The organism is Bulleidia sp. zg-1006 (assembly GCF_016812035.1).
In the GTDB taxonomy this organism is placed as follows: Bacteria; Bacillota_I; Bacilli_A; order Erysipelotrichales; family Erysipelotrichaceae; genus Bulleidia.
This window is the reverse complement of the sequence record NZ_CP069178.1, coordinates 806,636-864,306: the sequence shown is the minus strand read 5'-3', so window position 1 is coordinate 864,306 and position 57,671 is coordinate 806,636. Positions and strand designations below refer to the sequence as shown.

Here is a 57,671-nt window from a genome sequence, read left to right as displayed (position 1 = left end):
CTTATTTTAGAAAGGTTTCAGAGGAAATTAAAAAATCTTGGGATGATGTACCGGAAGAGGTAAAGAACACCTTTGAAAAATTGGGTATACCACAGGCTGAAAGAGATTTCTTAGCAGGTGTCACAACGCAATATGAATCGGAAGCGGTATACCACTCCATGTTAAAAGAGGTGGAAGAAAAGGGCGTTATTTTCTTAGATATTGATTCCGCTTTAAAAGAATATCCTGCTCTTTTTAAAAAATATTTTGCTACGATTGTCTCGCCCGGGGATAATAAGTTAGCAGCTTTGAATTCAGCGGTTTGGTCAGGAGGAAGTTTTATCTACGTGCCTCCAGGAGTGAAGCTTGAAAAGCCTTTACAATCGTATTTCCGTATCAATTCGGAATCGATGGGTCAATTTGAGCGTTCTATTATTATCGTTGATGATGGGGCTGAAATTTCTTATGTGGAAGGCTGTACAGCCCCACAGTATTCCAAGGATTCTTTACATGCGGCGGTAGTAGAAGTGTTTGTTGGTAAAGGAGCTAAATGTCGCTATTCATCGGTGCAAAACTGGTCCGGTAATATTCTTAACTTAGTCACAAAACGAGCTAAGGTGGAAGAAGATGGAGCGATGGAATGGATTGATGGTAATATTGGTTCTCGTATTACCATGAAGTATCCCTCTTGTATTCTGGCAGGAGCTAGAGCAAGCGGTCTTTGTATCTCAATTGCGGTGGGTTCTAAGAATCAAGTTCAAGATTCAGGAGCGAAAATGATTCATGCGGCACCATACACGAAGTCTTCCATTATCTCTAAGTCGGTTTCCAGAAATGGTGGAGTAACGAATTTCCGCGATGAAATTAAAATTTTGCCAAAGGCAAATCATGCGAAATCGCATATTGAATGCGATACTTTACTAGTAGATAATCGTTCTAAGTCAGATACTATTCCAGTGGATATTAATTTAAATAACACTTCAACCATTGAACATGAAGCTAAAGTTTCTAAGATTTCAGAAGATCAATTGTTTTATTTGATGTCACGTGGTTTAAATGAAGAACAAGCCACAGAAATGATTGTAATGGGCTTTTTAGAACCATTCACAAGAGAGCTGCCAATGGAATATGCGGTGGAATTAAATCAGTTATTGAAACTAGATATGAGTGGTTCCATTGGATAAGAAAACAGCTAGACAATTAGGACAAGCTAGAAGAAATCTTCTTAGTGCTAAAGATAGGCAATTATATAGCCAAATTATTCAAGAAAAAGCGTTGACTTTGTTGCAAGGAAAGAAAAAAGTAGCACTCTATATTTCAATGGGAAATGAGGTGGATACGAGTTTTCTTTTAAAACAAAAGGACTTGGATTTATACGTACCTAGAGTGGAAAACGGAACACTTCATTTTTATCCTTATTGTTCAAAGCAACTTGGAAAAAGTGATTTCGGTGTTTTAGAACCAATTCCCGGCAAAGAAGTTTCTATCGCTGATATGGATGTGGTGTTGGTGCCATTGAGTGCTTTTGATTGTCATGGAAATCGTTGTGGTTATGGTAAAGGCTATTATGATTGTGTCTTAAAAGAAGCTAAATTAAAAATAGGTCTAGCTTTTCAAGCACAAGAAGTGGACTTCATTGCTTGTGAAAGCCAAGATATTCCTTTAGATGATGTTTTAACTGAATCCTACTAACCTAGTAGGATTTTTTTTTGTTGATGGGGGAGTTTTAAGCACCGGAACGCTTTTTTGTACACAAATGAAAAGAAGAAATCCAATTGCAGAGATTCAATTCATATTTATAACTCGTCAATGACTTTAGGATTACCGATGAGGTGAGGGCGCTTATTTGTTATAATAGGATTATGTATAAAGTTGAATGTTGGATTGAAAATGCGGTACATTCTTTAGATTTTTTATTTACATATGGTTCAGAAGTACCAATTGAAAGGGGAATACGTTGTTATGTGCCTTTTGGCAATTTCTCAAGACGGATGGCTTTTGTGGATCATAGTGAAGAATATGATGGGACTATCGAGGAATTAAGCCAAGAACTTGGTTATCAAGTCAAAGAAATTGAACAGATTTTAGATGAAGAGCCAGTTTTAAACGAAGAACTTTATGAGTTAGCTTTATGGCTAAAAGAGAGAACTTTATCCACCACCATTGCTTGTTTTCAAGTGATGATGACTAATAAAAAAAGAGTGAAAGGAAAATGGAAATCGGTTGTTTTAGAACAAATTGTTGAAATAGGAGATACATCTCTTTCCTTAACTCCAAAACAAAGTCAATGTGTTGAATACGTTAGAGAACATCCCTCTATTTTGTATACAAACCTTCGGAAACAATATCCATCTATTGTCAAAACATTAATGGATAAAGCTGTTCTTGTGAAAAAAAGTCGTGAACGCTTATCCTTTTTACAAGCTGATAAAGAAGTAGAAGCCTTATATCCTTTGAATGATGAACAAGAAAGAGCCTATCGTTTAATACAAAAAAAAGAGGGTGTCCATCTTTTATATGGTCAAACCGGCTCGGGTAAAACCGAAGTTTACCTTCATTTAGCGAAAGATGTTATCCAAGATGATAAACAAGTTTTAATATTAGTGCCGGAAATTGGTTTGACACCGCAAATGATTCAACGTGTTTCTCGTGTTTTCGGACAACAATTGGGTGTATACCATTCTGGTTTAAATGAACAAGAGCGCTATGAACAATACCAACTTGTAAAACAAGGTGCTTTAAAAGTCATTGTAGGAACTCGTTCAGCTATTTTTTTACCATTTCAAAACTTAGGTTTAATTGTTTTAGATGAGGAACACGATCCTTCCTATAAACAAGATGTCCAACCAAGCTATCATTGTCGTGATGTGGCAATTGAAAGAGCTAAAATCCATCACTGCCCGGTGGTTTTAGGCTCTGCTACGCCTGCTTTAGAAAGCTATGCGAAAGCACTAAAAGCTGTTTATCAACTAGTCCCTTTAAAAAATCGGTTTGGGCAAGAAATGGCTCAAGTAAATCTAGTGGATATGAGCCAAGAAATCCGTAAGGGAAAAGACTATATCTTATCCGATGATTTGAAACAATCTTTAAAAGAAGTTTTCAAGAAAAAAGAACAAGCCATTCTTTTATTAAATAAACGCGGATATAATCGTTTGTTGAGATGCAAATCTTGCCAAGAAGTATTGACCTGTCCACATTGTGATTTAGCTTTATCGTATCATTCAGATAGTCGAAAAATGAAATGCCATAGTTGTGGATTTGAAATGATGATACCAAGAAGATGTCCTCACTGTTACAGTGAAGATGGGTTTAGTGGTTATGGCTTTGGTACACAACGTTTATGCGAGCGCATACAGGAAGAATTTCCAGAAGCGAAATTATTGCGTATGGATTTTGATAGTACACAAAGAAAAAATGCCCATAAAGAAATCTTAGAGACCTTTGGTGAACAAAAAGCCGATATTCTAGTTGGTACCCAAATGATTGCGAAGGGCTTGGATTTTCCAAATGTAACGTTAGTGGGTGTTATAAATGCGGACGACGGTCTACAAAGAAGTGATTATCGAAGTAGTGAATATACTTTTAATTTGTTGATGCAAGCGGCGGGAAGAAGTGGTCGTGGAGCGAAAAAAGGAAAAGTCATTTTCCAAGTGTATAACCCAAACCATTTCGCAATCCAATCTGCTATTCAACAAGACTATGAAAGCTTCTTTAGACAAGAAATGAAATATCGCCATCTAGCGAAATATCCACCTTATACCTCTTTCATCAGCTTTGTTTTTGAAGGAAAAAAAGAAGAAAAAGTACGTAGACTAGTAGAAAAATTCAATTATGAAATCAGTCAAATTTGTTTCAGCTTGGGGATTGCCGCTTTATTAAAGAAACAGGATTTATACCGCTATCGCATTGTTGTTAAAGAAAAATATTTAGATGATTTATTAGAAAAGTTAAAATCGTTTTTAGAACAAACAGATTTAAAGCTACAGGGGATGAAGATTGATGTTAATCCTTTGTATTTGGAGTAGATATGAAAGAAAGAGAAGTGATTGTTCAAATCTTAGAAAAAGTGCTCTATGACCATGCTTATGCCTCTTTGAGTTTAAAGAAGCTAAAAGTGGATGGTAGTATAGGCTTTGTGACAGAAGTGGTGTATGGTACCTTACGCCATTACTTTTTATTACAAGAACAATACAAAGCTTTTGTGAAAAAAGTAAAGAAGAAAATCGATGTTTTATTCGTGATGGCAATTTATCAGCACCATTTCATGAAAGTGCCGGACTATGCGATTGTTAATACCAGTGTAGAGCTTGTTAAGCCACAAGAAAAATCTTTTGTGAATGCCGTGTTGCGTAAAGTTTTTCAAGCCGATTGGATTGAACCAAGAGGTAATGAGCCCAAAGACTTGGCGCTTCGTTATTCCCATCCGGAATGGTTAATTCGCTTATGGTTAGCCCAATATGGTTTAGAAAAAACCTTAGAAATCCTTGAAGAAAATCAAAAACCATCGAAAGTCTATGGTCGTATCAATCCTTTTTCAGACAAGAAAGAGGATTTAAAAGACTTTACTTTCTATGAGAATGAATGTGTTTCTTATGAAGGTAATATCCTTAGTACCAAAGCTTTTCAATCCCACCAAGTGTTAATTCAAGACCGTCATTCCCAATTGGTTGTACCGGAATTAGATTTGCGAAGTGGACTATCGGTATTAGATGCTTGTGCTTCCCCGGGTACTAAGTCTCAACAAATCGCTACTTATATGGATAATGAAGGCGAGATTATTAGTTGTGATATTTACCCACATCGCTTAGAGCTTATTAATCAATTATCCCAACAAACAGGTACTAAGATTATTCATACCCTAAAACAAGATGCCGGTTGTTTAAGAAGCGATTGGCTGAACCATTTCGATCGTATTTTACTGGATGTACCATGTTCAGGACTAGGAGACTTAAGTCATAAACCGGAAATACGCTATCACATTAGTCCAAATTCTCTGGATGAAATACAACAATTACAAGCCAAAATATTAGAAATCAATGTACAATATCTTAAAGAAGATGGTATTTTGGTGTATAGCACTTGTACTTTAAATCAAAAGGAAAATCATAAACAAATCCAAAATTTTTTAGATAAACATGAAGAAGTTCAATTAGTGAGTGAAAAAACACTTTTTCCGAAAGAAGGAAGCGATGGTTTTTATTATGCAAAGCTAAGAAGAAAGAAGAAAGATATGGTAAAATCAAAGTTATGCAAACAATATATGATTTAACACTTAGTCAATTAGAGGAATTGGTTTTAGAACTAGGACAAAAGAAATATCGGGCCAAACAATTATTCACCTGGTTGTATCGTAAAAGAGTATTGGATTTTGAAGAAATGAGTGATTTACCAGCTTCATTTATTGCGGAACTTAAGACTCGTTTTATCCTTATGCCAATCAAAAAATTGATGTGTCAGGTCGCAAAAGATGGAACGCGAAAGTATTTATTTGCTTTAGAAGATGGTAGTTGTGTCGAAACGGTTTTAATGCACTTTAATTTTGGTGAAAGTCTTTGTGTGACTTCACAATTGGGTTGTAATATGGGCTGTACTTTTTGTGCATCGGGACTTCTTAAGAAACAAAGGGATTTAAGCCAAGGAGAAATTCTGGGGCAGTTAATGTACGTTCAAAAAGAATTGGATAAAGAAAATCTTCGGATTAGTAATGTTGTTGTGATGGGAACGGGGGAACCGTTTGATAACTACGATAATGTCTTAGGTTTTTGCGAAACAGCGAATCAGGATATTGGTTTAGGTATTGGTGCTCGTCACATTACGATTTCGACTTGCGGTATTGTACCGAAAATTCGTGCATTTTCAAAGGGACATTACCAATATAATTTAGCTATTTCTTTGCATGCACCAAATCAAGCTTTACGTGATCAATTAATGCCCATCAATCATCGTTATCCACTGGCTGAACTTATGGACTCTTTAAGGGAATATAGTGAAAGTAATAATCGTCGTATCACTTTTGAATATATTTTATTACATGGAGTGAATGATTTGGATAAACATGCGATTGAATTAGCGAACTTAGTGCGAGGAATGAATGCTTATGTGAACTTAATTCCTTATAATAAAGTAGATGAAAAAGGTTATGAATCGACCGATGATAAAACAGCCTTGCATTTTTATGATGTCATTATGAAGCATGGTGTCAAAGCAACCCTTCGTCAGAAACATGGGGATGACATTGACGCGGCTTGTGGTCAATTAAGAGCGAAACATGAAAAGGGTAAAATACGGGTATGAAGTACTATGGAATAACAGACAAAGGTTTCGTCCGTAAAAGTAACCAAGATTCCTATGCGATTGCGACCAATGAGAGTAAAGACGTTCTAGCGGTTGTGGCTGATGGTATTGGTGGAAATAGAGGAGGAGATATTGCCTCACGCATTGCGGTATCTATGATGTGTGAAGCTTTTTCGTCGTCTTCAAAATTCAATGACGCTAATCAAATTCATGAATGGTTTCGTACAACCATCGGTCATGCGAATGCCCAAATTTTTCACTATGCACAAAGTAATCTCAATTATCAAGGTATGGGAACAACGCTTTGTGCTCTTTTGGTTTGTGAGTTGGGATGTTGGTTTGTGAATATTGGTGATTCGAGAGCGTATGCCTGGTTTGCGGATGGTCGTTTTAAACAAATTACGCAAGATCATTCTTATGTGAATGATTTAGTGCGTAAAGGCGAAATGACGGTTGAAGAAGCGAAACATTCTCAGCAGAAGAACATGTTGACGAATGCTTTAGGTGTTTGGCGGGATGTTCGCTTTGATGAGTTTCACGGTTTCTCGGGTGTTCAAGGGGTTCTTCTTTGTTCCGACGGTTTGCATTCCTATGTGGACCAAAAAATCATCCAATCGATCTTATTTTCAAACACTATTCCTGTAGCTAAGAAAGCACGACGTTTAATTGATGCGGCGAACCAAGTGGGTGGCTTTGATAATGTGACAGCGATTATTGTGGATTTACGAGGTGATGATTTATGAACCAAAAGAATGTCATTGCGAATCGTTATGAAGTCATTCAACACATTGGTAAAGGGGGAATGGCAGATGTCTTTTTAGCTGTTGATATGATTTTGAACCGTCAGGTTGCGATTAAAATTTTACACAGTGATTTAAGCAAGGATGCTTTAAGCATTGTTCGTTTTGAAAGAGAGGCTCAAGCGGCCGCCTCTTTGGCTCATAGTAATATTGTTGAAATCTATGATGTAGGGGAATATCGAGGTCATCATTACATTGTGATGGAATACTTAAAAGGACAAAACTTAAAAGAAATTATTCGCCAAAGAGCGCCTTTGTTTCTGGAAGAAGCTGTCGATATTTTAAAGCAATTGGCCTTCGCATTGGCTTGTGCGCATGCGAAAGGAATTATTCATCGTGATATTAAACCACAAAATGTCATTGTAAAAAGTGATGGAACAATTAAAGTATTAGACTTTGGGATTGCGATTGCGAAAGGGAATTTACAATTAACGAGAGCTAATAATGTGATGGGTTCTGTTCATTATTTAGCCCCCGAATTAGCGAAGGGAGATCCGGCTACACCCCAATCCGACATCTATGCTTTAGGGGTTGTTTTCTATGAGATGTTAACAGGGGATGTTCCTTATAAGGCGGAACAAGCCATTCAAATTGCGATGAAGCACTTACGTGAACCGGTGCCATCGCTTCGTAGTCGTAACAATAAAATTCCATTGGCAATTGATAATATCTGCTTAAAAGCCATGGCGAAAGATCGTAAGAATCGTTATGCGAATTGTGAGGAACTATTGGCTGATTTAGGAACTTGTTTATACACAAAGGATTCAGATGTGGAACCTTATGTACCAAAATCATTTCCAAAAAAAGAAAAAGAAAAGAAAAAGAATTCCTTTTTTACAAAAGCTGTTTGTATTGGTCTAGTTGTACTTAGTCTACTTGTTTTAACGGGCTTTATCTATCATCGTTACTTTGTGAAAACAACGATGCCAAATATTGTTGGCTTAGAACTTAATCAAGCCAGACAAAGATTAAAAGAAGCTGGATTAAGTGTTGATGAAACAAAGATAAAACGAGCCCTATCCGGTGATTATGAAGCTGACCAAGTTAGTGGGGCTGATATTGAAAGCGGTCATGAAGTCCGTAAAGGAACAAAAGTAACTTTGGTTGTATCTAGTGGTAAAGGGGTGCTGATTGAAAACTACCTTGGTCAAGATGTGGAGGACGTGCAAAAGAAGCTATCGGTTTATCCAAAACTAAAAATTCGGATGAATGCCAAAAAAGGGAAAGGAACACCAGGAACAATCATTGCTCAATCGGGCTTAAGTGCCGACAGTCTCTTCGATCCAACAAAAGAAACAGAAATTAGCTTGGATTATATAGCGTATTTAACCAAGGTTATTCCGAGGGATATTATTGGTAAAACGGTGGATGAAGCGGCGAAAGAATTGGAGGCAATGGGCTTTAATGTTCGTCGCTCTAATCGCGATACAAGTCAAATGACACAAGGGGAATTGGATAAAATTCAAGTCGGTATTGTGGTCGATACGAATCCAAAAGTAGGAACGAAGTTTGTTCAAAAGAAAAATAATTATGTGACCTTATTCTTTTATTAGGTGAGAAATGAAAGCGAAAATTATTAAAATTGTTTCAAAAAATTATGGTGTATTTTTAGAAGACACAAAAGAAAAAGTCTCAGCTCGTGTAGCAGGGAAGGTACGTCTTCAGTTTTCACCTGTGGTTGGCGATATGGTTGAGGTTATTCAACAAGCTGATTGTTATGTGATTGTATCTATTTTGGCTAGGCGTAATTCTTTAATTCGCCCAGCTATTGCGAATGTGGATCAAGCTTTTATTGTAATGTCGGTGGTGGATCCTAATTTTTCTACAGCCTTAATTGACCGTTTATCCATACTTATTAAAGCGGCGGGCATTGAACCGATTCTTGTAATCACAAAAACAGATTTGGAATATCCAAATTATGTTGAAAAAGAAATTAAGGAATATGAAACAGGAAGAATGTTGGTAATCCGCTGTGAAAAGGGATTTATTAATCCGGCCATTCAACATACTTTAGCAGGAAAAATAACCGTTTTAACGGGTCAAAGTGGAGCTGGCAAATCGACTTTATTAAACACATTGGATCCTAATTTTCAACTTGAAACACAAGAAATTTCCAAAGCTTTAGGTCGAGGAAAACACACCACAAGGCATACGGAGTTACATGAAGTGGCGGGTGGTCTAGTCGCTGATACACCGGGTTTTAGTTCTTTAAGCTTTGCCCATTTAGAAATAAAAAATATTGCTGGTTATATTCCGGACTTTGAGCCTTATGTTCATCAATGTCGCTTTAATGATTGCTTACATGAAAATGAACCCGATTGTGCCATCAAAGAAGCGGTTGCCCAAGGTTGTATTTCTAAAACACGTTATCAATCGTATTTACAAGTATTAACTCTCATGATAGAGGAAACAAGGAGGATGAAACGATGATTATTGCGCCATCTATTTTAGCTATTCAAATGAATGATTTTTCCCAACAAATGGATGAATTAAATCAATCCAGTGCCGAATGGATTCACATGGATATCATGGATGGTCATTTTGTGCCAAACCTAAGTTATGGACCCCATGTGGTGAAAGGCTTGCGTTCTAGCAGTAATAAATTTTTTGATGTGCATTTAATGGTGAGTGATCCTATCTTTTATGCCAAAGCTTTTATTGAAGCTGGTGCGGATGCGATTACTTTTCATGTAGAAGCACTAAAGAAAGAAGAAATAGAACCGTTTATTGATACCTTACATAAACAAGGGGTTAAGGTTGGTATATCCATTAAACCAAAGACCCCCGTTTCCGCTATTGAGGCTTACTTAGATAAAGTGGATATTGTGTTGGTGATGTCGGTAGAGCCGGGCTTTGGTGGTCAATCCTTTATGCCGAGTGCTTTAGATAAAATTGACCAATTATCGAAGCATAATGGTAAATTTGAAATTGAAGTAGATGGAGGAATCAATCCAGAAACAGCTCGTCTTTGTAAAGAAAAAGGGGCAACGGTGTTGGTGGCTGGTTCTTATGTCTTTAAAGGGAATATTGAAGAAAGAGTTCAAAGTCTACGATGAGAAAAGCCATAGTTGTCTTAGGAAGAGTTCAAGAACTGCCGGAATATAAAGAGGTAGATTGGATTGGTGTGGATTATGGGGCTTCTTTTCTAGCGAGTCATCACATTTCAATGGAATTAGCGATTGGTGATTTTGATTCAACGGAAGAGCTAGATACGATACGAAAGTATGCCAAAGAAACCATTGTATTGCCAGTTCTAAAAGAGGATACCGATAGTTCAGCAGCCCTAAAACTCTTACATGAAAAAGGATACACATCGATTGTTCTTTGGGGAGCACTGGGCGGTAGAATGGATCATGAGTTAGTCAATATTGGTCTTTTATATCGTTATCCCGGAGTTGAAATACGGAGTAAACATCAAGTGTTAAAAGTATTACCGGTCGGTAAGTATTGTATTCAAAAAGAATATAAATACCTTTCTTTTTTAACCAATGATAGTTGTGAGCTAAGTGCAGAAGGATTATTATATCCATTAAGAAAATTGTGCTTAACAAAAGAGGATTTATTTGCGACATCCAACCAATTTCTTCAAGATGAGATTAAACTTATTGTCGAAAAAGGTTTGGTGTTGTGTATGCAATGTGAAGATGAAGAGGGTGTCTAAAAGTCCTTTTTTAGGCAAAATAAAAAACCTCGAAAGAGGTTTATTCAGCTTCACTAAATCTTTGTTCTGCCTTTAAGGTCTTAAGGGCACGAGCAGAAATGCGTAGTGTTTGTGGCTTGCCATCCACAATCATATGAACTTTTTGTAAGTTAACATTCCACTTACGGCGTGTAGCACGTAATGAGTGAGAACGTTTGTTTCCATATAAAGCTTTCTTACCGGATATAGCGCAAACTCTAGACATACCATAACCTCCTTACCTGTTTTTGAATGCCTGACAATATTATCAAAAAAAAGAAATCTTTGCAAGCATGAAACAGAGAATGCTTGGAAAAGCAACGGTACTTTGGCTTATACTAAATAGAAGTTAGAAAAAGTGGTAAATCTATGACAAAAAGTATGACGAAGGGAAATCCTTTTCGATTGATATTGGAGTTTAGTATTCCTTTATTGTTGGGAAATTTATTTCAACAAACGTACAACATGGCGGATGCGGCTATTGTTGGTCAAATTTTAGGACCGAATGCTCTGGCTGCGGTAGGAGCGACGAGCTCAGTTCAATTTCTTGTGCTTGGTTTTTGTATAGGTAGTATGGTTGGCTTTGCGATTCCCATTGCTCAAGAGTTTGGGGCAAACCGACTTTCAAGAATGCGTCAATATGAATATCAAGGTATTTTTTGGACGACTATTTTTTCAGTGGTCGTAACTGGTTTAACTATCTTATTATGCCATCCTATCTTGCATACTTTACAAGTCCCAAGTGAAATCTATCAAGATACCTATCAATACATCAATATGATTTTCATTGGTATTCCATTTACACTTCTATACAACTTTTTATCAAGCCTTTTAAGAGCTGTAGGGGATTCTAAAACACCATTTTACTTTTTAACCTTATCAGCCATCTTGAATATTTTCTTAGATATTTTTTGTATTGTGATATTAAAAATGGGGGTCTTTGGGGCCGCTTTTGCGACGGTCGTTTCACAAGCCATCTCAGGTATCTTATGTTTTCTATTGATTCGTAAAAAACTCACTATTTTACATATGAGTGAACAAGAAAGAAGGTTTCACCGGTCGATGTCAAAGAAAGTGTTGGGTATGGGCGTACCAATGGGACTTCAATATTCTATTACGGCGATAGGCTCAATGGTTCTTCAGGCGGCAAACAATGGCTTAGGAACTTTATATGTGTCCGGTTTTACAGCCGGTTTAAAGATTAAACAATTTATGCTGAGTCCTTTTGATGCTTTTGGTACGGCTGTATCCACATATGTTTCGCAAAACTATGGAGCCAAGGAAGAACATCGTATTCATGAAGGAATTCGCAAAGGCGTACAGCTTGCGCTATCTTATTCCATTCTATCGGGTATTATTATGATTTTCTTTGGTAGGAAGTTAAGTTTATTATTTGTAAATGCTAATCGTTATGCAGTTTTAGAAGCTTCGGCTTTGTATTTAAGAAGAATGGGCTACGGTTGGTGGTTACTTGGTTTCTTAAATGTTATCCGAATGAGTATTCAAGGCTTAGGTTATGCGAATCGTGCTATCTTCTGTGGGATAATTGAAATGATTGGTCGTGTGGTTGTGAGTGTGGCTTTTGTAAAAGATTTTGGTTATCATGCCATTACTTGGGCGGACCAAGTAGCGTGGTTAGGAGCGGATTTGTTCTTGTTTCCAGCTCTTATCATCACTTTGAAACAAATTCATCATTTATTGGAAAACGAAAGAATTGCAATTGCGTTGGAAAAGTAGTCTAAAATAGAAAGGCTATGGTAATATAGAAACGGTGAAAGGAGTCTTTCAGTGAATCAGAAACAAATATACGCAAGCCTAGAGTTAGCGAGTCATGAAATCCGTTTAGTGGTTGGAGAATTTTTTAATACTCGGTTTCATATTCTGCAAGTGGTTCGTATTCCTTGCCAAGGAATAAACTATAAAGGCGTTGAAAACCAAGATGCTTTAGTGGCAGGAATTCATAAAGCACTACAACAAGTAAAAGAAAAATTAAAGATGAATATCAGGGGTGTTATTGCGGCAGTTCCTTCGTATCATTTCAAACATTTGAATTCCAAACAAAAGGTGGATATTGAGGGCTTTGATGGAGTGATAACGGTTAAAGATATTCAAAACGCAATCCAAAAGGCGGAAACACTAAAATATGGCGATAAATACGTTCGGGTTCAATGCACAGCCTCGCGTTTTACAGTGAATGGTATTAGCACTAGAAAAGTGCCTATTGGTGATCGTTGTTCACAATTAACCGTGGATGTGGATTTGTATTTTGTGGATAAGAAGTTGGCTTATGATATTGCAACAGTTATTCAAAAAGCCGGTTTAAATTTAATGGATTTATTTGTATCAGGCTTTGCGATTGCTAAAGAGGCCGCGTTGATTGAGGCTTCCTTAAATCGTCAAATTATTTCTATTGATTTAGAATATGATTCGACAACTTTAAATCAAATTTATAGAGGCAAGTTACAAAATTCTGTCTTATTCCAAGGTGGCTTAGTGGATATGGTTCAACCGATTATGGATGAATATGGTCTAAGCAAAGAAATGGCAGTCGAATTGCTGAAATATGGTACACAAATTGATAAGGAAGTCTTTTCGAAAAATCCAATTCATATGTGGAAGTTAAAAAATGAAGAGTTGGTTCTTCTAAGTGAAGAAGATTTCATGAAATCTATTTTAAATCGAGTGAACCAGTGGATAGAAACTGTTGTAAATACTTGCTCACCAATATTGAAAACAGGTGAAAGTACTGTTATAGTTAATGGTGAGGGTGGAGAACAAGAGGGTTTTGTGAAACTCTTAAATAAGAGCCTCCAAGTGGAAACTCGTAATTATATTCCTGAATCTTTAGGGGGAAGAGATGCGGCGTTAACGACTTGTTTGGGTTTGTTCTACGCTTATCAAGATAAACTTCCTATTTATGGAGAAATGCAAGATAGTGTGGATGTGGATGAATTCATCCGCCAGATTTCTTTCCGAAAAAATAGTGAAGAGAAGAGAAAGGAAGATACTCTGACAAATCGTCTAAAGAGTATGTTTATGAGTAAATAAGTGTAAAGAGGGGTCGTTATGGCAGAATTAACTTACAATCAGGTTGCGAAGATTAAAGTCTTTGGTGTTGGTGGTGCTGGTGGCAATGCGGTAAACCGCATGGTTCAAGACGGTGTTAAAGGCGTTGAGTTCTACATTGCTAACACAGACTTACAAGCAATGGAAATGTCTCCAGTTGCGAATAAAATTCAATTGGGCAAAGAAGGATTAGGAGCCGGTGGTAATCCGGACAATGGGCGCCGTGCTGCTGATGAAAGCGAAGAAGAAATCCGTCGTGAGATGGAAGGCGCTGATATGGTCTTCATCACCGCCGGTATGGGTGGAGGAACCGGCACGGGTGCTTCGCCGTTGTTTGCTAAAGTTGCTAAAGAATTGGGTTGCTTAACCATTGGTGTTGTGACAACACCATTTAGATTTGAAGGTAAGAAGCGTTCCAATCAAGCCAATCAAGGTATTTCAAACTTACGTGAATACGTGGATTCTTTGATTATTATATCGAATAATAAAGTCTTAGATGTCTTAGGTTCTGTACCATTTGATCAAGCCTTTAGAGAAGCAGATAATATCTTACGTCAAGGTGTTCAAACCATTACGGATTTAATTGCGGTACAAGCTATGGTAAACCTGGACTTTGCGGATATTAAGTCTGTTATGGAAGGTCAAGGTACTGCTTTATTTGGTATTGGTATGGCAGAAGGTGACAATAAGGCTGAAGAAGCGGCTTTACGTGCTATTCAATCACCATTGTTAGAAGCTCAAATTCAAGGTGCTAAGAACGCTATTATCAATGTGACAGGTGGCCCTAGTGTTACTTTACAAGAAGCTAGTCAAGCGGTTGAAACGATTGAAGATGCGGCCGGTACAGAAATTGATACAATCTTTGGGGTTGCTATTAATGATAAGTTAGGAGATGCGATTATCGTTTCAGTTATCGCAACTGGATTTGACTTACCGGGTCATGAAGTAGAAAAGAAAGAAGAATACGCGCCTCAAATTGGTATTGAATCAGCAACAAGTGATTTCGGTATTGATGCAGATGAAGATGAAAGTATTCCCACTTTCTTCCGTTAAGACAAATAGCCGCTAGAAATAGTGGTTTTTTTTATTTTTTGAAACTATGGTATAATCAATACCATCAATGAAAGGATGTGTCTATTTTGGAGGACCTTGAAATACCTATATCAATTCTAACAAGATGGGAGAATATACGATGACTCCCAATTCTGTTTATCTATTTAGTTTAATAGTCTTAATCCTTTTTTCCGGTATTTTTTCAGCCATTGAAACAAGTTTTAGCTCCGCCAATAAAATCCGTTTGCGTTCGATGGTGAACGATGGCAATGAAAATGCCAAGAAAGTTTTAAAAATAGTCGATGATTTTGATCGCTTTTTAATGACGGTTTTAATTGGAAATAATATTGTGAATATTGCTTCAGCAACCATTGGGACTTTATTATTTACTCGTTACTTTCAAGATAAAGGACCAACCATTTCGACAATCGTGATTACCACGGTGGTTTTATTGTTTGGTGAAATTACACCGAAATCTATTGCTAAGATGATACCGGAGCGCTCTAGTTGTGCTATGGTTGGCTTTGTCCAAGGAATGATATTCCTTTTTGCACCATTTACTTGGTTATTATCGGGTTGGAAATGGTTAACGAATAAGATGATTCCAATTGAAGAAGAAGACGGTGATATTACGGATGATTTAATTACGATGGTCGATGAAGCTGAAAAAGAAGGTGATCTTCAAGAGCATGAATCTTCTTTAATTTCAGCCGCCATTGAATTTAATGAATTAGAAGTAAAAGATGTTTTAACACCACGTGTGGATATTGTGGCTGTAGATGTGAACGCAGATTTAAAAGAAATCGAAGAAACTTTCCGCATGAATTCTTATAGCCGTTTACCAGTCTATGAAGAAACCATTGATAACATTATTGGCGTTATTCATGAAAAAGACTTTTATGACCTTTTATATCATAAGAAATCTAATTTACATTCCATCATCACAAAAGTGATTAATACCAGTCCAAACACTCATATTTATGAACTGTTACAGCTTTTACAAAGAGAAAAGCTCCATATGGCTGTCGTCTTGGATGAATGGGGTGGCACCGATGGCTTGATTACATTGGAAGATATTGTCGAAGAGTTGGTTGGGGAAATCTGGGATGAGCATGACGTTGTCGAAGAATTCTATACCAAAATTTCGGAAAACGAATATTTAGTTAAAGGCGAAGCGGAAGTGGATGATTTATTTGAACGCTTTGATATTCAAGTGAATGAAGAGGAAGAGGATGACTATAACTCGGTATCTGGTTGGGCAATTGCTCAATTAGAACACATTCCTCAAGTGAATGAATCTTTCCAATTTGAGAATTTATTTGTTCAAATTACGAAAGCAGATAGTCGTAAGGTTAATGAAGTTCGTATCCGTGTGGAAGAAAAACAACAGGAGGAAGAGGAATAATCCTTTTTGTGTCATGTATCAATATTTTTGTCAAACAAAACCGGAAGTAGACCAAATCTACACTTTATCCAAGGAACAAGAACACCATGCCCATCATGTGCTCCGTCTAAACCAAGAGCTTATTCGTCTGGTTTATGAAGGAAAGGCTTACTTTGCGAAAGCAGAAGTGATGAATGGTAAGTTTCAATGTTATGTTGAAAGAGAAGATTCTTGTGTAAATGAGTTAGAACAAAACATTACTTTGTGCATGGCTTTAATCCGAAAAGAGAAGTTTGAATGGATTCTTCAAAAAGCAACGGAATTGGGTGTGAAAAGAATTGTTCCTTTTACAAGCTCACGAACAATAGTGAAGGTTCAAAAAGAAAAAGAAAAAAAGGTACGAGAACGTTATAAACAAATCGTTTTGGCGGCCAGCCAACAATGCAAGCGAAATTGCCTTCCAGAAGTAACAGAAGCTGTTCGACTTCAAGATTTAAAGAATTACCAAAGTGAAGAAAATGTAGTTGCCTATGAAGCTAAAAAGCAAGATCATTCTTTCTTTGATTTAAATTCTAAAAAGGATACGACGATTGTGATTGGTGCTGAAGGTGGCTTTAGTTTAGAAGAAATTCAAGTATTGGAAGAAATGGGATTTCAATCGATTAGTTTAGGAAAGCGTATCTTAAGGGCAGAAACAGCCGCTATTTTTGCGCTATCTGTTCTGGCTATGAAGGAGATATAAAAGTGCTATTAAATCAATTATTTAAACAGGCTCCAGAAATTGAGATTCAGTCTATTAACGATGATTCCCGTAAAAAGAGAGCGAATAGTTTATTCTTTTGTGTTAAGGGAATGCGTTTTGATGGGCATCAATTCGTTCAGGATGCAATTTTAAATGGTGCGATTGCGGTTGTCCATAGTGAAGAATTATCCCATTATGAAGAGGGCATTCTTTATTTTCGTGTAGATGATGTTGTGGATACTTTCAATGCGGTTGCGAATGTGTTTTATGGCGAACCATCCCATCACTTACAAATGTTTGGGGTGACCGGTACAAATGGAAAGAGTACAACGGCTAAAATCATTCAAGAGATTTTAAATCCAATCATACCGACCGGGAATATTGGTAGTATTTCAATTACCTATGGAGCAGTAAAATTACAGCCATTATTGACTACCCCAACGATTATTGATTTGCATTCCATTCTAAAAGAAATGGTGGATGCGGATATGAAGGCGGCGACTTTGGAAGTTACCTCTGTTGGCATTGAACAAAAACGTGTGCAAGGTGTCCACTTTGATTATGCAATTTTTACAAATTTAAATCATGACCACCTAGATTTTCATGGTAGTATGAAAAATTATTTTGAAGCTAAGAAGAAGTTCTTTGATGATTTGGATGATAAGGCTTGCGCCATTATGAATATAGATGATCCTTATGGTTTGAAGATGGTGGAAGATAGTGATGCTCGGGTGGTTACTTATGGTATGAGTGAAGAAGCGATGTACTCTATCCGTCAATATCGTATTAAAAATGATGGCACTAGTTTTCACTTGAGAGTGTATGATCAAGAATACGCTATGGAAACGAATTTGGTTTCTTGCTTTAACTTAATGAATGTAGCAGCTGCGATTGCGGCTTTGCATGAGGCTGGCTTAGATATGGAAGTTATTCAAGAAAGAATTAAATCTTTAAGTCGCATTGAAGGGCGTATGGAAGTCATTGATGAGGGACAAAACTTTAATATTTTAGTCGATATGGCAAATACAGTAGAAGGCTTATCAAGAGTGTTGGAATACGCTACTTCGATTACCCCAAAGAAATGTCGCATTATTATAGTCAATGGTTCAGCCGGCAAAAAAGATAAGAGCAAGCGAGAAAAAGTTGGTGAATTGATGGATCAGTATTGCGATATGATTATTCTGACAGAAGATGATCCTCGTAATGAAAGTCCAAGAGCCATAGCAGAGGAAATTGCGAAAGGAATTAAAGAGAAGCCCTATTTGATTATTTCTGATCGTTATGATGCGATACGCCAAGCTTTGGAGTTGGCTGATCCGGAAGATACAGTCTTAGTTCTTGGTAAAGGCAATCAAAAGTTTATGGAACGTGATATTGGTCGTTATTCTTATCAAGGAGATGTTATAATTATCAAAGAAGTATTGAAAAAATACGTTTTGATCAAGGAAGGAGAAGATTATGAATTTGAACAAATATATTGATCATACACTATTAAAACCAGACGCAACGAAGGCACAAATTCTTCAATTATGCGAGGAAGCGAAAAAATATAGCTTTATGACTTGCATGGTAAATCCAAGTTGGATTCCAACTGTTAAGGAAGCTTTAAAAGGTTCGGATGTTTTAACAGCTTGTGTCATTGGTTTTCCATTGGGTGCAATGACTTGCGCTACAAAGGTTTTTGAAACAAAGAATGCCCTTGAAATGGGTGCTGATGAAATTGATATGGTTTTAAACATTGGTCAATTAAAGGATGGCAATGATCAATATGTGATTGATGAAATAAAGGCAGTTAAGGAAGCTTGTGGTAATCATTGTTTAAAGGTCATCATTGAAACTTGTTTATTAACAGATGAAGAAAAGACAAGAGCAACTAAGGATGTTATCTTAGGTGGTGCTGATTTCGTTAAGACAAGCACCGGTTTTTCAACTCATGGAGCAACTGTAGAAGATGTGAAGATTTTGAAAGTTGCTGCTGGTGAAGCGATTAAAGTAAAGGCTGCTGGAGGTGTTCGTTCAAAAGCTGATTTACATGCAATGATTGAAGCTGGAGCAGAACGTATCGGAACTTCTTCAGGCGTGAAGTTAATGGAAGAATAATGAGCAGGAAAGCGGTTCGATAGAATCGTTTTTCTATGTCAATGTTCAGTGAAAATGTCCCAAAAAATTTGTAATATAAGCGGGGAATCTTGATTAGAGATTTCTCGCTATTTTAAAGCTTACTATCATCGTGTAAATTGCTTGTGTTGATGTGCTCTTTGTTGTTGACGAATAAATGAATCTCTTTTCCAAGGATGACTCATTGGCGGTATATGTACCTGTTTCGGCTTTTTTTCTTTTGTGTCATCAGTGTCAAAATTTGCAGAGACTTTCTTGTTCTTTTCTAATTCAAATAGAGCATACACACAATCATCTACCGTTACGTATAGGGTATTGTTTAGGGTTTTAATGACTAAGGCTTTTGTCTTAGGCTTAAAGGCGATTAATTGATTATTTTGATTATAGGCTTGGTAATATTTGTTTTTATAGCTTATACAGGAGCCATTATCGAATTTTCTTTCGCATATAACTGATAATGTTAGATTGATTGTCTCTTCGCCGGGACTACTTTCTATTACCGAAGGGTATTTCGTATAATCTTGAGCAAAACGCCTATTAAAATTAGGTACGAAGGTTTCAATAAGATATTGGTTGGCTTTTTCTATGGTTGTTATATTCTCCATTTTTAACTCACTAACTAAGCGGTCTTGAAAGGTTCTATTCGCTCTTTCTATTTGCCCCTTGTATTGGCTAACACCGGAAGTTTCAATGGTAACGCCAAGAGTGTTACAGGCATAACCGAATTGCGTTAAGACATCATTTTCAGCCGATTTATTCGTGCGTCTTTCATACTCAAAAACAGTTCGTCTATCGGTAAGAAATTGATAGGGTACGCCATAGTTAGAAAGGATTTGGTGAAAACAGTGATAATAGCCGTGAAGTGTTTCTTGCTTGTCAAAATAAGCACCTACAATCACGCCTGTGGCATTATCAATCGCTAGATGTAGTGTTGCCTTATTTTCACCAAACCAATTATGAATAGAGCCATCCATTTGTATTTCTTCCCCAAAATTCTTACATCGAGCTTTTCTTGGATGAGCTAGTTGTAAACTTAATTCATGATTGACAGCCACATTTAGTTCCGTATCCGTGAGAGTCGGTTTCGTTTGTTTTAAAGACATGATACTTCTTTTCTTTTTTGAACAGCGGTGTTCATTAGGGGAGAAGATACCTACTTCATTTAAAATTCTTCTAACCGAAGAAAGACTGACATGGATATCATGTTTTTCACTTAAGAATTGGGTGAAATGAGAAAAATTAAAGCCCGCATCTTGATAAATCGATTGATAAAGATGTATGATGTGAGAGCTTAATTCTTGTGTGAGGCAATGAGCAGATGGTCGGTTTCTGTTTCCGTGAACGAAACCGGCTTTTCCTTTATTCCGATAGACAATAATTAAACGATTGATTGTACGAATAGAAACACCAAGTTTTAAAGCTGCTCGTTTCTTATTGCCGTGATGGTCAATTAAATCTTTGATTGTTAAATATTTTTCTTGTTCTTTCATAGATAATCGTATCCTCTTCATTTGTTCCTCCAATGACTAGAAAATAATAAAATGGAGAAAGAGATGTAAAACAATGCCTCACTATCTTTAATCAATAATCGGGACATTTTCACTGAACATCTATTAAGACATTATCACTGAACATTCATAATAGCGGTTCGATAGTGTAAATCGAAAAGTAAATGCAAAAAACCTTAAATAAGAGTAGGAAAACAAAGAATATATAAGTTAAAAACATCAAGTTAAAAGAAAATAACTTGATGTTTTTTCTTTAAAAAAATCCTTTCTAACGAATAAGCACCTTATTAGTGAATATATGGAATGTATTTTTTTCACAATTTTTCACAAACCATAAATCACTAATAGAAAAAGAGAGGAGAGAGAGTATGGAATTGTTTCTTGATAAATCAACAAATGAATTAAATGGTTATTTGCATTTTCGAGTAGTTAGAAATTTAGATACTTTAGAAAAGGAAATATTAAATCTTTATTGTTCAGATGTTCTCTTTGGATTCGGAGATATGGATATTATCGAGCCAACATTTTTGAAATGTACGAAAAAATTAATTGGATTGATGAAAGAATTTGAATTAAAAAGGCGAAGAAAATATTTAATGAATCAAAAACCAAGATATGGTGTCATTTTTGATTTACTTTTGCCGCAAGGAACAGTCACAAAAGCTAGTCGAGAAAAGATAGTTGAAGAATTCATTAGAAGCATTGAAACAATGGAGAGAAGTTTACCATTCATATCGTGGTTTTCATACAAAAAGAAAGCTAAATATATCCATATTTTCATTTACGATAGAGCTTCTTTAGCCGATGGACTTAATTTTTATAAAAAAGTGTATAAAAAAGACCATATCATCAATAAAAAAACAGGAAAATTAACAAAAAAAGATGACCCTGATGCAATAGTAGTCCACAAAAAAGGTGAATCCGTATTGGATAAAGATGGTAATCCAATAAGGGAGATTTTTTGCCCAACAAAAACAAGGATATTCTGTTTTAAAGATAAATCTGATGATTTCATTAACAAAATGAAGATATTTTTTGAATTTTTTATAAATGCTTTAAAGGCAACATTCGCTAATTTCAAGATTAAAAAGAAATTCATTATACGAAGAAATAACATCCACAAAGCATTTAATAGATGGATTAAGCGTATTTACATAGCTAATAATGCACTAATTCGATACGTAGAAAATGAAATTAATTATTTATACGCAAAAAACAAGGAAGAAAGCGTAAGAAAACGACTAATAGCGTTATTAAATCAATTCAAAGATGTTTTTAAAGTGGGAAAATTTCAAATCAACAATCAGTGGCATGCATTGAAAGCAACAAGATGTGACATAGCCGAAAATTCATGTGTGATTTTACGAAATTATTTTGATGAATTGCTTGATGAAATTAGAGAAGGGGTGAATTAAGATGACAAGATTGAAGATTAAAAAACATATACAAATGCAATTCGATTTTGATGATATACAGCAATTAAAACAATACGAAATTGACTGTTTTGAACAAGTGAAAAAAATATTAGATACGTATCGTCAAATTCTATTTCATGAAATTTCAACGGAAATAATGGATTATGTTCATTTTAATGGTAATTCCTTTGATAAATTGCCACCAGACCATTCTTCCTTTGTCGATGCAGACAAAAATCTAATCCATCTCATTTCAAAAGTGGAAGAATATAAAACTTTAAAAAAGAAAGTGGAAAAAATCATTCCTAAATTACTTCCACAGGAACAAGTATTCTTCGATGAATATATTATTCAAAGAAAAAAGTTTAAGAAAATTAAGAAGAATGAGCTAATTTTTAGAAATGTAATGTACCAATTCGCTTACATTTTTATACCTGATTTTAAAGATAAGGTTGAGAGAATCATTCAAATTCATTTGTTCCAAGAAGACATAAAAGATGATTTATACCAAAAAATAAAAACCTTTGTATTATCCGTAAATACTAAAAAAGTAGAAAAATTTCTATTGAAAAAAGAATTAGAAACCTTAAATGAATATAGGTATGCAGACCCAAATTTTACATCTTACCATGGGCAACAATTCTATATCTATCTAAAACGTGCTATTTATACCTTATTTATCTTTTATAGACTAATTTATCCTGACAAGTTTTCAAAAATTGGCTTTTTAGAAAACTTAGGAACAATTGGCAATATAAAAGATGAAGAAATTATCAATTATGCAATTCAAGATAATTGTGGAATTAATTATAAAAAAAGAATGATTAAAAAAATAGCCGAGTTGAGTTAAATTAAAACTTTTCGGTAATAAAAAATCTTAGTATTCTGCTTTTCCACTTCAACTACAAGGTAGTATTCTAACGAATCTCCACCTTTTCGTTTTCGTTTGTTAAAAGCAGCTTATAGAAAGTGAAAGTAATCTGAATGAAAGGAAAAAGACGATGATTAATTTAGAAGAATTTAACGAGCAACAAAAAGAAGCGGTTGTCAGTGAAGAAAAATATCTAAGAGTTGTTGCTGGAGCAGGTTCAGGGAAGACAAAAGTACTAACAAGTAGAATTGTATATTTGATGGAAGAAAAGAAAGAAAGTCCCAGCCAAATTCTAGCGATTACTTTTACGAATAAGGCGGCGAATGAAATGCGAAATAGAGTTTTTAAAATGATTGGGGAAATGGGTCATTCTCCAACCATTTGTACAGTGCATTCTTTGGGCTTAAAAATTTTACGCAGTGAAAGTGAGTTCAATGATGATTTTAGAAATTTTGGTATTTTAGATTCAAAAGACCAAGATAATATTTTGGAAGAAATTTATGAAACCTTTGGGTTTTACAAACAAGAAATTCCGTATACTTCTGCTAAAACATTTATTTCTAACGCTAAAACCAAGAAACAAAGGGCACAGGAATTGTATAGTCAAAATGCGAAGAAAAAATTAGTGCAAATATATGAAGAATATCTAAAAAAACAAGAAAAATTGTATGTTTATGATTTTGATGACTTTATCATTAAAAGCGTTGAACTCTTAGAAAAAAACGAGGATTTTTTGAAGTATTGGCAAGAAAAATTTACCCATATTTTAGTAGATGAATTTCAAGATATAGACAAGCAACAATTTCAATTAATACGTTTATTGGTTGGAGAAAAGAATAACTTGTTTGTTGTAGGCGACCCTGACCAAAGCATTTATACATGGCGTGGGGCAGAGGTTGAAATTATTGACAATTTAGAAGAAGCTTATCCTAGTTTGAAAACAGTTCTGCTAGAGCAGAATTATCGTTCAAGTAAAAGTATTTTAGAAGTAGCAAACCAACTGATTAAAAACAACAAAGAACGAATTGAAAAAAATCTTTTCACTAAAAAAAGTGGTGAAAAGGTTCAGGTAAACTGGTTCAAAAATAGAAAACGAGAATGTGCTTTTGTGGCAAAGAAAATAATCAATCTTCATGAAAAAGGGGTGAAGTATAGAGATATTGCTGTATTATATCGAGCAAACTATTTGTCAAGAGAAGTGGAGAATCAAATGGATGTATACGATATTCCTTATGGAATATATGGTGGTTATCGTTTCTTTGACCGAATGGAAATTAAGGATGTATTAGCTTTTTTAAGAGTAATCGTGTTAGAAGATGATTTATCTTTAATGAGAATTATTAATAAACCAAAACGTTTTATTGGTAAAACAACGATTGAAAAAGGCTTAGAATTAGCAGGAGAAGAAAAAATTAGTCTTTTCACAGCCTTGTCAAAACTTGAAACAACCGAAAAAACAAAAAAAAGTATAGAAAATTTCAAAGCGATTATTCTTAAATGGAGAGAATTATTACAGACGCAAAAAATAAAATTTTCAGAGTTTACTAATGGTTTATTATCCGATTTAGGTTACTTTGAACTATTAAATTATGATGGAACCGGCGAAAGAAAAGAAAATATTATTGAGTTTTTCAAAGATTTAGATTCCTTTGAAAGTGAATATCCAAATGAATCACTGTTTGTATACCTAGAGCAAGTATTTTTGAGAAGCCAAAAGTACGATGAAAACGTTGATAAAGTTAAGCTGATGAGTGTTCATTCAGCTAAAGGGTTAGAATTTCACACAGTATTTGTGGTTGACATGGATGATGGTGTTTTTCCTAACAAAAAAGCCTTAGGGGGAAGGAAAGGAAAAGAGGAAGAAAGACGTTTAGCTTATGTGGCTTTGACGAGATCGAAAGAAAAATTATTTATTTCATACACTGGATTTTCATCAGAATTCATTGATGAAATTGCAGACAATAAACATATTTGTAAAACAATCCATTAGACAGGAGAAAAGAATGAAAAATGTTTTGAAATATCCCGGAAGTAAAACCAGGATAGCGGGCTGGATAGTGAGCTATATTCCTGAACATGATGTGTATTTAGAACCGTTCTTTGGTGGTGGAGCAGTGTTTTTTAACAAAAAGCCATCAAGGATTGAGACGATTAATGACTTAAGCTTGGAAGTGTTTAATTATTTTAAGGTTTTAAGAGATAGACCTGAAGAGTTGATTAAACTATTAGAATTAACACCATATTGTCGACAAGAATATGAAGAATCTTTTCAGAAAACGGATGACGATGTTGAGAATGCTAGACGGTTCGCTGTTCGATGCTGCCAAGGTTTTGGATGTAGCAACAAATATAAGAATGGTTTTCGATCTAGCATTGGTCATTTAAGCCCTAGAACTACTTCGTTGTGGAATGAATTTCCAAAAATTCTGCAAATGGCTTCTAAAAGGCTTCAAGAAGCACAAATTGAAAATCAAGACGCTTTAACTTTGATTGAAAGATATAACAAAAAAGAAGTATTTATTTATGCAGATCCACCATACCCTTTGATTTTAAGAAAGAATTATTTATATGAATATGAAATGACGGATAAACAACATATTAAGCTCCTGGAAGCTTTGAAGGGGCATAAAGGAAAAGTGATGATAAGCAGTTATGAAAATAATTTATATGATGAGTATTTAGTTGGTTGGAGAAAAGAAATTAAAGTAACTACTGCGGAAAATAGCATAAAGCGTACAGAAGCTATTTATATGAATTATGGGCAGGATGAAGTTTTAAGTTTGTTTTGAAAGGAGATTAAAAAAACATGGAGAACAAAAAATACGAATTAACATCAGAAATAAAGACATTTAATGGAATTAAATTGCATAGAATCAAAGCTTTAATTGATTTTGGAGATGTAAAGGCTGGAGACTTAGGTGGCTATATTCAAGACGAAAGAAATTTAAGCCAAACAGGTAAGGCTTGGGTCAAAGGTAACGCCTTAGTTAATGATAACGCCGTGGTTGGTGGAAATGCCGTGGTCAGAGATAATGCTGTGGTTACAGGTAATGCTTGGGTTGAAGGTAACGCAACGGTCTATGATAACGCAGTGGTTAGTGGCGACGCATGGGTCAAAGATGATGCCGTGGTCAAAGGTAACGCAGTGGTAACAGATAACGCATGGATTAGTGGCAACGCAGTGGTTGAAAGTGACACAAAGGTCGATGGCAACGCAGTGGTTGAAAGTGCCGCATGGATCGATGGAAACGCAAGGGTTGAAGGTGAAGCAGTGGTTAGTAGTGAGGCAGATTATGTATATGTTAAAAGCCTCGGTTTGCGAGGTAGATATACAAGCTTTTTTAAGCAGAAAGATGGGTCTATAGGCGTTGTGTGCGGATGCTTCTGTGGAACTTTAGAAGAATTTAGAAAAAAAGTTAAAGAAACTCATAAAAATACTAAATTCGCAGAAGAATACTTAATGTTAGCGAATTTAATAGAATTTCATTTCAACAAGGAGAACAAATGAAACATTTAACAATTCTGGAGAAACATCATGGGTAAATAGCAGGAAAGGCTTATTGCCAAATGAGCCAAGCAACACAAATTTGAAAAAAAGTGATATAGAGAAAGATTCTGAAAAAATTAGACCTTTTAATCATACGTGGGGAATGTACTACGATGAATTTGATGATGTAGAAAAGGCAAACAATAAATGAGTGGGTATATTGGAAAAAATTACCCATCGTCGATTATCAAAAGAAGAAGTGAGGTTGATTGAGCAAATTTTTAGAGATTATTGTTTCTTACATTAGAAGTAGAAGTGATTGAGTTTAAGCAAAGATAGGGAGAAAGATAACTCCCTATCTTTATTTATATTAACCAGTTTGATTCTTAGAAAGTTTCATAATTACGAGGGGTATCTATTTAGTAACCTTAATTGGCTGGGCAATAATTTGTTAAATTATTGTTAAATCCAGTGTAAAAACGATAGTGTTTTTCAAAAACATTTATGACAAAATGATAGTGTAGTCAAGATAAAAAATTGGCTACTCTCTTCTCAAAAGTTGGTAAAAAAATTACCAACTTTTTATCTACTTTTAGTAACAAACAATAAAAGTAATAGAGTATTTCAGTAATAGAAATGTTCAGTATTCAGTCCACCAGCCAACAACACAAGGTAGTATTCTAACGAATCTCCACCTTGTGTTACCCACTTTGGCTTTGGTGGACGTGCTTATAGAAAGTGTCAAACATCGAAAAAGGAGAAAAAGAATATGAGTTTAAGAGAATTAATAAATGGCGAAAAAAGAAAAATACACAAGTTAGATTTAAATGAAATCGAAAAGTCTAACAAGAATTTTTACGAAGCAGTCAACGAAGAAGATTATAATTTGAAAGTCGAAGCAATCAAGGAATCAATCCTGGAAATTGGATTGATTAATCCAATTACCGTTTTCAAAAAAGAAAATGGGAAATACGAAATAATCAGTGGACATACACGATATAACGCTGTGTTGCAATTAAGCGAAAGCGGATTAATTGACAGCAAAATTGAATGTATCATTCAAGAAAATTTCGACGAAGAAAGTCATTTGAAACAAATTATCGAAAGTAACATACAGCGACAAAAAAATGAAGAAACCAATAAAATCGAATTTGATTTTTTTGAAAAAGAGTATGAAAAATTGGTACAAGAAAATCGAAGACCTGAGGGAAAAAAAGATGATTGGATTGCTAAAAAATTAGGTATATCATCCAGAACGGTTAGAAGAAGGAGACATCATTTTAATCAAGATGCAAACGATAATCAATCTAATTCAATAACAAGTAATGAAGTAGACATGAAAAAATTAATCAAAAAAGCGATTAAAATTTTAGAAAAAATAAGAAAGAATGAGGATGAAATAGAAAGAGAATTTAATGTTGATGAAATAAATTCTATGATTGAACTAATTAATATTTTGAAAAATAAAGTGGAGTAATTCCGCTTTTTTCGTTTGAAAATTTCAAAAAAATAAGAAAGGAGATAATCAAAAAGCATGAATTATTTTTTAGGAATGATAGAAAAACAGAATCAAAAAGTTAGAAACTTAGGAGAAAAATTTTTAAAAAATCAACAAAAAAATTTTGAAAAATAAGAAAGGAGATAATCAAAAAGTATGAATTATTTTTTAGGAATGATAGAAAAACAGAATCGAAAAGTCAGAAATTTAGAACAAAAAATTTCAAAAAATGAACAAGCAATTTTAAAAAATAATGAAGAATTAGAGAAAAGAATTGAAAGAGAAAACATCAAAAACAAAGAAGTTTTTGAGCAAAAAGTAAAGCGATTGAAAGAGCAAAATGAACAAAAAAACAAAAAAATTTTTGAAAGTTCCAATTTAGAAAATCTAAAAAGGCAACTAAAAATTGAAAAAGAAAAATTAGCTTTTTCCTTAAAACAGGAAGAAAAAATACAAAAAATTTTTGATAGTGTGGTTAAAAAAATTGAGGAAAGTGATGAAATTGATGTATCACCAAATGAAGCAAGTAATAAAAATCCTTTGTAATAAAGATTTTTCTATCAGCCATGTTAGGGGGAAATTTTTCCCCTCTAACATTTTCGCAAGCTAAGCACCTGTGTACACAAGGTTTTGTGTACACGTGCCATTGTGTACCACTTTGTGTACCACAATGAGCTTTTTGGGACATTCCCAAACCCTTAGTATTTTTTAAGTAGCAAAATAAATTTAATTTTTATTTTGCAAAAAGAAGGAGAGAAAAAAATGGAAGAACAAAAGAAAAATAGGCAAATTCATTTTCGTTGTACGAAACATGAATATGAAACTATTAAAAAAATATCCAATAAATTAGATATTTCCATTTCAGACTTACTATTAACTTGTTTGGACGGGAAAATGTTAAATGTAAATTTGATAGAGGATATAAAAATATTAGATCGGTTCAATAAAAATTTAGTCAACTATTATAGAGAACTAAATCAAGTAGGAAGAAATTTGAATCAAGGAATCAAGAAAATTAATGAATTAACCAAATTAAAATATTTTTATAATCAAGACTTCTTAAAAAATAAATTAGATGAAATAAAAGAATCATTGGAAATTGGCGTTTCAAATATTAGCATGATGAAAACCAAGAGCAAGGAAATTTTCGACATATTAAAAAAAGAAAATCTTAAATTATTAACAGAAAGAAAACTGATGACTATTTCCGTTGTTTCTTTATCTAATGATGAATTAAAAAATAGATATAACAATTTAGAAAATTATAAAAATATTGTTGATGAAATTGATACACAAGCAATAGCCGAACAAAAAATGATTTTACCAAGCGGACAAGAAATGACCATTGAAGATTTTGACCGATACATGAGTGATGAACAATTCAAAGATAATGCTAAATATTTAGCATTATTCAAAGACCCTGATGTTATTATTACAGGTTTTGATTTTTACGAAGGTAAACGAATGCTTTTTTACAAACGAAAAAGCTATCCTATCAAAACTGAAGAATGGTTTTTTGATGGAATTGAAGAAGAACATGACGAATTTCTCGATGAAAATCCAGTGTAAAAACGATAGTGTTTTTCAAAAACACTTATGACAAAATGATAGTGTGGAATTCAAAGCAAAGCAGTCAGGGTTATGGCTGCTTTTTGTGTTTCATTCCTAAAAAAGAAAAAGAGTTGGAAAGATAGAAAGGAGAAGAGAATGTTTTGTGCATATCAATATCAACCACCATAAAAAGAAATCTAATTATTCATTGTTCGTAAATTCAAAAAATAAAAGGAGAAAAAATATATGAGTGAAATTAAAAAACAAGAACAAGTGCAAGAGGAAAAATCATTAATAAAGGCTATTGATGACCCGAATAAACCAGTTGCTCCATTCCATTTTACGGTAGGAATGATTAAAGAAGTGAAAAATTATGAATTAAAAAACCGTAATAATATTGAAACGAATAGAAGAATGATGATGGCTGAAGTTTTCATTCCAAAAGATAACTTTAGAAATTTAGATTTTGGATATGATGAAAACAATATTAACTTAAATCAACGTGTTGGCTATGTTAATTTACCAGCATCAAGAATCGGATTGAATTTAGTTGGCAGACGTTCAGATGGGACGACATATCCAGTCAAGACGGAAATTGCCGAAAATATCATTTTGGAAAAACCGAAATTCCCGAATCAGAAATTTACGTTGTATAACGTTGAAACCGGAAAGGACGTTACTAATAAATTCTATATAAAAGGTTGTTACTTCTATATGCTCAAAGAAAGAGATGTTAATATTCATTTTATTGGTAGAAAAAAAGAAAATGGAGAATATGAAAAAATTGATAAGGTAACAATCAAGGGTGATAAGCTAATCCGCATGTATGATGAAGCCTTAGAAATCTCAAAATTAGCAAAAGAAAATAAAGGCATCCGCAAAGCAGATCGTATTCAAAAAGAAGAACAACTCGAAGCTGAAGATGGAAGTAAACGTGCTAAGACTAAGAAGGAAAGTTTAAAATTAAGCAAACTAAAAGAAATAACGAAAAAAGAATACAAACAAAAAGAAAGTCCTATTCCTAAAAAAGAAAAAGAAATTGAAAGATAAAAAGGACAGTTGTCCTTCTTATCGAACAGAAAGGGTGGAAAACTTGTGGCAACACTAAAAATCAAACATTTACATGGTAATGTTCAAAGTACGATTGATTACATCCTAAACCCAGATAAAGTTGAAGATTTTTTGACATCAACAACATCCACCATAGATACGTCTATTGTTGGCTTACAATGGCGAAGTAAACAATCAAATTTGAAGAAAAACAAAATAACAGGATTTCATATGATTATGAGTTTTCCACCTGACACTGTTTCGCCCGAGGAGTGTTATGAAGCTGCCGAGGAATATATGAAACAAGCTTTTAATGGTGAATATGACCATTGTATCGCTGTTCATACCGACAAAACCCACATTCATGCTCATATTGTTGTTAATTCAATTTCTAATATTACAGGGAAAACCTTGCGGATGAATTACAAAAAAGACTTACCCAAACTAAAAGAAATATCCGATCGGGTATGTGAACAAATGGGATTACCTTTCTTGGAAGAAACAAAAGATTATGAAGCTAAACATTATTATAGTTGGTTGAATAATCGTTTATCCGACCGAGAAATACTCATGAAAACAATCGATGCAATATTGCCGAGAATTAGCAATGTAGAGGATTTATTTAACTACCTTCAGGCAGTAGGCTATGATGTTAAGGGAGATATTAAGGGAAAAAATGATTTAGCTTTTACAATTCATCAAAAATTGTTTCGCAAAGTAGACGAAAATACGTTTGCTTTTCGAGTTCCCTACACTAAATCAATCGTTACAGTCGATAGAAATGATGTGGTTATTTCAACCACAAAAAAAGGTATTCAAATAGCGGAATTTAGTATAAAAGACCCTAATAAAGTAATTCAATTAGAAGATGAAAATGGGACAAGAAAGATTAGCTTTGATTATTTAAAGGGGCTGGTTGAAGATAAGACGCAAAAAAACAACCGCCAAATATCCGTTAAATTACCTAAAGGGAAAAGATATTTAAGATTGAATCGTCTAAAAGATGAAAACTATAGCCTCGAAGGATTAAAAAAGAGGATTACTAACAAAAAAACAGATGTGGAAATCTTGAATCGAATTAAAGAATATCAAAATGGTGAACAAAAGGTACAGGATGACATCACCAAAGCATTTCTTAAAGATAACAAGATTAGTTTTCGTTATTCTGAAAGTGAATATGCGAATATGACAGGGTATCAAAAGTATGCGTTATATATGCAAGAAAACCTGCAAAGACGTTTCAATAGAATTTCTTTGATTTACCAATCCCCTGATTTAGAAAAAAAATTAAAAGAACTTAGTATTGAAGAAGAACAGATAAAAAAAGATTTTTCAAAAATCAGTAAAGAACTAAATCATGTGGATGCCATTTTGAAAAGGATGATGAAAGATGTTGCGATAGGAATGTTAGAAATGAATCAAGAAGAAATGGCTATATGGGCGAAAACACATCGAGAACCTTTGGTGCAACAAAAACGTACTATAACGGATAAATTAGGTGAAATTAAAAAAGGATGTAAAGAAATTGAAAAGAAGCTGCAAGAAGTTTATGGAAAGACAACGTTAGAAAAGAAGAAAGAGGAATTGGATATTTAATTATGAATAACACAGTTTTAGATGTAGTCAAAGGTGTTTTCACATTTATATTGCCGATGGTAGTTGCTTATGGTTTAGGTTATTTTCAATGTTATAAAAATGATCGTAAAAAGTATTTCCTAAAACCAAAACAAGAAAATAAATCTGAAAACAAAATTAAAAATTTTATTTAAAGAAGGACAGATGTCCTCTTTTTTTGTAGAAAGGAGAAGGAATGAAATTATTAAGCGATAACGATATTTTGTTCATCCAAGAATTAATTAGAAAATACGATATTCAATCTTTAGAATCGTTGTTTGAGTATATTCAATACTTTATGCAAAATGAAAAAAATAAACAACGTTTTAGCTATTATTTTGGAAAATATTTACTCAATAAAGTAAAACGATTAGATCAAGAAGATTGGTTGATTATTTTTGAACAATCAAAACGCTTAGAAAGGGCTTATGATGGCTAAAGAAAAAGTGTATAAATTTACCCCCAGTCGAATGCAATTAATAAGGGAAAAACTTGACTTTGTAGAAGTAGCACAGCGTTTTTATCAATTAACACCAATTACAAGGGGATATTCAGAATCGAAAAAAAATTACACAATACCAAAACATGATAGTGTCATTATTTTCTCAAGAACAAATTCTTTTTATCGATATTCAACGCAAGAGGGTGGAGATATTGTCAAATTTTTACAAGTCATGCCAGAAATCAAAATGTCATTTAAAAAAGCATTTAATTATTGCTTTGAACAAGTAGCTCATTTAGAAGAACAGACAATGGATGATGTAGAAGAACAAAGGCAATATCATTCACAAGAAAACATAGAGAAAAAATATGAGGAAATGAAAGTTGAAGTTTTTTTGCCAATTACCAACTTGTTGAAAATTATTCGTGAAGAATCAGAAAACAATCCAAAATTACAGCACCTATATGAAACAGAAAAAGCAATAACGTGGGAACATATTTATAAAGAGTATGGAAAGGATAAAACTAAATTTCAATATCCAAAAAAATACAATGAAATATATAAACATTTAAAACAAATTGTTTTAAAAAATTTAGAAACCAAACAATTCCAAAATACTCATAAAAATGCGATTGCTTATTTAATTAAAGAAAGAAAGATTAATGCGGATTTAGTATTTGACTTATTGGCTAAAGGATTTATCCATCAAAGTAACCGAACAGTTACATTAGAAGATGGAATCACCTATCAAAATAGATATGTTTCCTTCACTAATTTAGATAAAAAGGGAAATATTGATTCTATTATGAGCCGTATTTGTTCTTCTAATTCTCAAGCCACTATTCAAAAATATGAAAGCCCCTATAACGCTGGAAACGGATGGTTATTAGATAAACATCTAAATTCAATTAATAAAAAAGATGGCTATCACGGTATTTCAAGTGAAGAAAAACCATTAATCATATTTGAAGCTGTAATTGATATGTTATCCTTCATGTCCTACATGAAAGAAAGAAATCAGATGGATAAATATGCGTATTTAGCCTTAGGTGGTTTAAAGAAAAAGGTGTTGGAAAACATTCTACAAGACAACGAGGCAAAATACACAAGTCTTGTTTTAGCAGTTGATAATGATGATAAAGGCGATTTATTTGCTGAAAAAATGATGGAGAAATACGAGGGAAAATATCCAATCAAACGAATTAAAAGTCAATATAAAGATTGGAACGAAGACAGGCAAAAAGGAGTTATCTTTATGCAACAAGTAAAGGATAAAAAGAAAACGAAAGAGATTGAAGAAATCGAACGATAAGAAGGACAGATGTCCTCTTTTTTGCAGAAAGGAGAAGGAATGAAAAAGAAAAAATATGAATTAACAACAGAAACTAAGATGGTTGAGGGAACTAAAGTATACAGAATCAAAGCTTTAATTGATTTTGGAGATGTAAAGGCTGGAGAATACGGCGGCTATATTCAAAACGAAAGAAATTTAAGTCAAACAGATAACGCATGGGTCAAAGGTAATGCAAAGGTCTATGGAAACGCAGTGGTCAAAGATGATGCCGTGGTTAAAGATAATGCAGTAGTTAATGATAACGCCGTGGTTGAAGAAAGCGCATGGGTTACTGGTGCCGCAACGGTCTGTGGAAACGCTGTGGTTAGTGATTTCGCAATGGTTTGTGGTGCAGTAGTGGTTAAAGGTAACGCTTGGGTTGGAGATGACGCTGTGGTTACAGGGAATGCTTTGGTTACAGGGAATGCTTTGGTTACAGGTAAGGCTTGGGTCAAAGATAATGCTTGGGTTGGTGGTGCCGCAAGGCTTGAAGGAGATGCCGTGGTTGAAGATAATGCTGTGGTTACAGAGAATCCTTTGAAAAAGGAATATGAGGCTTCATCATTAAAGCTAAATGATTTAAAATCAACGGCTAAAAAAGAATATAGCCAAAAGGAAAATTATATTCCTAAAAAAGAAAAACAAATAGAAAGATAGGGTGGTCAAATGACCACCTTTTTAGAAAGGAGAAGGAATGTTTAGTGATTTAGGTGAAGTCACACAGGTTTTTACGAAAATTGTTATGATTGGCTGGGGTATTAATTTCCTTTATGGGATTATGCAAATAGCTCAAGGACTTCATGATCACCATGGTGTATCCAAACAAAAAGGTATCAAACGATGCATTATGTCAAGCATGGTCATTGCAGTTATTGAAATTTTATTTTAATAGCAGATGTTTAAGTAATAAATTCAACTTTTGTATTCTGCTTTTCCACTCCAACTACAAGGTAGTTTTCTAACGAAACTCCACCTTTTCGTTTTCGTTTATAAAAAGCAGCTTATAGAAAGTGTGAGGGGACGGAAAGAGAATATGAAAATTAAGATTGAGTTATTTAACGATAATTAAAGTGCTAATGAAAATTCCAAAAATGTTTATTTGTTCATATAAACTTCCTTACGCTTTGATTTTGCTAATAACAATTGGATTTTTATTTGTTATATGTACAAAACACGGACTTGAAATTCATTCAAGTCAAAAAAGGAAACAAGGAACGTTTAACTTATACAGTGAAATCACAAAAAGAATAGAAAGAAAGAGGTAAAAAAATGAGTTGGATTACGATTTTTGGACGTGTATGTCAAGATATGCAGTTGGAACAAACTGCAAATGGAAATCATGTGGTGAATTTTAGTATTGCTGAAAAGGATGGAAAAGATAAAAATAACAATACAATGACAAGTTTTTATCGAATGGTAGCCTATGGGAAAACAGCAGAAAATTTACATCACTTTATTAAGAAAGGGGATTTATTGCTAGTTAGAGGAACAGGAAGGATGTCTACCTATATGAAAAATGACAAAAATATGACAGTCTTTACCGTTACGGTCGATAGCTACAAGTTCATTCCTAGCATGAAAACCAAATTAGAAACTAAGCTTGAAAATAAAGAGGAAGATGGAAATAAAGATGATGAAGATAAACAAGAAGAAAAGGATGAACCTGATGATACTGTAGTTGAAGAAAGTTTTGATTTCGAGGAATGGATGGATGAATGATTATCCTAGAAAGCTAGTCCGATTTACTTGCAGAAAGGAAAGGGGGTGGAATAAAGTGTGCTAGATATTGTTTTGGATTTATTTTATGAACATTGGAAAAAAGCATTATTGATTGTTGCTATTGTTCTATTAGCCTTCTTAGGCTACAAATACTATGATATGTTTTTCCACAAGCAGATTACATTTAAAAAATCCTTGGTATTACCTTTTCAACAAAAAGAAATTTATCCGTTTGATGTAGTTGAAAAAATTGATGGAAAAGCAATTAAGGAGTATGAAATCAAAGAAGATACTTTGTTTATTGGACGATGGAAATTAGTTGCCAATAGACGGGTTGACTTGTCTAAGGTAGGAAAAACAAGCGTTGTGTTTACCACCAACGAAAAAAATCCGAGAATCTTTGAAAAAGTAATTGAGGTGAAAGATGTGACACCACCAATGGTAGTGTTTAAAAAAACCAAAATAACGCTATTAAAAAGCCAATTAAAGGATTTTAAATATAGCGATAATATTGCTGAAATTTCAGATGATTATGAGGGTAAGGATGGTATTGTTGTGGAAGCTAGAAGTCAATTATCTATTATTGATAGTATCGGAGAAAAGGAATTTGTTGTTGTGGCGAATGATAGAAGTGGAAATCAGAAAGAATATAGCTTTTTGGTGGAAATTAAAGAAGATCCCGTTCCAGAAAAAAAGATTGAAAAAGAAATTATCTATAAAGACCGAATTATTTACAAACCCACAACAAGTCCCTCTAAAAGCCAAACCACTATTAAACCCAAATTAAGTCAATCTACGACTAAAGCTAAAGTAAGTCCATCCAATAACCATATCCATGGCAGTCAACGTTTCTTGTTTTCTAATGGCTACAATATGGATACCGGCTATAAAGCCTGTACAGCAAAAGGAGACCACTACAGCAATTATTCCTGTACACCTATGAAAAATAAGGACGGAATATATATAGGATACCTGTTAGAATATTAGTGAAGACAAGAAGTAGAAGTATTAACTAAAAAAAGAGAGAAAAAGGAGTAAAAATATGATGACGAATAAAGAATGTTTCAAGATTAGAAAGAGTTTTTACCGCAGTTTATTTAATTTAGAAGAATTAGACCAAAAGGATTATGATTTATTATACCCACAAGCGAAAAGTGATAAATGGACAACCATTATCAACTTTTTCCCAGTGACAGAAATTGCTATCAAGTTAGATGAAAATGGATATTTGATGATTAGTGATGAAAAAGATGTACCAGATGAAGAATTTGAATATTATTCTATTTTCACTGGTGAAAAGACCGAGTGGGAAGATATAGATATTTAGAGAATAAAGAGATAGAGGAGAGGTCAATATGAACAAAAAAACAATCAAAAAGAACGCTATTGAATTACAACTTCAAGAAGCATTAAACTATATTAAAGAAGAAAACTTAGATAAATTCTATGAAGATTTGGATTTCTGGTGGATTCCAAGCGAAAAATTCTATTGGGTCGATGGAAGTGGCATGGCGTGCACTCACGAAGATAAAAATGCAACCCTAGAATTTCAAGTATGCATTTCCTTTGAAGATGGAAAAATTGATTATTGGGAAAATTATATTCTTCATTAAAAATGATGTAAATAAAACAAAACAAACAAAAAAAGAAGTCTCTAAACCAGCCACTTTTACCGCAAAGCCCCGGCACGGTTCGCCGTCCGGGGTGCTGTAATGTAGCCGTAGACGGGTAACAAGCCCGTAATAATGCAGAATGCAACACAACACCACAAGGGAGTAATCTCGGTAATTATGAAAGAATTATATAATATTATGGAGGATAAAACCATGAACAAAAAATACGAATTAACAACAGAAACTAAAATGGTTGAGGGAACTAAAGTATACAGAATCAAAGCTTTGACTTCTTTTGGAGATGTAAAAGCTGGGGATTTAGGTGGTTTTGTAGAAAAGGAAGAAAATTTAAGCCAAACAGATAACGCATGGGTCAAAGATGATGCCGTGGTCAAAGATAATGCAGTAGTTAATGATAACGCCGTGGTTGAAGAAAGCGCATGGGTTACTGGTGCCGCAACGGTCTGTGGAAACGCTGTGGTTAGTGATTTCGCAATGGTTTGTGGTGCAGTAGTGGTTAAAGGTAACGCTTGGGTTGGTGGTGCCGCAAGGGTTGAAGGAAATGCAACTATTGAAGGACAGCCTCAAAAAAAATAAGGATGGAATGTACATAGGCTATTTGTTAGAATATTAGTGGAAACAAGGATAAAGAGATTGAAAGATAAAAAGGAGAGGTTAATATGAAAAAGATAAATGCGTTAGGAATGAGTGCTTTAGTGGCGGTCATGTTACTGAATGGTTGCGGTCCGAAACAAAGTGCAACTGTTGCGGAAAAGAATGATGGACAAAAGGAGACCATCACCACTTCAAATTCAAAACCACAACCGGAAATAACGAAAAAGGAAGAAGTGAAACAAGAAGAAAAGAAAGTGGAAGCTAAGGAAACAGCTCCGGCTCAAAAGGAAGTTTCCACGAAAAAAGAGGAAGTCTCTAAAGTATCCACTTCAACTTCAACTAAGAAGAACAATAGCACAGTAGCTAAAGTGAAAAGTTCTAAATCCAATGTTCAAACGAAGAAGTCTACTTCTAATTTAACTTCCAGCAAGAAGTCTACTTCTAATTCAAGCAGTAAGAAGACTTCCTCAAAGGGAAAGACGAGTAGTGCTAAAGGTAGTTCCAGTAGTGCAACCAAGCCATCCAATAGCGCAACAAAACCAAAGGCTTGTAAATATAAATTAGGTGTAGATGGAAGCTGTAATAAAAGAATGTGCTTAACCTATGATCAAGTATGGAATAAATACGAAGCTTGGGTGGTTGCAGGGGGAGACCCATCTAAACCTTTTCATGTGGGTGATTCCGACTTCGATGATTGCCATGTATTGTATCTAAATGATGGCTCATTTAGAGTTGGAGAAGATTAGTTGCTAGTTCCTTTTTTAACAACTAAAAGAGTGAAAGAATTTTTACTTCTTGAAGGCGGACTTTTCCGTCTTTTTTTGTATCGGAGTGGTGGGGGCGAAACGTCCCCAAGAAAGGAGAGTCTATGAGAGATAAAGGAATCTTATGGAAAGTACCACCATAGGAAAAAGAGAAAAAGAGATAAACAATAAAGAATATATAAGACGGAAAGCTTCCGTCTTTTTTGATGAAAAAGGAGAAAAAAGATGAAAAATAAATTTAAAAAACTATTCAGTTTAATTTTTGCGACCATGATGATGATTACAACCATGTGGACAGTCAAGACCACCGTACAAGCCGCTACGGTATCAGATGGCGGCTATTCAGGATATTGGTTTCATTCTAAAAATGGAGGCTTGGCTAATGGAATGAAGCTGGTACCTCAACGACTTCATTTCTATAATGGGATACCAGCTTATTGTGTAGAACCAAAGAAAATGATTAAGCTGGGTGCTGATGTGTATAACACTTCCAGTTTAAAAGATTATGAAGCCTTATCCGCATCAACTAAACAGAAAATTTCAGAAATCTCTTACTTTGGCTATGGTTATTCAGGAAGAAAAGATCCAATTCATTATATTGCAACACAAGCTTTGATTTGGGAAACAATATCTTCAGAGTATCAGAAGTTAGAGGTTCATTATTTACCAAATAATCCGCAATATGGTCATTTATCGAACGCAAATAAAGTAACGGATAAAGTTAAAACGATTAAAGCAGCCATTTTAAAGGATGTAAATCGTTATGAAGCTACTTTAAAAGCCCCTAATTTCCAAATCTATGATGAAAATGGAAAAAAGGTTGGTAAGTCTGGAGCGAATGCATCTTATAATCAAGGTATTGTTGGTAAGACTTATAAGGTAGTGGATCAGAATGGTATTTTATCCACTAAAAAAGTAGTTACTAATACTTTTTCTAATGCGAAAGTCAAAGGAAATCAAGTCATGATTTCTTTAACGGAGAAAGATTTAAATGTAAATCGAGAAATGAAATTTCTTCCAAATAAATCATTAGTTAAAATAGGTAAAAGACCTATCATCCTATATGGTTCTGCTCAAAACGTCATTGTGAGAGGAGACTTACCTGACCCTGAAGGTGGAAGTATCACGATGAAAGCCATTGGACGTACAGCTAAAATCCAAAAACTCACAGAAGGAAAGCTTGCTTTAGCTGGAGCTAAATTAGCTTTGTATGAAGATGTAAACAAGAATGGAAAGTATGATGTCGGAGAACCAAAGGTCAAAGAGTTTACGACCACAGAAAAAGCCACTGCAATTGAAGGCTTAGTACCGGGTAAAAAGTATGTTTTACATGAATTAAAAGCTGCTAAGGGATATGTATCCGCTGATGATATATCTTTTACGGTTAAGGACAAAGATGTGACAGTAAACATGGTAGATAAAGCCATGGATGTCGTCGTTAAAAAGGTAACGGATAAGGGCGATAAAGTCGCTGATGTAACCTTAACTATCTTAAATGAAGATGGCTCTGTCGCAACGGATAAAGATGGAAATAAAGCTATCTATAAGACCAAAGCTGATACAGATTGGAATGTTTCTAAATACCTGGAAGAAGGAAAGAAATATATTCTAAGAGAAACAGAAGTGGTTGCCGGTGTTCATATGGCAAAAGATGTGATGTTTACAGCTCCTAAAAAGGGAGATAAGACTTTGAGTGTTACGGTAACTATGGTCGATAAAGAAATAGATGTCATCGTTAAAAAGGTAACAGAAAAGGGAGATCGTGTCGCTGATGTAACCTTAACTATCTTGAATGAAGATGGTTCAGTCGCAATGGATAAAGATGGAAATAAAGCTATCTATAAGACCAAAGCTGATACAGATTGGCAAGCCGGTAAGTATCTACAAGAAGGTAAAAAGTACATCCTAAGAGAAACAGAAGTGGTAGCCGGTGTTTATAAGGCTAAAGATGTGATGTTTACAGCTCCTAAAGCCGGTGATAAGACGATGAATGTTACAGTCACCATGGTGGATAAAACCATGAAGGTATTGGTCGATAAGGTGGACAACCATGGAAAACCAGTCTCTGGAGCTGTTCTTCAAGTTTTAGATGAGCACAAAAAAGTCGTGACGGAATTTAAGACAGAAGGAAAGGCAATGGATATTTCTAAATACCTAGAAGATGGAAAGAAATATACACTTCATGAAAAAGAAGCTCCATTTGGTTATGAAACCATGAAAGATGTAGAGTTCGAAGCGAAAGGAACACAAGAACAGCCACAAGTGATTAAGGCTGTTGATGGACGAAAGAAGTATTATGTGGCGGTGGAGAAAGTAGATGCTCAAAATCCAAACAAAAAGCTAAAAGGAGCTGAAATTACTTTATTCACGAAAGATGGCAAGATTGCTAAAGATGTGAATGGTAAAGATTGTGTCGCCTTAACAGATGAAAAAGGAATGGTTGTTTTTGAGGTTGAGTATAACGAGGATATGGGTGGCTATTACGCTAAAGAAACCAAAGCACCTCTAGGCTACCGTATCAATTCCAAACATCATAAAGTTGTCTTATCCGAAGATTACAATTTTGCAAAAGAAAATCCAGTCAAGATTGTAGTGAATGATGAAGCCTTGCCTATCATTAAAAAGACAGTACATACTGGGGATTCAACCAGTTTAACAGTATGGTTAGTTGGCTTATTGATTGGCTTAGCAGGTATTTCTATCGTTATTTATAAGAAAAAAAGCCAATAAAAATTAGGACAAGAGAAAAGAGGACATCTGTCCTCTTTTTCCTTTTCGTGAAAATGACAATATTTTAAAAGTGGAAAGGGCAAAAAGGAGTTATCTTTATGCAACAAGTAAAGGATATTCAAAAGATGAAAAATCATTAAATCTAAATTATTTAAAAGAAACGGCTAAAAAAGAATATAGCCGAAAGGAAAATTATATTCCTAAAAAAGAAAAAGAAATTGAAAGATAGGGTGGTCAAATGACCACTTTTGTAGAAAGGAGAAGGAATGAAAGATTATTTTAAAAACAATCCAGTTAATCCGATATTAATTCTTATATTTGGCTTGTTGTTTATTTTAGGGAATAGGTATGGTTTATTGATTTTAGAAGAATTGAATAGGGGAACATTTTTGCTATTTTCAATTATAAATGCAACCTTGCAGTTGTTACCATCAATTTTGACAAGGATTGAGGTATCATTTCATCCTCTTGCAATTATTTTAGGTACTTCATTTGTGGCTTTAGCATGGTTAGGTTTAGCCATTATCGAAATGAATCGAAAGAATTATCGTCCTAAAGAAGAACATGGGTCAGCACGCTATGGACGTATTGAAAAAGAGGGAAGCCCGTTAAAAAACGAAGAAGATGAAAAATATAATGTGATTTATTCTCAAAATATACAAGTATCCATGGATACGAGAAAAACATTTTTGAATAATAACACCTTAACGATTGGTGGTTCGGGGTCCGGTAAAACACGTTTCCATGTCAAGCCAAACATTTTAAATTTAGCTTGTAATTATATTATTACCGACCCGAAAGACACCTTATGTAAGGAAGTAGGAAATGTATTCTACAAAGCAGGATATGATATGAAATACTTGAATTTAATCGAATTTTCAAAATCAATGCACTACAATCCCTTCAATTATATTTATAGTGCAGAGGATATTTTGAAATTTGTTAATAACCTAATTTCAAGTACAAATAAAGAAGTACAAACCAGTGGGGGAGATGGCTTTTTTGAAAAAGCCGAAATTGCCTTGTTGACAGCTTGTATCTTTTTGATATTCGCTACAACAAGTGAAGATGACCCTTTGAGAAACATGAACGAATTAATGGATTTAATTGATATGGCGAGTGCAAGTGAAGAAGATGAAAATCAACAATCCCAGTTGGATTTAATATTTAATCATGTAGAAGAATACGTTAAAAACCAATTAAAACTAAGAAAATTATCAAAAATATCCTATGAATTTTTAGCGTTAAGACAGTATAACATCTACAAAAAAGCAGCTGGAAAAACGGCTAAAAGCATTTTGATTTCCATTGGTGTACGTATGGCAGTATTTAATCTGCCACAACTTGCCGAATTATTAAAGTACGATGAATTGAATTTAGAAAGTATTGGAAATCCACATATTCAACCAAAATATGATGATAATCATCAACAATGTCAAGATAGCGATGGTCATTTAGTCTATTTAGATGTGAATGGTGAGGATTGTATTTGTGAAGATGGTAAATACATTAACTGTAGCAATCATGAGGAAACGGCTCCTGCACTTCAAAAGACAGTGCTGTTTGTTTCTATTAGTGATAGTGATAGTAGTTTCAATTTTTTAGCAACCATGATATATCAACAATTATTTGACTTGTTATATAGACAAGCGGATGCACGAGTTGGGGGTACGCTACCTATTCATACACGATTTTGTTTAGACGAATTCGCAAATATTTCTAAAATTAATGATTTTGAAAAGAAAATTGCAACTATGCGTTCAAGAGAAATCAGTGTTGACTGTATCTTACAAAATCTAGCTCAACTAAAAAACTTGTATAAAGAAACATGGGAAACCATTGAAGGAAATTGTGATGTTACTTTATTTTTGGGGGGAAAAGAATATTCAACACTGGAAAGATTATCGAAAATTATCGGTAATACAACCGTTGACCATCTAAGCATAAATGAAAGCTATTCATCTAGTGGGGGTAGCTATTCTAAGTCTAATCAGATTGTTAGTCGAGCATTGTTATCACCGGATGAAATAGGAAGATTGCCAACGGATGAATGTTTAATTCATATTCGTGGGCAACACATCTTCAGAGATAAGAAATTCGATTTATTCCAACATGAGAATATTGTTGATACAGCAGATTTTGATAAGAAGAATGAATTTGATACATCGAAATTCAAAGAATTTGCGGAAAAGAAAGGAATTATGGAGCTAATAGAAGAAATAGACCAATTATTTGATGGTCAGGGTTATGTTAATACAAAAATGAATGCAATTTCTAATTTAGAAGTACAACTTTAGATTAGAAATCCAGTGTAAAAACGATAGTGTTTTTCAAAAACACTTATGACAAAATGATAGTGTGGAATTCAAAGCAAAGCAGTCAGGGTTATGGCTGCTTTTTGTGTTTCATACTCAAAAAAATAGAAAGAAGAAAGAGGTAAAAAATGAATAAAGGTATTGTTGGTTTAGCTAAGGTAATGGCTAGACAAGTTGGCAGTGGTGAAATTAAAGTTCAATTGCATCAGGGAAGCAATATTTTGATGGTTGGTATTTTAGTTTTAGGTGGTATTTTGGCAATTCATGGTTTAATGGTAACGGCTGCAGGAATGAAAGATAAAACAGGTCCACAAACGAGCCAAGGAATAGGAATGATTGTCGGAGGGATTATTACAGCAGGTAGTGGATATGGAATTAAATACTTATTAGATATGTTGATTGATTTAATTAGATAGAAAGGTTCTATATGGATTTTTTAGACAATTTTGGAACAACCATTGTTGGCGTGTTGTTGGATATTACTAAAGCCTTTGAGGGCTTAATGGATGAATTAAAAGTTACCCCTAAAGAATTTTTAGGTGGTGGTATGTGGAAAACAACACAAAGTATCTCAGAACTGTTAAAACCAATCGCATGGACGTTGTTAATCTTGTTTTTTCTATTAGAATTGATGGAACAGTTAAAGAAAAAAGATATGCAACAAGATGAGGCTATGTATGAAATCACGTGGATTTTAGTGAAATTAGCCATCGCTAAATTAATAGCCGACAATGTGGCAGATATTATTAATTTAATTTTTGCAACTAGTAAAAATATGGTGACAACTTTAGAAAAGGGGAAAGCGTTGGTCACGGTTGGTCAAGACACCAGTAAAATGCAAACATTCATGGATAAAATCGAACAAACCTATAATGGGTGGAATAAAGGCTTAGGTGATAAATTAATCAATTATTTGTTAGTGACCATCATGAAATTAGGATCAGATATTTTGAAGGTATTAGCAAAGATTGTTATTCAAATACGTAATATTGAAATTTACGTCCATATAGCCTTAGGTTCAATCATTTCTTCAACCATTATTTCAAAAGAATACAATGATATTTTTAAACGTTGGATTAAGAAATTAGTGGCTTTAGCCTTGCAAGTCATACTCATTTCAGTATGTATTCTTGTTTATTATCAATATATCAATGTTATAGATTATCCAAGTGATATTAATGGAATGTGGATTATCATAGGCGGTCAGATTTTGTTAGTCATGTCAATGTTTCAAACTGGTGGATGGGCAAAAAGCCTGTTAGGTGTATAGAAAGGGGTGTTATATGTGAAAATTGAGGTTGTTGAAAATAAAGAGGTAAAGGAATTGATGAATACCTACAAATTAGATGTTGTAGACCAAACTTTATGGATTCATAAACCACAACATTACCTCTTAATTTGTTGTAAAAACAAATTGAATGGAAAACTAATTACCTATGACAAAATTAAGTTTTTAGAAGAATTAAATGATGTTTATTTAGCAAATAATGCCAAAGAACGGTATCATTTTTTGTTATTCAATAAATTTAACGAATACAAAGCCCTAGAACATTTCCAATTAACATTAGGAAATTTAGAGAAAAGAATATGGGATACAATGATACAAAATATTGCGTTGTATAGTCACATGGATCAAGCGAGTTAATGAAAGATAAGAAGGACAGATGTCCTTCTTTTTGTGGAAAGGAAGAAAGTATGGAAGAACAAAAGAAAAAATATGAATTAACATCCGAAACTAAGATGGCTGGGGGAAGGAAAGTATACAGAATCAAAGCTTTGACTTCTTTTGGAGATGTAAAGACTGGGGATTTAGGTGGTTTTGTAGAAAAGGAAGAAAATTTAAGCCAAACAGGGAAGGCTTGGGTCTTTGGTGAAGCGGTGGTTACAGGGAATGCCGTGGTTGAAGATGATGCCGTGGTCAGAAATTATGCCGAAGTTACAGGAAACGCAATGATTAAAGGGCATGCTGTGGTTACAGGTAAGGCTTGGGTCAAAGATAATGCTTGGGTTGGAGATGACGCTGTGGTTACAGGCAGTGCGTGGGTCGGTGGGAATGCGGTGGTCTATGGAAACGCTAGGGTTAGTGGATATACAAAGGTCTATGGAAACGCAAGGGTTAGTGAAAACGCTTTGGTCTATGGAAACGCAGTGGTTAGTGGCGATGCTTGGGTCAAAGATGATGCCGTGGTCAAAGATAATGCTTTGGTTGAAGGGAATGCGAAAGTCAGAGATAACGCTTGGGTCAAAGGGAATGCTGTAGTCAGAAATTATGCGGTGGTTAAAGATAATGCTTTGGTTAAAGATTACGCCGTGGTACAAGAGTTCGGTCTGGTTGAAGGAGATGCCGTGGTTGCTGATAATACTGTGTTTACAGAGAATCCTTTGATAAAGGAGAGAAAGGAATATGAGGCTTCATCATTAAAGCTAAATGATTTAAAATCAACGGCTAAAGAAGAATATTGCCAAAAGGAAAATTATATTCCTAAAAAAGAAAAACAAATAGAAAGATAAGAAGGAGAAAAATATGTTATTTCAACCAATTCCAGCGGAAATACAAACCTATCGAAAAAAATTCATTTTAGGTTTGACCGACAAACAAGTATTGTTTTTTCTGGTTGGCTGCCTATTAGCCATTCCAATATATTATTTTGGAAAATTCTTTTTACCAGAATCAATACTGTTTTTGTTAATTGTAGCGGTGGTTATTGTACCGCTATGGTTAGGTTTTTGCACTTATGAAGGATTACCCTCAGATGAATATTTTAAAATCTTGTTAAATTATTACCGCAAAACTAGAACACCATTAATGTATGAAGATGGAGAAGGATTAGAAAGGAAAGGATATGTTATTTCAAAGAAACAAAGAGCGAAACTTAGAAGAGAAATACGATGGTATAAAAAAGTTGGAGAACACTAAAAAAGCCTTAAAGAAAGTACGTTCCATCCAAAATTCAATTTACTATGATTTAATGTTGAAAAATGGATTATGTATTTTAGATGACAACGGTACATTTTCCGCCACCATTAAATTTGAAGATATTAACTATCAGATAGCTACGCAAGAAGACCAAATAAAAATCTTTAATAATTGGATGGAAACTCTAAATATGATGGGCAATGAATATAATCTACAGTTGATATTACAAAATCATGTAGTCGATGACGAGGAGTTCCAAAATTGTCTTTTCCTGGAAAAGAAAGAAGATAAATATCAATTATTAAGAAATGAATGGAATGATATATTGAAGCAGAAGTTGGCGATTGGTAATAATCGTATTGTTACCGACAAATATCTAACATTCACCTTTATGGAAGATAGTATTGAAAAGGCGAATCGGTTTGCGATAAATCAAAGTGATGAATATTGTCGATTGATGAGTAAATATGGTGTTAAGGCAACTCCAATGGATGGGTCTAATAGATTGAAAATCATTCATAGAGCCTTGTTTCCAAATGTTAAATATACGTTTAATTACAATAAAATATCACGTTATTTGACATCCAAAGATGCTATTAGTCCTGAACAATTAGCGTTTAAAGAAGACCATTTTATCGTTAATGGACGGTATTGTAGAATTTTGTACATTAGTGATTATTCAACAGAATTATCCGACGAGTTACTTAATCAATTAAGTAAAATAAAACAGAATTTAACAATAGCTTTGAATATGCGAGCAATTCCTAGAGGTAACGATATAGCCATGGTGAAAAACAAACTCATGAATATCGAAAGTGAGATTGCGAATTATCAACAAAAAGGAAATTTAAGTGGCTATGATGGTGAGTTAAACGTTCCTTTAAATTTGAAAGAAGCAGAAAAAGAAGCTCAAGACTTGTTGCAAGATTTACAGAAAAATAATCAGCGTTTGTTTGAATCACAATTTCTAATTTTCTTAAATTGCGAAAGCAGAGAAGAATTAGAAACCTTAACAACTAAAATTAAAGGTATAGCTAATAAAAGAGTGGTTGGTATTCGTATTTTACGTTGTCAACAAGAAGAAGGAATGAATGCTTGTTTTCCCATAGGCTATCGTGTACCAAAAAGAAATAGAACATTAACCAGTGCCGGATGTTCGATTTTTGTTCCTTTTTCAGTGCAGGAAATGCAAGAAAAAATGAATAGCCTTTATTATGGAGTTAATTCCATTAGTAAAAATCTAATTACCATTGATAGAAAGAAGATGAAGAACTCAAACGCTTGGTATTTTGGACAATCTGGGTCTGGAAAATCAATGGCTTGTAAACGAGAAATGTTTCAAGTCATGTGTAAAAACGATAATGATGAATTAATTGTTATAGACCCTGAGAATGAATATCAATATTTAGCCAGAGAATTGGGTGGATCAATTATTAATATTGATAGTAAAGCTGGTATTCATATTAATCCTTTAGAATATGACCAAAAAAGAACCCTAGAGGGTTTTGTTAAAAATAAAGCCGATTTTTGTCAAACATTCATTGCTCAAATATTTGCTCAAGAAATGTCTGCTGAAGAAAAATCGGTCATTGATAGAGCGGTAAGAGAAATGTACACTAAATATTTTCTATCTTTGAAAACCGATAAACCACTGGAAACACCAACCTTAAAAGATTTATTGCTAGCATTAGAAAATATGGATATTATCTATGCTCAACGATTAGCTACAGGATTAGAAATGTATGTTAATGGTACATACGATTTATTTTCTGGATTTACAAATATTAATTTAAGCAATCGTTTTACGGTATTCAATATTTCTGAAACTGAATCCACCATTCAGCCTTTAGCTATGCTAGTTATTCTTGAAAATCTTTGGGATAGAATCAATTATAACCATTCAAAGGGTATACGGACGTGGATATGGATTGATGAAATTTATTTGTTGTTCAAAAATGAATACACAGCTAATTTCCTATTTGAATTGTTCAAGCGAGCTAGAAAGTATGGAGCACTGATTACAGGAATTACGCAAAATATAACGGACTTATCGAAGTCAGAAACCGCCAGTACCATGTTGTCAAACTCTGAATTTATTGTAATGTTAGCCCAATCTGAAGAAGATAAAATAATTTTAGGTAATTTATTGAATGTTCCTGATGAACAACTAAGTTTTTTGTCTAACAAAGAAATAGGAAAAGGACTGATTTATGTAGGAAATAAAACGGTTATCCCTTTTGTTGACAACATTCCAAAAGGAACACGGATTTACAATTGTATGACATCTACGCCAGAAGAAAGGGTGGCACTAGATAGGAATTTTCTATGAAAAAAAATGAAGAACAAAGTCGTGTTAGAGTTTCCAAAAAAAATATTTATATTTGTATAGGTATTTTAGTTTTGATGATGATAAACCAAATAATTAAAATGTACCAAGTTTTTGATAAAAGCAGTGTTTTCTATTATATACAAAACATCATTGGTAGAAACACATTTAATTTCATTTTGGTTATGATTGCTTTATTAACACATGACTATTTCAGAAAAAAGAAATTGCTAAACCATTATGGAGAAACAGATTAGATTAAAAGAAGGACAGATGTCCTCCTTTTTTGTAGAAAGGAGAAAAGAAAAATGATATTCGATGCAAATGATAATTTTGAAGCGAAAGACAAATTATTGAATTTACTTAGAATTGGCTATTCAGGAGCAGGCACTATCTTTTCAGCAATACGAAAAGGGATACACGATTGGAGAGTATACGATGATAAAAGCCTGCAATCAGCCCTTAAAAAACATCAAGGAAGGATGATGAAAAACGCTTTTGTATGGGATCAATTAGGAGAGGAAACACATCGTCAAGCCGAAACAGAATTAACCTTAGACCAAAAAATAGAAATCAAAGATTTTCTCAAACTTTGTAAAAAAAGTGGGGTCAATTTACTTGTTTCAAAATTGCCTAGTGATTATGGGGATATTTTAGAAAAGGCAAATGAAGATATAACTCATTTAACTGACCGAGAAAAGCGTTTTGTTCAAGACTTTTGTAACCTTATCGAAGATGAAGACAATAAACCGGTCGTTATGTTAAAAAGCAAGGATGTTTTAAAATTTACCTTTGACTCTAAAGATGTAAGCAAGGTGAAACGAATTTGTGATGAAATGGAAAGATTAGCCAATAAAAGGAAAAAGAAGTTGGACAAAAAAAGATTGCATTTAGCTGAATTGAAGAAAAAGGCTAAAGAAAAATATAACTCTCAAAAACAACCAATTCCAACAAAAGAAAAAGAGATGGAAAGATAAAAAGGACAGATGTCCTCTTTTTTTGTAGAAAGGAGAAAAGAAAAAATGAAATTAAAAACAACTAAAAAAGAAATCGAAAAGAATTATGGAAAAATTATTAAAGTTGGTTATTGCCGGTTACAAAGTTTGCTAAATTACAAAAATCCTATAGCCTACACTTGTGGTCGTGAGGGTTGGCACGCTGATATATACGATATTAACGGCATAGCTATAGTGATGGGCTACAAACCATTCGGCAACATCACCCCAGATTATGACACTTGCAGAAAATATGAAGTTAAAGCCGAAAAATATTTATATTCTGGTTTGGCTTCATCGGTAGAAATGTTGTTAGATGAATTTATCCAAGAAGTGACAAAAAATGAACCTTTAAAGGAAAAGAAGAAATATGAATTAACATCCGAAACTAAGATGGTTGGGGGAAGGAAAGTATACAGAATCAAAGCTTTGACTTCTTTTGGAGATGTAAAGGCTGGGGATTTAGGTGGTTTTGTAGAAAAGGAAGAAAATTTAAGCCAAACAGGGAAGGCTTGGGTCTTTGGTGAAGCGGTGGTTACAGGGAATGCCGTGGTTGAAGATGATGCCGTGGTCAGAAATTATGCCGAAGTTACAGGAAACGCAATGATCAAAGGGCATGCTGTGGTTACAGGTAAGGCTTGGGTTAAAGATAATGCTTGGGTTGGAGATGACGCTTTGGTTGAAGGGAATGCCGTGGTTAAAGGAAACGCTTGGGTCAAAGGTAATGCGAAAGTCAGAAATTATGCGGTGGTTAAAGATAATGTTTTGATCAAAGATAATGCCGTTGTACAAGAGTTCGGTCGGGTTGAAGGAGATGCCGTGGTTGCTGATAATGCTTTGGTTGCAGGGCATCCTTTGAAAAAGGAATATGAGGCTTCATCATTAAATCTAAATGATTTAAAATCAGCGGCTAAAAAAGAATATAGCCGAAAAGATAGTCATATTTCTAATAAAGAAAAAGAGATGGAAAGATAAGGTGGTCATTTGACCACCTTTTTAGAAAGGAGAAAACATGGAACAACAAGAATTACAAAATCTAATAAAAGAAGCATTATTTGCGAAAGATGAAAAAAGAATAGAAGAATTGGCTAAATCAAAAAATTCAATGATTAGAAGAAGTTTAGCACTAAATAAGAATGTTCCTATTCGTATTTTGTTGGAATTGTATCAAGACCAAGATATGACAACTAAAGCTAATGCACGCTATATGATGCAAGTTTATTCTGTTTCAACGGAAACACAACGCTTGATTTTTTTGAACCAGCTAAAGCGAAGATTAGAGGAAGACGAGCCATTCAGACGTTTAGTTAAAGAAATGAAGTTGAAAGAATATATTGAGGATATAAACGAAAAAATCAAAAAGGATACGATTGTACCAAGCAATTTTGAAAAATTGGGAAATTTCATCGAAGAATTGGCTAAACATATATCAGATAAACAAGTATTTCAACTAATTGATGATTTTAAATTATTAGAAATGGGCATTGTTAGTGGGGCAATGTTGGAAGGAGCGTTTGAACATTACTATGATTTACTGGTGGCTCACCAAGTAGGACATGAAGTAGACAAAGCATTAACGATTTCAAAAGAAAATGATGATATAGTAAGGGGTTAATATGGAAACAAGTGGATTGCATTATTCCCAATTTTCCAAAGATTTGTTGCAAAAAAAGGCATATACAGCCGTTAAAGCAACAACAGTATTATCTAAAACAAGCGTGTATACTGGTGAAAGCTTAATAAAACAAGGATATTATCAAGTCAAATCCTATCGTCCAGATGTAATTGATTTTAGTCGTGTAAACCAAGTAAATTTTCAAAGTCAAGCTACTAAATATATGACGTATCGATTGGTACAACAACAAGTGTATTCGGCAGTAATGTATCCTTACAAAGTAAAAAAAATTGCTCAATATGGCTCAAGAGTGGCAGCTTTAAGCTATGTGATAGCTAAGAAAAAATATTATACAGCGGCTATGAAAATAACCCGACAAAGGGCGATGAAAAATAAAGAGAAAGCGAAAGACATTTCCTTAACCTACAATAAATATGCTTTACGAAAAAAGAAGTTAGACACAAAAAAGCATAAGGATAAATTATTAAAGGCTTTTCGTAGAGATAAAACTACAGTAATAAGACAAGGGAAAAAGGCTATTTACAATACAAAAAGCCAAATAAAAAAAGCAAGTTATCAACTGACAAGAGGAAATAATCTTGAAAATAAAGTTGGTGCTCAAACGCAAAAATTAGGCTACAAAGCTACTAATAAATCCATAAGAATGGGAAGAAGTAGTGCAAAAATAGGTAAAAAACTGATTAAAAAGTTATGGAAAAATCGAAAAACTGTCCTTTACTATCTAAAACATCCTTTAAAATTGGTTAGATTAATGATTGCTCTAATCATTAATTTAATTGTTTTTATCGTTACTAAAACCGTGATTATCGTTACTTTTCTAGCTGTATTTTCTGTCATATTGGCTGTTTTGTGGGTTGTTTTGATTGTAACATCCTTTTTCAATTCTAAAGTGAAAGAGCCTGCTTGTTTAGCATTCACCACCAATGGGATTCAAATACAAGCCGAGGGAGATTTTGTGGTTGCGAATAAACAGCAGTACAAAGATGTGCAATATACAGCAAATTCTATTATTTTCAAAAATAGGATTTCAGAAGTGAAAACGGATAAATTAGGGCTTCATTTTATCGAATTTTCTGATGAAGAATGGTATTTGGCAGAAGTTGCTCCAGCGTATTCTAAAAAAGCCGGTGATATGATGGAAGTTGAATTAGATAATAAAGAAAAAATAAAGATTATCAATGTAAAAAATGCTTATGGTGATACAAAAAAGAATTTATTAGAACATAAGCATATTTTTAAATTAATTGGAGAAAAAGAAAATCTTAAAATTCAAAAAGATATGGATGAACAACATAAATGGAACGCCAAGGTTATAAAAATTTATCCTGGAAAAGGTAAGGGAAAATGTTTTGAAAAGAAATGGTATAACGCAGATGGGACGGAGACGAGTGATGCTGTTAAACTCTGGAAAAAAATTTACGAAGATTTAGAAGAACATCACTTGTTTCATTTAAAAGGACAAAATAAGTATCAATGTGTTGAATTTGTCAATTGGAGACTTTTAAAAAAATATGGAAAAGGGGTTGAGGGAAAAACAGGCAATGGGAATGAAATGTATAAATACGTCAATCGTTTTTATCCTAGATTTACTGAAACAGATTATCCAGTCAAGAATGGAGTTATCTCATTAGACTTTAATGATGCCGTTGGTCATGTAGCCTATATTGATTCAGTAAAATATTTAGGAGACGATACTTATGAGGTGGTTTGTTCCCATGGCAACATTCGAGTAAATGAAAATGGTGTATATTTTCAAGCCCCCAATCCATTAGGTTCAAGCATTGTTTTCTATGAAAACATTACTGTGAAAGGAAAAAACATTATCAAAGGAAGATGGCAAGGCAAAAAGATAACCGGTTTTGCCTCACCAAAAGAGGGAGTGAAACATGAACAAAAATAAAGTAATGATTAGAGTATCTATTGTGATTATTCTATTAGGTATTATTGGTATGATGGCTTTTGTGTTTTTCAAAGGCAGCAACATTCAACAAGCAAATGTACAACAGGATATATTTACGATTGATTTAACAAAAAACTTAGAATACAAAGTAACAGGATGGAATGGAAAAGGGTATATAAAGGTGCTTTCAAACAAAATCAATCCTACAAAAAATAAAAAAATCGAGGAATTTGAAAAGACTTTAAAATACGTTACAAAAGATAACTATAAGTTAAAGATTGGGGATACAACTACTCTAAGCGTTCACTATGATAAAAAGGTAGCCGAAAAGGCTGGAATAACGGTTAGCAATGATAAAAAAGAAATTCATGTGGATGATTTAGTAGGAAAAAAAGTGGAAAACAAATGGGTAAAGACCGATTATGGTAATGGAAAATACATTTTAGAAAAAGTTCAATATGTAGATGGGGTTGAAATTCCTGAAGTATGGAGAGATAGACCGGATAAGATAGTGCAATACTTAGAATTTGTTGAATGTGAGAAAAAACATCCAGAAACATACCATTCGGCGTGCCCATTTATGGAAAATTAGCAAAAGAAGGACAGATGTCCTCTTTTTTATGTAAGAAAGGAGATGAATAGCTTTGGACGGTAAAAAGAGTTCTAATTCACTTGTTTTGGAAAATAATTTCAAAGATATATTAACGAGACAATGCGAATTAGAACGATGTATTGAATTACTTTTTTTTAATCCAGTTTTAGATTGGTATAACGCAAGTCTAATTTTGAAAAAAAGTAACACTGTTCCCATTTTGCGAAAGGAAAGAGAATGGAAAAAAATTGTTGAAAATATAGACATCATTGAAGACGAGAAAAAAGAAATCCATTTAAAAGAACAAGTAAATGCTAAGCATTTTTTCATACCCCATTTGAACGCTAAAAATGAGATAAAAATTCAAATGAAAATCGATGAAAAGATATATGAAATTAGCGATTTTGATAATGTTTCCATTAGTAAATTTAGCGAAAAGAAAAATGAATTATCTAAATTATTTCAAGTTGTTTGTTCTATACAAGAAGAAGACCAATGGCTTAGTTTTAAACAACGGTATGGTGTTAAAATCGGCTTTATTGAATGCCTGATTAAAGAATTTTTGCAAATCACTTTAAATGAAAAAACCTATTTAAAACAACATTCTTTTTTTGAAAATATATTGTTTAAATTGATGGATATGACGAATCAGTTTAATAAAGAACAGTTTAATAAAGAACAAGAAGAAAAGAAAGAGGAACAAAGCAAAGAAAAAGAGTATGGCTATCAAGTGGATGGGGAAACTTTAAAAACATTTATTTTGTTGATTGATTTATTAAGACTGTTTCCAAGTTTTATTGAAATGGTGTATGACGAAGAAAAAGAAAGGATTAGAAAAGTTGATTTTTTCCGTCAACAAAACGCTTTAGTTGCTATTGAACAATTAAAGCTACAGAAATTGAAAGAAATGACGAAAAAAGAATACTTTTTAAATCAATTGAGTAATAAACAATCTTAGTATTGAGCTTTTCCACTTCAACTACAAGGTAGTCTTCTACGAAGCTCCACCTTTTCGTTTTCGTTTATAAAAAGCCCCTGATAGAAAGTGCAAGAGGCGAGAAAGGAAAACAAAAACATGAGGAAAATTAGTATTATTAACGAAAAAGGGGGTGTCGGAAAAACATCCATAACCTTGAATTTAGCCTATGGTTTAGCTAAAGAAAAACGGAAGATTTTGTTGATTGATTTAGACCCACAACATAACTTGTCGAGCATTGTAATTAATCGCAAGCAAGAACAGGAAAAAGAAAAGTTATTCATTCAGTACATGGAAAATAAGTCCTTGCAGGAAACGATGAATTTTCAACAAGCAAAGAATGAAATTCAAAGTATGATGAATTATGCTATTGAAGTTGAAAACAAAAAGACAGTAGCTAACGTGCTTTTAAATCCAAGTGATGTCAAAAACAATATTATTAAAACAAAATATGAAAATATGGACGTATTAGCAGCTAGCCACGAACTAAGTTACATTGAAAACCGATTAAAGAATGAAAATAATCGTGATGGACGGCTAAAGAAAGCGTTGCAATTTATCGAAAATGACTATGATTATGCCATTATTGATAATAGCCCATTTGAATCAGCACTGACTTACAATTCGATTAGTGCTTGCAAAAGCGAAGAAGATTTAGTAATTATTCCAACCAAATTAGATTATGAATCCTTCCAAGGACTAAATCATACGATTGAAACGATATTAGGCTGTGTTGAAGATTATGATTTAGAATGTGATATGGCAATCATTAGCAATATGGTAACACGAACGAAAGTATCGAAAATTGCCTATCAATATTTGAAGATGTTATTTGGAGATAGAGTATTTGAAACAAAACTTAGAAATCAAGTAGCACCAATCGAAAAATCCAGTTTTGAAAATCAAGCCATCTTATCCAGTCAAAGAAACGATATTTCAAAAACAGGGATATTTGAAGACTATCAGAATTTTATTCGAGAATTTAGAACTAAGTATTAAAAAGAGGACAGTTGTCCTTCTTTTAAATAGAAAGGAAGAAAAGAAAAAATGTTAAAAATTGAGGCGAATGAAACAGAATACGGAACACGATATGATTTTGAATGCGATGCTAATGATATGGAAGATATTTATGATGATCTAATCGTATTGGTGTATCACTTGTCAGAGAGAATTGCCGCTATGAATTTTAAAGACTATGAAGCAATGATGGCTGAAGAAAAAATCCATTGTCAATTATTAGTAAAAAACGAATTGTTGTCAGTTTTGTTGTCCAGTCATATTGAACCAAAACAACAACGAAATTAACAATGGTAAAAAACACAGTGTAAACTTTGAAATTGAAAGGGTTTAATTAATCGGAAATTGTGTCATACTATATTTAGGCTCAAGTTTTAGAAAACATTGAACCTATCTAGTCAAAAAAAGCAATCCAATCAAAGGACTGCTTTTTTGTAATAAGGCTTCATAAATTATATAATCATATATTTTAAAGAATTTAAGAAAAAATGACCCTCATATTTAACGTTTAAGGTGGTATAAATAGTTTTTTTGATAAATATATCATCCAACACATAAAGTGCCTAGAAACGCTTAAAAACACTATTATACGAGGGAATAAAGTTTTGGCGGTAAAATCATGATGATTTTTACTGCTTTTTTTATGAAAAAGGAGAAAAAAGATGAAAAAATTGGTTATAGCTGAAAAACCAGAATTAGGAGTAGCCATTGCCCAAGCTTTAATTGGTCACACTAAAGAAAAACATGGAACATTTGAAAATGATGAATATGTTATCACATGGGCTTATGGACATTTATTGAATTTGGCAGAACCAGAAGACTATGATGAAAAATATAAAAATAAGTCTGACATAAGTCTTTTACCAATTGCGTTTCCAAATTGGAAAAAAACAACCTATAAAGATAAAGAAAAAGCCTATGCAACAAATAGATTACATTTGATAGGCAAGTTACTAAAAAATGTACAAGAGGTAATTCATTGTGGCGACCCAGATGAAGAAGGACAGCTATTAATTGATGAAATTTTAGAACACTATCATTTTAAAGGAACAGTGAAACGAGTGTTAATCAATGATAACTTGCCTAATAACATCCGAAAAGCATTTGAACAAATGGAAGATAACCAAAAATTTCAATCTATGGGTAGAATGGCTTATGCTAGACAAATGGCGGATAAATGTTTTGGAATCAATCATTCAAGATTAGCCTCCTATCGTCTACACAAGCCCTTATCCATAGGACGTGTTCAAACTCCTACATTAGCTTTAGTTGTCAATCGTGATATAGCCATTAAAAACCATCAAAAACAAACGTATTTTACGTTAGAGGTAGAGTTTCAAATTCAAAATCAAGCGTTGTGTTTTTCCTATAAGCAAAACAAAGAAGAAACTAAAATTTTAAATAAAGATGTTTTTTTACCTATCCTAGAAGAAATACAAAAACAAAATGTTTTTCAATTTGATTTTAAGGTAGAAGAAAAAATACTCACTCCACCATTACCTTACAATGCAACGGAATTACAAGCTGACATGAATGGACGCTATGGTTATTCTTTAAGTGAAACAATGAAAATCACGCAAGAATTAAGAGAAAAATACAAAGCGATTACTTATAATCGCAGTGATTGTCAATATTTAAAAATGGAACATTTCAAAAATGCTAAATCGTTGTT

The 57,671-nt window shown here is 33.7% G+C and carries 59 protein-coding genes (2 of these 59 running past the window's edge); 57 read left to right on the top strand and 2 right to left on the bottom strand.

Annotated elements, in window-relative coordinates; genetic code table 11:
* From sufB to JOS54_RS04265, 10 genes are all read left to right on the top strand, one after another.
* Nucleotides 1-1,163, top strand: partial view of a Fe-S cluster assembly protein SufB gene (sufB, locus tag JOS54_RS04310; protein WP_238928323.1) — the 3' portion only. It extends 247 nt beyond the left edge of the window; the window shows 1,163 of its 1,410 coding nt (coding positions 248-1,410); the start codon falls outside the window, past its left edge; its stop codon occupies nucleotides 1,161-1,163.
* Nucleotides 1,156-1,671, top strand: a complete 516-nt coding sequence (locus tag JOS54_RS04305) for a 5-formyltetrahydrofolate cyclo-ligase (RefSeq protein ID WP_203244409.1) — start codon at nucleotides 1,156-1,158, stop codon at nucleotides 1,669-1,671. The genes sufB and JOS54_RS04305 overlap by 8 nt, the downstream gene beginning before the upstream one ends.
* A gap of 170 nt (nucleotides 1,672-1,841) precedes the next feature.
* Nucleotides 1,842-4,004: a primosomal protein N' gene (priA, locus tag JOS54_RS04300; protein WP_203244408.1), complete on the top strand. Its 2,163-nt coding sequence runs from the start codon at nucleotides 1,842-1,844 to the stop codon at nucleotides 4,002-4,004.
* A 2-nt stretch (nucleotides 4,005-4,006) separates the two neighbouring features.
* Entirely contained in the window at nucleotides 4,007-5,248 is a 1,242-nt protein-coding gene (gene rsmB, locus JOS54_RS04295) for a 16S rRNA (cytosine(967)-C(5))-methyltransferase RsmB (protein ID WP_203244407.1), read from the top strand.
* Nucleotides 5,227-6,273 (top strand): 23S rRNA (adenine(2503)-C(2))-methyltransferase RlmN, encoded by a 1,047-nt coding sequence (rlmN, locus tag JOS54_RS04290; protein WP_203244406.1) that lies wholly within the window; start codon nucleotides 5,227-5,229, stop codon nucleotides 6,271-6,273. The genes rsmB and rlmN overlap by 22 nt, the downstream gene beginning before the upstream one ends.
* Nucleotides 6,270-7,016, top strand: coding sequence for a Stp1/IreP family PP2C-type Ser/Thr phosphatase (locus JOS54_RS04285; RefSeq protein ID WP_203244405.1), 747 nt, complete (start codon nucleotides 6,270-6,272; stop codon nucleotides 7,014-7,016). The genes rlmN and JOS54_RS04285 overlap by 4 nt, the downstream gene beginning before the upstream one ends.
* Complete coding sequence (locus JOS54_RS04280; RefSeq protein WP_203244404.1) at nucleotides 7,013-8,626, top strand: protein kinase; 1,614 nt, start codon at nucleotides 7,013-7,015, stop codon at nucleotides 8,624-8,626. Before JOS54_RS04285 ends, JOS54_RS04280 begins: the two co-directional genes overlap by 4 nt.
* 7 nt (nucleotides 8,627-8,633) lie before the next feature.
* Nucleotides 8,634-9,503, top strand: coding sequence for a ribosome small subunit-dependent GTPase A (rsgA, locus tag JOS54_RS04275; protein WP_203244403.1), 870 nt, complete (start codon nucleotides 8,634-8,636; stop codon nucleotides 9,501-9,503).
* Nucleotides 9,500-10,129, top strand: a complete 630-nt coding sequence (gene rpe, locus JOS54_RS04270) for a ribulose-phosphate 3-epimerase (protein ID WP_203244402.1) — start codon at nucleotides 9,500-9,502, stop codon at nucleotides 10,127-10,129. Before rsgA ends, rpe begins: the two co-directional genes overlap by 4 nt.
* Nucleotides 10,126-10,734, top strand: coding sequence for a thiamine diphosphokinase (locus tag JOS54_RS04265; RefSeq protein WP_203244401.1), 609 nt, complete (start codon nucleotides 10,126-10,128; stop codon nucleotides 10,732-10,734). The genes rpe and JOS54_RS04265 overlap by 4 nt, the downstream gene beginning before the upstream one ends.
* A 40-nt stretch (nucleotides 10,735-10,774) precedes the next feature.
* Here JOS54_RS04265 and rpmB read toward each other — a convergent pair whose 3' ends face one another.
* Nucleotides 10,775-10,978 (bottom strand): 50S ribosomal protein L28, encoded by a 204-nt coding sequence (gene rpmB / locus JOS54_RS04260; protein ID WP_203244400.1) that lies wholly within the window; start codon nucleotides 10,976-10,978, stop codon nucleotides 10,775-10,777.
* Nucleotides 10,979-11,121: 143 nt separating this feature from the next.
* On the opposite strand from rpmB, the gene JOS54_RS04255 reads away from it, so the two are divergent.
* The 7 genes from JOS54_RS04255 (at nucleotide 11,122) to deoC (ending at nucleotide 19,097) form a co-directional block, all read left to right on the top strand.
* Nucleotides 11,122-12,489 carry an MATE family efflux transporter gene (locus JOS54_RS04255; RefSeq protein ID WP_203244399.1) on the top strand — a complete coding sequence of 456 codons (1,368 nt, stop codon included), beginning with the start codon at nucleotides 11,122-11,124 and terminating at the stop codon, nucleotides 12,487-12,489.
* A gap of 51 nt (nucleotides 12,490-12,540) precedes the next feature.
* Entirely contained in the window at nucleotides 12,541-13,800 is a 1,260-nt protein-coding gene (locus tag JOS54_RS04250) for a cell division protein FtsA (protein WP_203244398.1), read from the top strand.
* An 18-nt stretch (nucleotides 13,801-13,818) separates the two neighbouring features.
* The gene (gene ftsZ, locus JOS54_RS04245) at nucleotides 13,819-14,871 is read left to right on the top strand and encodes a cell division protein FtsZ (protein ID WP_203244397.1); all 1,053 of its coding nucleotides are present in this window, start codon (nucleotides 13,819-13,821) and stop codon (nucleotides 14,869-14,871) included.
* 139 nt (nucleotides 14,872-15,010) lie between these two features.
* Entirely contained in the window at nucleotides 15,011-16,276 is a 1,266-nt protein-coding gene (locus JOS54_RS04240) for an HlyC/CorC family transporter (protein ID WP_203244396.1), read from the top strand.
* 13 nt (nucleotides 16,277-16,289) lie between these two features.
* Nucleotides 16,290-16,997: a 16S rRNA (uracil(1498)-N(3))-methyltransferase gene (locus JOS54_RS04235; protein ID WP_203244395.1), complete on the top strand. Its 708-nt coding sequence runs from the start codon at nucleotides 16,290-16,292 to the stop codon at nucleotides 16,995-16,997.
* Between the two features lie 2 nt (nucleotides 16,998-16,999).
* Nucleotides 17,000-18,478 carry a UDP-N-acetylmuramoyl-L-alanyl-D-glutamate--2,6-diaminopimelate ligase gene (locus JOS54_RS04230; protein ID WP_203244394.1) on the top strand — a complete coding sequence of 493 codons (1,479 nt, stop codon included), beginning with the start codon at nucleotides 17,000-17,002 and terminating at the stop codon, nucleotides 18,476-18,478.
* Nucleotides 18,456-19,097, top strand: coding sequence for a deoxyribose-phosphate aldolase (deoC, locus tag JOS54_RS04225; protein WP_203244393.1), 642 nt, complete (start codon nucleotides 18,456-18,458; stop codon nucleotides 19,095-19,097). Before JOS54_RS04230 ends, deoC begins: the two co-directional genes overlap by 23 nt.
* 125 nt (nucleotides 19,098-19,222) lie before the next feature.
* Here deoC and JOS54_RS04220 read toward each other — a convergent pair whose 3' ends face one another.
* Nucleotides 19,223-20,626: an ISNCY family transposase gene (locus tag JOS54_RS04220; RefSeq protein WP_203244392.1), complete on the bottom strand. Its 1,404-nt coding sequence runs from the start codon at nucleotides 20,624-20,626 to the stop codon at nucleotides 19,223-19,225.
* A gap of 365 nt (nucleotides 20,627-20,991) precedes the next feature.
* Between JOS54_RS04220 and JOS54_RS04215 the strand changes: the two genes are divergently transcribed.
* The 40 genes from JOS54_RS04215 to JOS54_RS04020 form a co-directional block, all read left to right on the top strand.
* Nucleotides 20,992-22,038, top strand: coding sequence for a hypothetical protein (locus JOS54_RS04215; protein ID WP_203244391.1), 1,047 nt, complete (start codon nucleotides 20,992-20,994; stop codon nucleotides 22,036-22,038).
* A 1-nt stretch (nucleotide 22,039) separates the two neighbouring features.
* The gene (locus tag JOS54_RS04210; protein ID WP_203244390.1) at nucleotides 22,040-22,888 is read left to right on the top strand and encodes a hypothetical protein; all 849 of its coding nucleotides are present in this window, start codon (nucleotides 22,040-22,042) and stop codon (nucleotides 22,886-22,888) included.
* A 151-nt stretch (nucleotides 22,889-23,039) separates the two neighbouring features.
* On the top strand, nucleotides 23,040-24,899 hold the full coding sequence (locus JOS54_RS04205; protein WP_203244389.1) for an ATP-dependent helicase: 1,860 nt from the start codon (nucleotides 23,040-23,042) through the stop codon (nucleotides 24,897-24,899).
* A gap of 13 nt (nucleotides 24,900-24,912) precedes the next feature.
* The gene (locus JOS54_RS04200) at nucleotides 24,913-25,698 is read left to right on the top strand and encodes a DNA adenine methylase (RefSeq protein WP_203244388.1); all 786 of its coding nucleotides are present in this window, start codon (nucleotides 24,913-24,915) and stop codon (nucleotides 25,696-25,698) included.
* Nucleotides 25,699-25,715: 17 nt separating this feature from the next.
* Entirely contained in the window at nucleotides 25,716-26,417 is a 702-nt protein-coding gene (locus JOS54_RS04195) for a hypothetical protein (RefSeq protein ID WP_203244387.1), read from the top strand.
* Nucleotides 26,418-27,165: 748 nt separating this feature from the next.
* Nucleotides 27,166-27,873, top strand: coding sequence for a ParB/RepB/Spo0J family partition protein (locus tag JOS54_RS04190; protein ID WP_203244386.1), 708 nt, complete (start codon nucleotides 27,166-27,168; stop codon nucleotides 27,871-27,873).
* A 177-nt stretch (nucleotides 27,874-28,050) separates the two neighbouring features.
* Nucleotides 28,051-28,440, top strand: a complete 390-nt coding sequence (locus tag JOS54_RS04185; RefSeq protein ID WP_203244385.1) for a hypothetical protein — start codon at nucleotides 28,051-28,053, stop codon at nucleotides 28,438-28,440.
* Nucleotides 28,441-28,656: 216 nt separating this feature from the next.
* Complete coding sequence (locus tag JOS54_RS04180; protein WP_203244384.1) at nucleotides 28,657-29,463, top strand: hypothetical protein; 807 nt, start codon at nucleotides 28,657-28,659, stop codon at nucleotides 29,461-29,463.
* Between the two features lie 228 nt (nucleotides 29,464-29,691).
* Nucleotides 29,692-30,495: a hypothetical protein gene (locus JOS54_RS04175; protein WP_203244383.1), complete on the top strand. Its 804-nt coding sequence runs from the start codon at nucleotides 29,692-29,694 to the stop codon at nucleotides 30,493-30,495.
* Nucleotides 30,496-30,540: 45 nt separating this feature from the next.
* Nucleotides 30,541-32,091 carry a relaxase/mobilization nuclease domain-containing protein gene (locus JOS54_RS04170; RefSeq protein ID WP_203244382.1) on the top strand — a complete coding sequence of 517 codons (1,551 nt, stop codon included), beginning with the start codon at nucleotides 30,541-30,543 and terminating at the stop codon, nucleotides 32,089-32,091.
* Between the two features lie 2 nt (nucleotides 32,092-32,093).
* A complete protein-coding gene (locus JOS54_RS04165) occupies nucleotides 32,094-32,264 on the top strand; it encodes a hypothetical protein (protein ID WP_203244381.1) in 171 nt (56 codons plus the stop codon).
* Nucleotides 32,265-32,305: 41 nt separating this feature from the next.
* Nucleotides 32,306-32,548, top strand: coding sequence for a hypothetical protein (locus JOS54_RS04160; RefSeq protein ID WP_203244380.1), 243 nt, complete (start codon nucleotides 32,306-32,308; stop codon nucleotides 32,546-32,548).
* On the top strand, nucleotides 32,538-33,863 hold the full coding sequence (locus tag JOS54_RS04155; protein WP_203244379.1) for a toprim domain-containing protein: 1,326 nt from the start codon (nucleotides 32,538-32,540) through the stop codon (nucleotides 33,861-33,863). The genes JOS54_RS04160 and JOS54_RS04155 overlap by 11 nt, the downstream gene beginning before the upstream one ends.
* 39 nt (nucleotides 33,864-33,902) lie before the next feature.
* Entirely contained in the window at nucleotides 33,903-34,541 is a 639-nt protein-coding gene (locus JOS54_RS04150; RefSeq protein WP_203244378.1) for a hypothetical protein, read from the top strand.
* 37 nt (nucleotides 34,542-34,578) lie between these two features.
* A complete protein-coding gene (locus JOS54_RS04145; protein WP_203244377.1) occupies nucleotides 34,579-34,773 on the top strand; it encodes a hypothetical protein in 195 nt (64 codons plus the stop codon).
* A gap of 380 nt (nucleotides 34,774-35,153) precedes the next feature.
* Entirely contained in the window at nucleotides 35,154-35,603 is a 450-nt protein-coding gene (locus JOS54_RS04140) for a single-stranded DNA-binding protein (protein ID WP_203244376.1), read from the top strand.
* A gap of 57 nt (nucleotides 35,604-35,660) precedes the next feature.
* A complete protein-coding gene (locus JOS54_RS04135; RefSeq protein ID WP_203244375.1) occupies nucleotides 35,661-36,590 on the top strand; it encodes a hypothetical protein in 930 nt (309 codons plus the stop codon).
* 55 nt (nucleotides 36,591-36,645) lie between these two features.
* The gene (locus JOS54_RS04130) at nucleotides 36,646-36,930 is read left to right on the top strand and encodes a hypothetical protein (protein WP_203244374.1); all 285 of its coding nucleotides are present in this window, start codon (nucleotides 36,646-36,648) and stop codon (nucleotides 36,928-36,930) included.
* Between the two features lie 28 nt (nucleotides 36,931-36,958).
* A complete protein-coding gene (locus tag JOS54_RS04125) occupies nucleotides 36,959-37,216 on the top strand; it encodes a hypothetical protein (RefSeq protein WP_203244373.1) in 258 nt (85 codons plus the stop codon).
* A gap of 213 nt (nucleotides 37,217-37,429) precedes the next feature.
* Complete coding sequence (locus JOS54_RS04120) at nucleotides 37,430-37,813, top strand: hypothetical protein (protein WP_203244372.1); 384 nt, start codon at nucleotides 37,430-37,432, stop codon at nucleotides 37,811-37,813.
* Nucleotides 37,814-37,896: 83 nt separating this feature from the next.
* On the top strand, nucleotides 37,897-38,577 hold the full coding sequence (locus JOS54_RS04115; protein WP_203244371.1) for a hypothetical protein: 681 nt from the start codon (nucleotides 37,897-37,899) through the stop codon (nucleotides 38,575-38,577).
* Nucleotides 38,578-38,820: 243 nt separating this feature from the next.
* Entirely contained in the window at nucleotides 38,821-41,325 is a 2,505-nt protein-coding gene (locus JOS54_RS04110) for a SpaA isopeptide-forming pilin-related protein (RefSeq protein ID WP_203244370.1), read from the top strand.
* 70 nt (nucleotides 41,326-41,395) lie between these two features.
* The gene (locus tag JOS54_RS04105; RefSeq protein ID WP_203244369.1) at nucleotides 41,396-41,554 is read left to right on the top strand and encodes a hypothetical protein; all 159 of its coding nucleotides are present in this window, start codon (nucleotides 41,396-41,398) and stop codon (nucleotides 41,552-41,554) included.
* A 37-nt stretch (nucleotides 41,555-41,591) separates the two neighbouring features.
* Entirely contained in the window at nucleotides 41,592-43,622 is a 2,031-nt protein-coding gene (locus JOS54_RS04100; protein WP_203244368.1) for a VirD4-like conjugal transfer protein, CD1115 family, read from the top strand.
* Nucleotides 43,623-43,768: 146 nt separating this feature from the next.
* Nucleotides 43,769-44,056 (top strand): hypothetical protein, encoded by a 288-nt coding sequence (locus tag JOS54_RS04095; RefSeq protein ID WP_203244367.1) that lies wholly within the window; start codon nucleotides 43,769-43,771, stop codon nucleotides 44,054-44,056.
* A gap of 11 nt (nucleotides 44,057-44,067) precedes the next feature.
* Nucleotides 44,068-44,910, top strand: a complete 843-nt coding sequence (locus JOS54_RS04090) for a type IV secretion system protein (RefSeq protein ID WP_203244366.1) — start codon at nucleotides 44,068-44,070, stop codon at nucleotides 44,908-44,910.
* Between the two features lie 15 nt (nucleotides 44,911-44,925).
* The gene (locus JOS54_RS04085) at nucleotides 44,926-45,285 is read left to right on the top strand and encodes a hypothetical protein (RefSeq protein WP_203244365.1); all 360 of its coding nucleotides are present in this window, start codon (nucleotides 44,926-44,928) and stop codon (nucleotides 45,283-45,285) included.
* 50 nt (nucleotides 45,286-45,335) lie between these two features.
* Nucleotides 45,336-46,151 carry a hypothetical protein gene (locus JOS54_RS04080; RefSeq protein WP_203244364.1) on the top strand — a complete coding sequence of 272 codons (816 nt, stop codon included), beginning with the start codon at nucleotides 45,336-45,338 and terminating at the stop codon, nucleotides 46,149-46,151.
* A gap of 13 nt (nucleotides 46,152-46,164) precedes the next feature.
* A complete protein-coding gene (locus JOS54_RS04075; RefSeq protein ID WP_203244363.1) occupies nucleotides 46,165-46,557 on the top strand; it encodes a PrgI family protein in 393 nt (130 codons plus the stop codon).
* Nucleotides 46,484-48,886, top strand: a complete 2,403-nt coding sequence (locus JOS54_RS04070) for a VirB4-like conjugal transfer ATPase, CD1110 family (RefSeq protein WP_203244362.1) — start codon at nucleotides 46,484-46,486, stop codon at nucleotides 48,884-48,886. The genes JOS54_RS04075 and JOS54_RS04070 overlap by 74 nt, the downstream gene beginning before the upstream one ends.
* A complete protein-coding gene (locus tag JOS54_RS04065; RefSeq protein ID WP_203244361.1) occupies nucleotides 48,883-49,140 on the top strand; it encodes a hypothetical protein in 258 nt (85 codons plus the stop codon). Before JOS54_RS04070 ends, JOS54_RS04065 begins: the two co-directional genes overlap by 4 nt.
* A gap of 51 nt (nucleotides 49,141-49,191) precedes the next feature.
* Entirely contained in the window at nucleotides 49,192-49,860 is a 669-nt protein-coding gene (locus JOS54_RS04060; protein WP_203244360.1) for a hypothetical protein, read from the top strand.
* Nucleotides 49,861-49,905: 45 nt separating this feature from the next.
* The gene (locus tag JOS54_RS04055) at nucleotides 49,906-50,853 is read left to right on the top strand and encodes a hypothetical protein (RefSeq protein ID WP_203244359.1); all 948 of its coding nucleotides are present in this window, start codon (nucleotides 49,906-49,908) and stop codon (nucleotides 50,851-50,853) included.
* Between the two features lie 37 nt (nucleotides 50,854-50,890).
* Nucleotides 50,891-51,493 (top strand): hypothetical protein, encoded by a 603-nt coding sequence (locus tag JOS54_RS04050; protein ID WP_203244358.1) that lies wholly within the window; start codon nucleotides 50,891-50,893, stop codon nucleotides 51,491-51,493.
* 1 nt (nucleotide 51,494) lies between these two features.
* Nucleotides 51,495-53,414 carry a CHAP domain-containing protein gene (locus JOS54_RS04045; protein ID WP_203244357.1) on the top strand — a complete coding sequence of 640 codons (1,920 nt, stop codon included), beginning with the start codon at nucleotides 51,495-51,497 and terminating at the stop codon, nucleotides 53,412-53,414.
* Complete coding sequence (locus JOS54_RS04040; protein WP_203244356.1) at nucleotides 53,401-54,006, top strand: hypothetical protein; 606 nt, start codon at nucleotides 53,401-53,403, stop codon at nucleotides 54,004-54,006. The genes JOS54_RS04045 and JOS54_RS04040 overlap by 14 nt, the downstream gene beginning before the upstream one ends.
* A 52-nt stretch (nucleotides 54,007-54,058) precedes the next feature.
* A complete protein-coding gene (locus JOS54_RS04035; protein WP_203244355.1) occupies nucleotides 54,059-54,964 on the top strand; it encodes a hypothetical protein in 906 nt (301 codons plus the stop codon).
* A 117-nt stretch (nucleotides 54,965-55,081) separates the two neighbouring features.
* Nucleotides 55,082-55,981: a ParA family protein gene (locus JOS54_RS04030; protein WP_203244354.1), complete on the top strand. Its 900-nt coding sequence runs from the start codon at nucleotides 55,082-55,084 to the stop codon at nucleotides 55,979-55,981.
* A 48-nt stretch (nucleotides 55,982-56,029) separates the two neighbouring features.
* On the top strand, nucleotides 56,030-56,287 hold the full coding sequence (locus JOS54_RS04025; RefSeq protein ID WP_203244353.1) for a hypothetical protein: 258 nt from the start codon (nucleotides 56,030-56,032) through the stop codon (nucleotides 56,285-56,287).
* A 374-nt stretch (nucleotides 56,288-56,661) separates the two neighbouring features.
* On the top strand, nucleotides 56,662-57,671 hold the beginning of the coding sequence (locus tag JOS54_RS04020; protein ID WP_203244352.1) for a DNA topoisomerase. It continues 1,135 nt past the right edge of the window; the window shows 1,010 of its 2,145 coding nt (coding positions 1-1,010); its start codon is at nucleotides 56,662-56,664; the stop codon falls past the right edge of the window.

What these genes read in the sequence shown, in the direction of transcription:
- JOS54_RS04190 (WP_203244386.1), top strand. Translation starts at nt 27,166, where the DNA reads ATGAGTTTAAGAGAATTAATAAATGGCGAAAAAAGAAAAATACACAAG.
- JOS54_RS04050 (WP_203244358.1), top strand. Translation starts at nt 50,891, where the DNA reads ATGGAACAACAAGAATTACAAAATCTAATAAAAGAAGCATTATTTGCG.
- JOS54_RS04160 (WP_203244380.1), top strand. Translation starts at nt 32,306, where the DNA reads ATGAAATTATTAAGCGATAACGATATTTTGTTCATCCAAGAATTAATT.
- JOS54_RS04030 (WP_203244354.1), top strand. Translation starts at nt 55,082, where the DNA reads ATGAGGAAAATTAGTATTATTAACGAAAAAGGGGGTGTCGGAAAAACA.
- JOS54_RS04185 (WP_203244385.1), top strand. Translation starts at nt 28,051, where the DNA reads ATGAATTATTTTTTAGGAATGATAGAAAAACAGAATCGAAAAGTCAGA.
- JOS54_RS04235 (WP_203244395.1), top strand. Translation starts at nt 16,290, where the DNA reads ATGTATCAATATTTTTGTCAAACAAAACCGGAAGTAGACCAAATCTAC.
- JOS54_RS04150 (WP_203244378.1), top strand. Translation starts at nt 33,903, where the DNA reads ATGAAAAAGAAAAAATATGAATTAACAACAGAAACTAAGATGGTTGAG.
- JOS54_RS04075 (WP_203244363.1), top strand. Translation starts at nt 46,165, where the DNA reads ATGTTATTTCAACCAATTCCAGCGGAAATACAAACCTATCGAAAAAAA.
- rsgA (WP_203244403.1), top strand. Translation starts at nt 8,634, where the DNA reads ATGAAAGCGAAAATTATTAAAATTGTTTCAAAAAATTATGGTGTATTT.
- rsmB (WP_203244407.1), top strand. Translation starts at nt 4,007, where the DNA reads ATGAAAGAAAGAGAAGTGATTGTTCAAATCTTAGAAAAAGTGCTCTAT.
- JOS54_RS04255 (WP_203244399.1), top strand. Translation starts at nt 11,122, where the DNA reads ATGACAAAAAGTATGACGAAGGGAAATCCTTTTCGATTGATATTGGAG.
- rpmB (WP_203244400.1), bottom strand. Translation starts at nt 10,978, where the DNA reads ATGTCTAGAGTTTGCGCTATATCCGGTAAGAAAGCTTTATATGGAAAC.
- priA (WP_203244408.1), top strand. Translation starts at nt 1,842, where the DNA reads ATGTATAAAGTTGAATGTTGGATTGAAAATGCGGTACATTCTTTAGAT.
- JOS54_RS04265 (WP_203244401.1), top strand. Translation starts at nt 10,126, where the DNA reads ATGAGAAAAGCCATAGTTGTCTTAGGAAGAGTTCAAGAACTGCCGGAA.
- rpe (WP_203244402.1), top strand. Translation starts at nt 9,500, where the DNA reads ATGATTATTGCGCCATCTATTTTAGCTATTCAAATGAATGATTTTTCC.
- JOS54_RS04120 (WP_203244372.1), top strand. Translation starts at nt 37,430, where the DNA reads ATGAACAAAAAATACGAATTAACAACAGAAACTAAAATGGTTGAGGGA.
- JOS54_RS04155 (WP_203244379.1), top strand. Translation starts at nt 32,538, where the DNA reads ATGATGGCTAAAGAAAAAGTGTATAAATTTACCCCCAGTCGAATGCAA.
- JOS54_RS04130 (WP_203244374.1), top strand. Translation starts at nt 36,646, where the DNA reads ATGATGACGAATAAAGAATGTTTCAAGATTAGAAAGAGTTTTTACCGC.
- JOS54_RS04180 (WP_203244384.1), top strand. Translation starts at nt 28,657, where the DNA reads ATGGAAGAACAAAAGAAAAATAGGCAAATTCATTTTCGTTGTACGAAA.
- JOS54_RS04095 (WP_203244367.1), top strand. Translation starts at nt 43,769, where the DNA reads ATGAATAAAGGTATTGTTGGTTTAGCTAAGGTAATGGCTAGACAAGTT.
- JOS54_RS04090 (WP_203244366.1), top strand. Translation starts at nt 44,068, where the DNA reads ATGGATTTTTTAGACAATTTTGGAACAACCATTGTTGGCGTGTTGTTG.
- JOS54_RS04215 (WP_203244391.1), top strand. Translation starts at nt 20,992, where the DNA reads ATGGAATTGTTTCTTGATAAATCAACAAATGAATTAAATGGTTATTTG.
- JOS54_RS04025 (WP_203244353.1), top strand. Translation starts at nt 56,030, where the DNA reads ATGTTAAAAATTGAGGCGAATGAAACAGAATACGGAACACGATATGAT.
- JOS54_RS04240 (WP_203244396.1), top strand. Translation starts at nt 15,011, where the DNA reads ATGACTCCCAATTCTGTTTATCTATTTAGTTTAATAGTCTTAATCCTT.
- JOS54_RS04175 (WP_203244383.1), top strand. Translation starts at nt 29,692, where the DNA reads ATGAGTGAAATTAAAAAACAAGAACAAGTGCAAGAGGAAAAATCATTA.
- JOS54_RS04115 (WP_203244371.1), top strand. Translation starts at nt 37,897, where the DNA reads ATGAAAAAGATAAATGCGTTAGGAATGAGTGCTTTAGTGGCGGTCATG.
- JOS54_RS04210 (WP_203244390.1), top strand. Translation starts at nt 22,040, where the DNA reads ATGACAAGATTGAAGATTAAAAAACATATACAAATGCAATTCGATTTT.
- JOS54_RS04110 (WP_203244370.1), top strand. Translation starts at nt 38,821, where the DNA reads ATGAAAAATAAATTTAAAAAACTATTCAGTTTAATTTTTGCGACCATG.
- JOS54_RS04285 (WP_203244405.1), top strand. Translation starts at nt 6,270, where the DNA reads ATGAAGTACTATGGAATAACAGACAAAGGTTTCGTCCGTAAAAGTAAC.
- JOS54_RS04060 (WP_203244360.1), top strand. Translation starts at nt 49,192, where the DNA reads ATGATATTCGATGCAAATGATAATTTTGAAGCGAAAGACAAATTATTG.
- JOS54_RS04280 (WP_203244404.1), top strand. Translation starts at nt 7,013, where the DNA reads ATGAACCAAAAGAATGTCATTGCGAATCGTTATGAAGTCATTCAACAC.
- JOS54_RS04145 (WP_203244377.1), top strand. Translation starts at nt 34,579, where the DNA reads ATGTTTAGTGATTTAGGTGAAGTCACACAGGTTTTTACGAAAATTGTT.
- ftsZ (WP_203244397.1), top strand. Translation starts at nt 13,819, where the DNA reads ATGGCAGAATTAACTTACAATCAGGTTGCGAAGATTAAAGTCTTTGGT.
- JOS54_RS04200 (WP_203244388.1), top strand. Translation starts at nt 24,913, where the DNA reads ATGAAAAATGTTTTGAAATATCCCGGAAGTAAAACCAGGATAGCGGGC.
- JOS54_RS04195 (WP_203244387.1), top strand. Translation starts at nt 25,716, where the DNA reads ATGGAGAACAAAAAATACGAATTAACATCAGAAATAAAGACATTTAAT.
- JOS54_RS04045 (WP_203244357.1), top strand. Translation starts at nt 51,495, where the DNA reads ATGGAAACAAGTGGATTGCATTATTCCCAATTTTCCAAAGATTTGTTG.
- JOS54_RS04125 (WP_203244373.1), top strand. Translation starts at nt 36,959, where the DNA reads ATGAACAAAAAAACAATCAAAAAGAACGCTATTGAATTACAACTTCAA.
- JOS54_RS04070 (WP_203244362.1), top strand. Translation starts at nt 46,484, where the DNA reads ATGTTATTTCAAAGAAACAAAGAGCGAAACTTAGAAGAGAAATACGAT.
- JOS54_RS04080 (WP_203244364.1), top strand. Translation starts at nt 45,336, where the DNA reads ATGGAAGAACAAAAGAAAAAATATGAATTAACATCCGAAACTAAGATG.
- JOS54_RS04065 (WP_203244361.1), top strand. Translation starts at nt 48,883, where the DNA reads ATGAAAAAAAATGAAGAACAAAGTCGTGTTAGAGTTTCCAAAAAAAAT.
- JOS54_RS04140 (WP_203244376.1), top strand. Translation starts at nt 35,154, where the DNA reads ATGAGTTGGATTACGATTTTTGGACGTGTATGTCAAGATATGCAGTTG.
- JOS54_RS04055 (WP_203244359.1), top strand. Translation starts at nt 49,906, where the DNA reads ATGAAATTAAAAACAACTAAAAAAGAAATCGAAAAGAATTATGGAAAA.
- JOS54_RS04100 (WP_203244368.1), top strand. Translation starts at nt 41,592, where the DNA reads ATGAAAGATTATTTTAAAAACAATCCAGTTAATCCGATATTAATTCTT.
- JOS54_RS04220 (WP_203244392.1), bottom strand. Translation starts at nt 20,626, where the DNA reads ATGAAGAGGATACGATTATCTATGAAAGAACAAGAAAAATATTTAACA.
- JOS54_RS04165 (WP_203244381.1), top strand. Translation starts at nt 32,094, where the DNA reads ATGAATAACACAGTTTTAGATGTAGTCAAAGGTGTTTTCACATTTATA.
- rlmN (WP_203244406.1), top strand. Translation starts at nt 5,227, where the DNA reads ATGCAAACAATATATGATTTAACACTTAGTCAATTAGAGGAATTGGTT.
- JOS54_RS04040 (WP_203244356.1), top strand. Translation starts at nt 53,401, where the DNA reads ATGAACAAAAATAAAGTAATGATTAGAGTATCTATTGTGATTATTCTA.
- deoC (WP_203244393.1), top strand. Translation starts at nt 18,456, where the DNA reads ATGAATTTGAACAAATATATTGATCATACACTATTAAAACCAGACGCA.
- JOS54_RS04205 (WP_203244389.1), top strand. Translation starts at nt 23,040, where the DNA reads ATGATTAATTTAGAAGAATTTAACGAGCAACAAAAAGAAGCGGTTGTC.